General features: G+C 36.1%; 45 protein-coding genes and 1 tRNA gene (1 of these 46 running past the window's edge). 26 read left to right on the forward strand and 20 right to left on the reverse strand.

Annotated elements, in window-relative coordinates; all coding sequences use genetic code 11:
• Positions 1-183: 183 nt before the first annotated feature.
• From ACXAGJ_RS14190 to ACXAGJ_RS14215, 6 genes are all read right to left on the reverse strand, one after another.
• Positions 184-271: transfer RNA gene (locus ACXAGJ_RS14190), tRNA-Ser, on the reverse strand.
• Positions 272-334: 63 nt separating this feature from the next.
• Positions 335-1369, reverse strand: coding sequence for an asparaginase (locus tag ACXAGJ_RS14195; RefSeq protein WP_474840827.1), 1035 nt, complete (start codon positions 1367-1369; stop codon positions 335-337).
• A gap of 33 nt (positions 1370-1402) precedes the next feature.
• Entirely contained in the window at positions 1403-2191 is a 789-nt protein-coding gene (locus ACXAGJ_RS14200) for a TatD family hydrolase (protein ID WP_474840828.1), read from the reverse strand.
• 69 nt (positions 2192-2260) lie between these two features.
• On the reverse strand, positions 2261-2548 hold the full coding sequence (locus tag ACXAGJ_RS14205) for a hypothetical protein (protein ID WP_474840829.1): 288 nt from the start codon (positions 2546-2548) through the stop codon (positions 2261-2263).
• Positions 2549-2678: 130 nt separating this feature from the next.
• Positions 2679-3419 carry a tetratricopeptide repeat protein gene (locus tag ACXAGJ_RS14210; protein ID WP_474840830.1) on the reverse strand — a complete coding sequence of 247 codons (741 nt, stop codon included), beginning with the start codon at positions 3417-3419 and terminating at the stop codon, positions 2679-2681.
• A complete protein-coding gene (locus ACXAGJ_RS14215; RefSeq protein WP_474840831.1) occupies positions 3416-4003 on the reverse strand; it encodes an RNA polymerase sigma factor in 588 nt (195 codons plus the stop codon). The genes ACXAGJ_RS14210 and ACXAGJ_RS14215 overlap by 4 nt, the downstream gene beginning before the upstream one ends.
• 114 nt (positions 4004-4117) lie before the next feature.
• Here ACXAGJ_RS14215 and ACXAGJ_RS14220 point away from each other — a divergent pair, with 114 nt between their 5' ends.
• The 6 genes from ACXAGJ_RS14220 to ACXAGJ_RS14245 all read left to right on the forward strand — a co-directional run bounded on the left by ACXAGJ_RS14220 (position 4118) and on the right by ACXAGJ_RS14245 (position 12850).
• Entirely contained in the window at positions 4118-5146 is a 1029-nt protein-coding gene (locus tag ACXAGJ_RS14220) for a hypothetical protein (RefSeq protein ID WP_474840832.1), read from the forward strand.
• Positions 5147-5337: 191 nt separating this feature from the next.
• The gene (locus ACXAGJ_RS14225; RefSeq protein WP_474840833.1) at positions 5338-6558 is read left to right on the forward strand and encodes a serine hydrolase domain-containing protein; all 1221 of its coding nucleotides are present in this window, start codon (positions 5338-5340) and stop codon (positions 6556-6558) included.
• 100 nt (positions 6559-6658) lie between these two features.
• On the forward strand, positions 6659-8644 hold the full coding sequence (locus tag ACXAGJ_RS14230; protein ID WP_474840834.1) for a PKD domain-containing protein: 1986 nt from the start codon (positions 6659-6661) through the stop codon (positions 8642-8644).
• Positions 8625-11234, forward strand: coding sequence for a CHAT domain-containing protein (locus tag ACXAGJ_RS14235; RefSeq protein WP_474840835.1), 2610 nt, complete (start codon positions 8625-8627; stop codon positions 11232-11234). The genes ACXAGJ_RS14230 and ACXAGJ_RS14235 overlap by 20 nt, the downstream gene beginning before the upstream one ends.
• Positions 11231-11668, forward strand: a complete 438-nt coding sequence (locus ACXAGJ_RS14240) for a retropepsin-like aspartic protease (RefSeq protein WP_474840836.1) — start codon at positions 11231-11233, stop codon at positions 11666-11668. Before ACXAGJ_RS14235 ends, ACXAGJ_RS14240 begins: the two co-directional genes overlap by 4 nt.
• Positions 11669-12280: 612 nt before the next feature.
• Positions 12281-12850, forward strand: coding sequence for a hypothetical protein (locus ACXAGJ_RS14245; protein WP_474840837.1), 570 nt, complete (start codon positions 12281-12283; stop codon positions 12848-12850).
• Positions 12851-12911: 61 nt separating this feature from the next.
• On the opposite strand, the gene ACXAGJ_RS14250 is transcribed toward ACXAGJ_RS14245, so the two are convergent.
• The 4 genes from ACXAGJ_RS14250 to ACXAGJ_RS14265 all read right to left on the reverse strand — a co-directional run bounded on the left by ACXAGJ_RS14250 (position 12912) and on the right by ACXAGJ_RS14265 (position 23179).
• Complete coding sequence (locus ACXAGJ_RS14250; RefSeq protein WP_474840838.1) at positions 12912-13220, reverse strand: hypothetical protein; 309 nt, start codon at positions 13218-13220, stop codon at positions 12912-12914.
• A 3-nt stretch (positions 13221-13223) separates the two neighbouring features.
• Positions 13224-18239: a DUF6443 domain-containing protein gene (locus tag ACXAGJ_RS14255; RefSeq protein ID WP_474840839.1), complete on the reverse strand. Its 5016-nt coding sequence runs from the start codon at positions 18237-18239 to the stop codon at positions 13224-13226.
• Between the two features lie 19 nt (positions 18240-18258).
• On the reverse strand, positions 18259-21486 hold the full coding sequence (locus ACXAGJ_RS14260) for an RHS repeat domain-containing protein (RefSeq protein WP_474840840.1): 3228 nt from the start codon (positions 21484-21486) through the stop codon (positions 18259-18261).
• Between the two features lie 439 nt (positions 21487-21925).
• Entirely contained in the window at positions 21926-23179 is a 1254-nt protein-coding gene (locus ACXAGJ_RS14265) for an ABC transporter permease (protein WP_474840841.1), read from the reverse strand.
• 150 nt (positions 23180-23329) lie between these two features.
• Here ACXAGJ_RS14265 and purH point away from each other — a divergent pair, with 150 nt between their 5' ends.
• From purH to rodA, 6 genes are all read left to right on the forward strand, one after another.
• A complete protein-coding gene (gene purH, locus ACXAGJ_RS14270; protein WP_474840842.1) occupies positions 23330-24862 on the forward strand; it encodes a bifunctional phosphoribosylaminoimidazolecarboxamide formyltransferase/IMP cyclohydrolase in 1533 nt (510 codons plus the stop codon).
• Positions 24863-24905: 43 nt separating this feature from the next.
• Complete coding sequence (locus tag ACXAGJ_RS14275) at positions 24906-25934, forward strand: rod shape-determining protein (protein WP_073315716.1); 1029 nt, start codon at positions 24906-24908, stop codon at positions 25932-25934.
• Positions 25935-26063: 129 nt separating this feature from the next.
• A complete protein-coding gene (mreC, locus tag ACXAGJ_RS14280; protein ID WP_474840843.1) occupies positions 26064-26879 on the forward strand; it encodes a rod shape-determining protein MreC in 816 nt (271 codons plus the stop codon).
• Positions 26872-27378, forward strand: a complete 507-nt coding sequence (locus ACXAGJ_RS14285) for a rod shape-determining protein MreD (protein ID WP_474840844.1) — start codon at positions 26872-26874, stop codon at positions 27376-27378. The genes mreC and ACXAGJ_RS14285 overlap by 8 nt, the downstream gene beginning before the upstream one ends.
• Positions 27375-29246 (forward strand): penicillin-binding protein 2, encoded by a 1872-nt coding sequence (mrdA, locus tag ACXAGJ_RS14290; protein WP_474840845.1) that lies wholly within the window; start codon positions 27375-27377, stop codon positions 29244-29246. Before ACXAGJ_RS14285 ends, mrdA begins: the two co-directional genes overlap by 4 nt.
• Positions 29246-30499, forward strand: a complete 1254-nt coding sequence (gene rodA / locus ACXAGJ_RS14295; RefSeq protein WP_474840846.1) for a rod shape-determining protein RodA — start codon at positions 29246-29248, stop codon at positions 30497-30499. Before mrdA ends, rodA begins: the two co-directional genes overlap by 1 nt.
• A 5-nt stretch (positions 30500-30504) precedes the next feature.
• Here rodA and ACXAGJ_RS14300 read toward each other — a convergent pair whose 3' ends face one another.
• Positions 30505-31305 carry a DNA/RNA non-specific endonuclease gene (locus tag ACXAGJ_RS14300; RefSeq protein ID WP_474840847.1) on the reverse strand — a complete coding sequence of 267 codons (801 nt, stop codon included), beginning with the start codon at positions 31303-31305 and terminating at the stop codon, positions 30505-30507.
• A gap of 241 nt (positions 31306-31546) precedes the next feature.
• Here ACXAGJ_RS14300 and ACXAGJ_RS14305 point away from each other — a divergent pair, with 241 nt between their 5' ends.
• Positions 31547-33136 (forward strand): vitamin K epoxide reductase family protein, encoded by a 1590-nt coding sequence (locus tag ACXAGJ_RS14305; protein ID WP_474840848.1) that lies wholly within the window; start codon positions 31547-31549, stop codon positions 33134-33136.
• Positions 33137-33141: 5 nt separating this feature from the next.
• Here ACXAGJ_RS14305 and ACXAGJ_RS14310 read toward each other — a convergent pair whose 3' ends face one another.
• Together ACXAGJ_RS14310 and ACXAGJ_RS14315 are read right to left on the reverse strand one after the other, a co-directional pair.
• A complete protein-coding gene (locus ACXAGJ_RS14310; protein ID WP_474840849.1) occupies positions 33142-33942 on the reverse strand; it encodes a tetratricopeptide repeat protein in 801 nt (266 codons plus the stop codon).
• 5 nt (positions 33943-33947) lie between these two features.
• Entirely contained in the window at positions 33948-34511 is a 564-nt protein-coding gene (locus tag ACXAGJ_RS14315; RefSeq protein WP_474840850.1) for an RNA polymerase sigma factor, read from the reverse strand.
• 306 nt (positions 34512-34817) lie between these two features.
• Between ACXAGJ_RS14315 and ACXAGJ_RS14320 the strand changes: the two genes are divergently transcribed.
• The 8 genes from ACXAGJ_RS14320 (at position 34818) to ACXAGJ_RS14355 (ending at position 42857) form a co-directional block, all read left to right on the forward strand.
• Positions 34818-35315: a hypothetical protein gene (locus ACXAGJ_RS14320; RefSeq protein ID WP_474840851.1), complete on the forward strand. Its 498-nt coding sequence runs from the start codon at positions 34818-34820 to the stop codon at positions 35313-35315.
• Positions 35316-35455: 140 nt separating this feature from the next.
• Positions 35456-38263 carry a CHAT domain-containing protein gene (locus ACXAGJ_RS14325; RefSeq protein WP_474840852.1) on the forward strand — a complete coding sequence of 936 codons (2808 nt, stop codon included), beginning with the start codon at positions 35456-35458 and terminating at the stop codon, positions 38261-38263.
• A gap of 171 nt (positions 38264-38434) precedes the next feature.
• The gene (locus tag ACXAGJ_RS14330; RefSeq protein WP_474840853.1) at positions 38435-38632 is read left to right on the forward strand and encodes a hypothetical protein; all 198 of its coding nucleotides are present in this window, start codon (positions 38435-38437) and stop codon (positions 38630-38632) included.
• Between the two features lie 91 nt (positions 38633-38723).
• On the forward strand, positions 38724-38927 hold the full coding sequence (locus tag ACXAGJ_RS14335; RefSeq protein ID WP_474840854.1) for a hypothetical protein: 204 nt from the start codon (positions 38724-38726) through the stop codon (positions 38925-38927).
• Positions 38928-39065: 138 nt separating this feature from the next.
• Positions 39066-39293, forward strand: coding sequence for a hypothetical protein (locus tag ACXAGJ_RS14340; RefSeq protein WP_474840855.1), 228 nt, complete (start codon positions 39066-39068; stop codon positions 39291-39293).
• Between the two features lie 91 nt (positions 39294-39384).
• Entirely contained in the window at positions 39385-40014 is a 630-nt protein-coding gene (locus tag ACXAGJ_RS14345; RefSeq protein WP_474840856.1) for a hypothetical protein, read from the forward strand.
• 51 nt (positions 40015-40065) lie between these two features.
• Complete coding sequence (locus ACXAGJ_RS14350; RefSeq protein WP_474840857.1) at positions 40066-40581, forward strand: peroxiredoxin family protein; 516 nt, start codon at positions 40066-40068, stop codon at positions 40579-40581.
• An 80-nt stretch (positions 40582-40661) separates the two neighbouring features.
• Positions 40662-42857: a peptidase domain-containing ABC transporter gene (locus tag ACXAGJ_RS14355; protein WP_474840858.1), complete on the forward strand. Its 2196-nt coding sequence runs from the start codon at positions 40662-40664 to the stop codon at positions 42855-42857.
• 6 nt (positions 42858-42863) lie between these two features.
• Here ACXAGJ_RS14355 and ACXAGJ_RS14360 read toward each other — a convergent pair whose 3' ends face one another.
• Both ACXAGJ_RS14360 and ACXAGJ_RS14365 read right to left on the reverse strand, forming a co-directional pair.
• Entirely contained in the window at positions 42864-43976 is a 1113-nt protein-coding gene (locus ACXAGJ_RS14360) for an ABC transporter permease (RefSeq protein ID WP_474840859.1), read from the reverse strand.
• A 5-nt stretch (positions 43977-43981) separates the two neighbouring features.
• Positions 43982-46117 (reverse strand): carboxy terminal-processing peptidase, encoded by a 2136-nt coding sequence (locus ACXAGJ_RS14365; protein WP_474840860.1) that lies wholly within the window; start codon positions 46115-46117, stop codon positions 43982-43984.
• A gap of 175 nt (positions 46118-46292) precedes the next feature.
• On the opposite strand from ACXAGJ_RS14365, the gene surE reads away from it, so the two are divergent.
• The 5 genes from surE (at position 46293) to ACXAGJ_RS14390 (ending at position 51307) form a co-directional block, all read left to right on the forward strand.
• Positions 46293-47075 (forward strand): 5'/3'-nucleotidase SurE, encoded by a 783-nt coding sequence (gene surE, locus ACXAGJ_RS14370; RefSeq protein WP_073315730.1) that lies wholly within the window; start codon positions 46293-46295, stop codon positions 47073-47075.
• Entirely contained in the window at positions 47068-47364 is a 297-nt protein-coding gene (locus ACXAGJ_RS14375; RefSeq protein WP_474840861.1) for a hypothetical protein, read from the forward strand. The genes surE and ACXAGJ_RS14375 overlap by 8 nt, the downstream gene beginning before the upstream one ends.
• 127 nt (positions 47365-47491) lie before the next feature.
• On the forward strand, positions 47492-48601 hold the full coding sequence (lpxB, locus tag ACXAGJ_RS14380) for a lipid-A-disaccharide synthase (RefSeq protein WP_474840862.1): 1110 nt from the start codon (positions 47492-47494) through the stop codon (positions 48599-48601).
• 17 nt (positions 48602-48618) lie between these two features.
• Positions 48619-49143, forward strand: coding sequence for a C40 family peptidase (locus ACXAGJ_RS14385; protein ID WP_474840863.1), 525 nt, complete (start codon positions 48619-48621; stop codon positions 49141-49143).
• Between the two features lie 160 nt (positions 49144-49303).
• The gene (locus ACXAGJ_RS14390) at positions 49304-51307 is read left to right on the forward strand and encodes a ComEC/Rec2 family competence protein (RefSeq protein WP_474840864.1); all 2004 of its coding nucleotides are present in this window, start codon (positions 49304-49306) and stop codon (positions 51305-51307) included.
• Between the two features lie 29 nt (positions 51308-51336).
• Here ACXAGJ_RS14390 and ACXAGJ_RS14395 read toward each other — a convergent pair whose 3' ends face one another.
• From ACXAGJ_RS14395 to ACXAGJ_RS14415, 5 genes are all read right to left on the reverse strand, one after another.
• Complete coding sequence (locus ACXAGJ_RS14395; protein ID WP_474840865.1) at positions 51337-52623, reverse strand: serine hydrolase domain-containing protein; 1287 nt, start codon at positions 52621-52623, stop codon at positions 51337-51339.
• Between the two features lie 212 nt (positions 52624-52835).
• Positions 52836-54278 carry an amidohydrolase gene (locus ACXAGJ_RS14400; protein WP_474840866.1) on the reverse strand — a complete coding sequence of 481 codons (1443 nt, stop codon included), beginning with the start codon at positions 54276-54278 and terminating at the stop codon, positions 52836-52838.
• Positions 54279-54408: 130 nt separating this feature from the next.
• Complete coding sequence (locus tag ACXAGJ_RS14405) at positions 54409-54948, reverse strand: thioredoxin fold domain-containing protein (RefSeq protein ID WP_473285127.1); 540 nt, start codon at positions 54946-54948, stop codon at positions 54409-54411.
• A 95-nt stretch (positions 54949-55043) separates the two neighbouring features.
• The gene (locus ACXAGJ_RS14410; protein WP_474840867.1) at positions 55044-56792 is read right to left on the reverse strand and encodes a peptide MFS transporter; all 1749 of its coding nucleotides are present in this window, start codon (positions 56790-56792) and stop codon (positions 55044-55046) included.
• A gap of 15 nt (positions 56793-56807) precedes the next feature.
• On the reverse strand, positions 56808-57671 hold the 3' portion of the coding sequence (locus ACXAGJ_RS14415; protein ID WP_474840868.1) for a peptide MFS transporter. Its footprint extends 531 nt past the window's final position; the window shows 864 of its 1395 coding nt (coding positions 532-1395); the start codon falls outside the window, past its right edge — the gene reads right to left on this strand; the stop codon is at positions 56808-56810.

A 57671-nucleotide genomic window follows, 5' to 3' on the forward strand; every position in this document is an offset into this window, starting at 1 on the left:
TGCACATTAGTCGTTAATAACTGGGCAGGTGCAGTTGACGCCTGTAAATTTCCAAAAGCCATTACTGCTGTGATTGCCAGAATAGAAAATAGTCTTTTCATTGCGCTGATTCTTAATTTTAATTAGTTAAAGGGTTAAAGATATAAAAATATTATAAAAACTGTCAAATATTTAAATATATTGCAGAGAGGAAGGGATTCGAACCCTCGATACGCTTTTGACGTATACACACTTTCCAGGCGTGCGCCTTCGACCACTCGGCCACCTCTCTTCATTTCCCAAAAATGGGATGGGCAAATAACAAAAAAAATGTTAACCAATAAAATTTGAGGCGTTAATTTTCTGACATTTCGCCACGTAGCGAGGTTTCATAGATGGTTTTAAGGACTTTAAGTGGTAAATTTTCGCCCAACAAATACATCAATTTGGCTACTGCTGCCTCGGTTGTAATGTCTTTTCCTGAGATTACGCCTACTTTTTTTAAGGCAACACTGGTATCGTATTTCCCCATTTCGACGCTTCCTCCAACACATTGAGTCACATTAATAATAGGAATACCCTTTTTGATTGTCTGCGATAGCATTTTGACAAACCATTCTTTGGTAGTTGTATTTCCCGACCCATAGGTTTCTAATACAATTCCTTTGATACTAGGCAGTTCAAAAATTCCCTTCAGTATCGTTTCATTGATCCCCGGAAACATTTTGATCACTACGACATTATTATCAAAATGAGTGTGGTATACCATTTTCTTCCGTCTGTTTACAGCTCTCAAAAAAGGTGTATGTACTTTAAGATGCACTCCAGACTCTACCAAAGCCGGATAATTTAGGGATTGAAAAGCCTCAAAATGCTCGGCATTGAGTTTTGTGGTCCTATTGGCTCTAAGCAGTTTGTACTCAAAATATAAGCCTACTTCGGTAATTACAGGTCTACCTTTTTCTTGTAATGCTGCTATCTGAACCGCCGTAATCAAATTCTCCTTGGCATCGGTTCGCAAATCTCCAATAGGCAACTGCGATCCCGTAAAAATGATAGGCTTTGCCAGGTTTTCAAACATAAAACTCACGGCAGAAGCCGTATACGACATGGTATCACTTCCATGAAGCACCACAAAACCATCGTACTTATCGTAATGATCATTAATAATATCCCCAAGCTCTTTCCAACGTTCCACATTCATATCTGAAGAATCAATAGGCTCATCAAAACTTATGGTATCGATATTACAATCCAATTGTTTTAGCTCTGGAATATTTGACAATAGCTTATTGAAATCAAATGCTACCAAAGCCCCTGTTTCAAAATTTTTGATCATACCGATAGTACCACCAGTATAGATAAGAAGTATGTTTGATTTACTGCTCATAACACAAATGAACAAAATTTAATGCATTATAAATTATATCCCGAAGACATCTTTAGAGTTTTGGGTAGTAATAGCCGCAATCTCGTCTACAGGTTTTTGATAAATATCTACCAACTTATCCAGTACATTGGTAATGTAAGAACTTTCGTTTCGTTTTCCTCTATAAGGAGTCGGTGCCAAATAAGGCGCGTCGGTCTCGAGTACAATATGCTCCAAAGGTATTTGATCTAAGAATTTATCGATTTTCCCATTCTTGAAGGTAACAACTCCACCGATACCTAATTTCATATTATACCCTATAGCTCTATGCGCATCTTCTATGGTACCTGTAAAACAATGAAAGATACCATATAGCTCCTCCCCTTTTTCCAGTTCCAAAACTTCAAAAACCTCTTCAAAAGACTCTCTACAATGGATTACAATCGGCATTTTATACTTTTTTGCCAATTGAATTTGATATCTAAATGCTTCTTGTTGTTGTTTGAGAAAACTTTTATCCCAATACAAATCGATGCCTATTTCTCCCACTGCATAAAATCTCTTTTCTGCATTAGGAGCAGTTCGTTTTGCCAACTCTAGCTCAACATGTTTTAATTCTTCTTCATAGTTTTCTTTCACATGAGTAGGATGTAACCCCATCATCAAAAATACATTTTCGGGATATTGCGCCTCGATATCGTACATGGATGTAGTGTAGGTAGAATCTATAGCAGGTACAAAAAACCGTGTGATTCCTTTTTCTATAGCTCGCTGCATCATCTCCTTTTGATCTTCTTCAAAAGACTCGCTATAAATATGTGTATGGGTGTCTGTAATTATCATGCGGCAAAAGTAAATAAATTCACTTTTGGTCGCTATATCTAATACCAATATAATTGGCGTAACATCAATTTAAGAAATACTGATGATTCTTTCTAAAGGAAGTACCATGGATTTTTTGAGAATAACATACTTGGAGGTAACTCCCCATATGGTCGTCTCTACTTCTTTTGTTCCCTCGTTGTCTACAAAACGAATCTTGACTTTTACATGTTCTAAATTACCTAATCGAAGTGCCCTACGTAATTTTTGACATCTATCTTTTACCTCTTTCTTTTTATCTAAAACTTCTTCTTTGGGAAAATGTAAAAATGCGATTTGCTCTTTTTCGATGTGTTGTATTTGATCTAAAGTCTTCATATGCCCTTTCTTTTTAATGATTTATTCATCAATTTAGTGGAGACAAAAGCATATACATTACATTATTTTAGATTTTTTAAGACAATCTATAAACAAATTAACAGCATAAAGAAGTACACCATTCCCTATTCTAATCCAGCTTTGTCAATAGTTTTTGCGCTTGTTGATAGTCCTCTGCATCTTCTGGAATTTTCTTTAGTAATCCTGCGCATGACTCATACTTCTCCTGTTTTAATTGATTGAGTGCCTCAAACCACAATGCTCGATAGCGGTACACCGAGTTTCCTTTGTACAAACTTTCAAAAACAGTAGTAGCGTTTGCATATTTGTTCTGTTCTAACAATGCAATCCCATAATAAAATTGATATTGGGTATTATCAGGATCTTCTACTAATAGCGAAGAAAAGTAACTTTCTGCTGCTTTATAGTCTCCAGCATTGAATGCCTTTTCTACATTTTTGGCATCCTCACTTGAGGTCGAACGTTCACCAATAGATAATTCGGGGATAGTTGCAAAATCATCATAGGTTGGATTTCCCTGATTAAAAAAGTAGACTCCAAAAACCAGAGCTACACTAGCTGCAACGGCATAGGCCCATCTAGGCATTTGTATTACTTTTGATTTCTTTGGTGTAGTGGTTGTATTGAAATAGGAATCCCCGATTTGCTTGAGATTATCTTCTAGCTCCTGTTGTTGTTTTTCGGTAGTGAAATTACTATCCAAATGGGACCATAATTCCTGATATACTTTCAATTCTTGATTCGCCGATTCATCTTCGGTCAATATTTGATCCAAAGTTGCCTTATCCTCTACAGAAAGGTCCTGACTGCAGTATTTCTCGAACAACTCGTATTTTTCTTCTGGGGTCATAACAAATTCTTTAAGTGATTAAACCTTGGAGCACTTTGAACTAGTTGCGTTAATTGACCAATACACAAAGATTTCTTTTTTCGAACATATCCATAGGACTGTCCTAATTTTTGCGCTACTTCTTCCAAAGATTTTATGGTAAAAGTAGTTTTCAACAATTCTTTACACGCTTTTCCTAATTGGTCAAACATTTCTTCAAACAGTTCGTGTTTTGCCGCGTACAATTCGGTTTCTTCAACAAAACGAGCACTCTCATCATCAATAGATACAACACCTTCGTTAATTGTTACCTCTTTGTTCGAAGATTTATTCAATTCATTGATCCATTTGCGCTTACACAGTAAAAAGAAATAGGCATCAAACGGACATGTAAGTTGCAGTTTTTTTTCAGTGGCTTGTCTGTAAATCGTAATCAGCGTTTCCTGAATAATATCCTGTGCCCGAGACTCGTCACCACTGTTTTTCTTTATATAGCCTACCACCTTGGGCGCAAATCGTTCATAAATCTCAGCCAATACCTTACTATCATTTCGTAAAAGCGCCTCGATATACTTTTGATCAGCATGTGGTTTGGAATTCCCCATAGACAATTGGTTAGCGCTTCTAATTTAAAAAAAGTTTCAAGATAATGGGTAACAAAACTTTAAAGCTATTGATATGAGGTCGTAAACAATAAAACTTTAAAAATTATGAAAGCAATGAATACAACAAGGGTATCCTCAAAAAACAACGGAGGAACCAAAAAAGTAATTCCGTTTTTACTATCACTTCTACTCACTTCTCTTTTGTTTGTGGGCTGTAAAAATGATGATAACGAAATTTTGATTCAGGAAATCTTAGATGGAGAAGAGTTAGCACAATCCATAAAGGATCAACGTGAACAAGCAAAACAAACGACGATTTTGAACGCAGACACCGGTGGAGAAGTATATGGTGCAGAAGGGACCATTCTTTACTTTGGACCCAATAGTTTTCTGGATCAAAACGGAGATCCTGTTACTGGTAGCGTATCAATAGAGTTGATTGAAATCTATGACAAAGCCAAAATGCTACTTACCAAAATGCCCACCAACGGGAAACGACCCAACGGCGATGTAGAAACCTTGGTTTCTGGAGGAGAGTTTTATGTAAATGCCACCCAGGATGGATCACCCTTAGAACTTGCCAATGGATTTCAGCTATTTGCTCCAACGGATCAGGTTGACCACGAAATGGTGCTTTTTAGTGCAGAGGACAATGATTGCGACGAGACTGACTTAGATTGCGATGTGGTTTGGGAAGAAGACGATCAGGGAGACCTGGAAATCGTTCAACGAGAAGGGCCTAATGGGATGGGCGTAACCTTTTATCTGGGTATTGCCGATCACTTTGGATGGACCAATATTGATCGATGGTTTAGTGATCCCAGACCAAAAACGGTACTTAGTGTAGATCCACCAGAAGGATATGACAACACCAATTCTAATGTATACATCTCTTATGATGGAGAACCTGGCACTTTAGCGCTACTAGATATTTATGACCCAGATACTGGTCTATTTTCTGAACATTATGGATTGATCCCAATAGGACTGGAGATCCATATCATTTTTGTATCTGTTCAAGACGGTCAGTATATATATGCAATCCAATCTGCTACTGTAGAAGAAAATCATGTAGAGGTAATTGGAACTACTTCGACGGCTACAGAAGCCGAATTGGTAGCCATCATCAATGCGCTTCCTTAACGCATAAAAAATTACTGGAATATGCTTACAGGTTAACGGGGGTTACGGCATATTCGAGTTAGTATTCCGGGGGTATAGCTCCCGGAATTTCTATATCCAGACAGAAATTTTGAAAAAAAATTCCAAAAAAAGGGTAACAAAAAATCAAAGCACTTGATCTGAGGGTGTAAAACAAAAAAATAAAGAAAGACATGATAACGAATCACACAACACTTGCATTACCAAAAAACAGTAGGAATGTAAAACAAATATGCATAAGCATTTTATTTTCGGCCTTTTCTCTTTTCTTTTTCGGAAGTTGTGAAACGGATGATGGGATTACAGATATACAGACAAACAGTCCTGTATTTGACATCGACTTATTTGAGCAAAATCTTATCGATTATGTCGAAGCTGGTGGCAACGCGCCCATAGGATGGGCATATACGATTAGCGCAAACGGAAACCTATCCAGATCCAACGCCTATGGTCAGGCAAGAACAGCTGCAGACGGAGCCCTTGATTTCACTTTAAACAAAGAAATTAATATCGCCAGTGTTTCCAAATTCTACACGGCAATCGGCGCGATGCAGTTACTAGAAGCCAACAATCTAACTATAGAAGACAATATTGAAGATTGGTTACCTGAATCATGGGCAAAAGGACCTGGGGTAAGTGAATTGACTTTTAAAGACTTATTAAAACACGAATCTGGACTACAGAGCACCAATAATAACTTTGATACTACCCTAGGTTACGAAGGACTTAAGGATTGTATCGAAACCGGAGTAGTCAACTCTAAATCTCGTAATTATTTGAATGTGAATTTTGCATTATTTAGAGTCTTAATCCCTTCGCTTTGGAGTGCAGTAAGCAACAATGCGATCGATATTGAAAACGATGCCAATACCCAATTCATGTATCTTTTATACATGCAGGAAAATATCTTCGATAGGCTTTCATTGCCATTAGTAGGTTGTACGCCAGAAAACAGAGAAATATCGACATTATATTATAACGTAAATGACCCAGATACAAACAACAATGGTCAGTACTACGGTGGCTGGAACAACAAATCCGGAGGAGGAGGATACTTTATGAGTACGCTGGAAATGGCAAAAGTCAATGCGTTCTTCGAGCATACTGAAACACTAGTATCTAAAGACCAAAGAGATCTTATGAAACTGCATCGATTGGGTATGGATGTAAAGGATGCTAACGACGAGATCCACGGAAGTTATTACGGAAAAGCAGGTTCGATTGGAACCAGTAGTGACCCATCCGTATCACAAGGAGTACGAACACAAATAGTAATGTTTCCTGCAAATGGGATCGACTGTGTGATTGTAATGAACACACAAGGAGTCACCTTGCAAAGCACTACGAGTTTGCGCCAAATGATCTACAACGCCTATAACGATGCATGGCAGTAAATAGTAACAAATACGGTTACTAAAATTCCGGGAAGATGACTTCCCGGAATTTGAACATTTAACTTTTTACTATCTTTAGTAACGTCAAACAAAAAAAAACATGAGGGGGTTTTTATTTTCAATTATTTATATGGGAATATTGTGTTTCCCGATGTTGGGCATATCTCAGATCAATACTAACGACACCATTCCTAGAATTGCTCCGATTTCTTACGATATCGATGGTAACCAGGTGACATTTGGAGCCGAAATGCCTCCGCTTAATCAAATTGCAGGAGCGCCGAAGGCATTTTATACCTACTACTGGGAGTTTGGGGATGGCAACTACAGCTTTGAAAAAAATCCTACTCATACCTATCCTAAATCCGGGAGCTATCAAGCTAAACTTTGGGCAACAAACAATTATGACAATGGGAAACCACCCGCTAGCCGACCCAAATCTGTTGCGATAAACAATACTCTAGAGGAAGCGTCATTAGATTCGAATTCTATATTTAAAGAAGAAGAGGACTTGCTTATCAAACGAAATCGAGAACCCATTCCTGATCAGGAAATGGTGATCATCACCAGCTATAAAAACACCAACAACTACGTTTCTAGTGGGAAATTGTATTTATTTTACAACGATTACAAATTTAAGAACGATAATTTCACCATTGAAGACACCCGAATGCATCATGGGGAACAAATTATCCCTTTGAATGCCATTACCGAGACTTTACCTGAAAATGATGATCATACCCTATTGGCATCATCTTCACATTCTATACTGCACAACAAAACACTTTTTGTACAAGACACCACCAAACGTAAAAATCTACCTTTAACCCTAGAAGAGTCTAAAGCCTTATATCGCGATTATCAAGTAATAGCTTTTAACGATATGCAACCTGGTGAAGAGCGCAACATCTTCAGAACACTGAAGACCACTCCCGAAATGATTAAAGACACCAGCGCTATTGTGACGCTACGTAGTGTTTATGTTCCTGATGACAGCTATGACAACCATACCGTAAAGGATACGGAGATGGAAATCGTTACCTCTCATGATCCCAACAAGATGTCCTCCAACGGTTGGTTGATGAACTATCGATTAGTTCGATTTAAACGCCTCAAATTCAAAGTTCGTTTCCAAAATAATGGCGAAGGACCTGCCAACACTATCAGGCTAGAATCGGATACTCCAGAAATGTTTGACAAATCCACCTTACGGATTGATGGTATGTATCCTGAATGCCCAATATGCCCAAAAGATCGGGAAGTAAATTATAGTTGTCTGGATACCATATTAAAAAAGGATAAGATCATTTTTCAATTCAATAGGATTTATCTCCCGGGTAGCCAACAAAAGAATGTTGCCGAAATTGATTCTACCAAAGGTTTTGTAAAATACTCGATGAAATTTGGAAAGGATTTTCATAAGAAAAAAACCAAAAGTAAAACTGCCATCTATTTTGACAAAAATGAACCCATAATTACCAATTATGCCACCACACGATTTATCCCGGGCATTTCTATAGGCGCCAAGGCAGGATATATTTTTGTTCCCGACTTAGACAATCAACGTGAATATTTTGTGGGGGCCACCTTATCCCCTTTCAAATCCTATAGAGCCTATTATCAGGCGGAGCTGTTTTTCTCTACTTCAACCCATGACGAAGTACGAAATTTTGAAACCAGAACCGTCAATGCCGATGGGTCTACGTCACTTATTCAATTTTCTGAATTGAATCAATTCAACAACATCACCGTATATGCAGTACCGGGATCGATTCGATATAATTTCAATAACTTTTTTGCCATGGGTGCTGGGGTACAGTTGAAATTAGACATGAATAATGTTAATGATCAGGAAACTACTGGGGAAGCTTTTACATTAGTAAATGGTATTCCTACTCCCAATCCAGACCTTAACTCTTTTACTGCAGAAGAAATTACAGACAGTTTCTTAAATGCACAAGCTGGAGTATTTGTAGGCATGAATCTGGGTACAGTACGAATTGGACCAAGTCTTGGGGTACGATATGTGTACAATTTTGACGCTCCCAACTCTCAAATTCAAGTATATGGGATTTGGAAATTTTAGAGTATTCCTTTGCTTTATTGCAATGCTTAGCATTGGCTATTGTAATATCCATGCACAATCCCAAGAAAGCACGGCTACTTTTTTATACAAACAGTTGGATTACTTTTTGCAAAACCCTACCTCATCTGGCTCTTTACGACTTAGCAAACTCATCCACCCAAAAAAAGAAAAACTGATCACCAAAGAAGATCAGCTGGCATGGGTGGTGGTGCACTGTAATTTGGGATACTACCAACAGCAATTTGGAAATCTCTCTTCTGGGATATTGTATTACGAAAAAGCCTGGAGCACCTATTACCAATATCAATTATCAGATTATGACATTATCGAAAACTGCTTACAACCTTTGGGTAATTTATACCTTAAAATAGGTGACCTTCCCAAAGCAGAGAACACCATAAAAAGCTATTTGTATTTGGCAGAGCAATCTCAAAATCAATCCAAAATTGTTGCTGCCATTACCAACCTCTCGATTGCCTATCACAATCAAGGCGAGTATGTAAAGGCAATTACCGTTTTGAATCAGGGCCTCTCTATAGCTCCAAAAAACCTGAATATCTTAAACAATATTGCCACCAATCATTTGGATGCTGGTAATTATAGCGAAGCCAAAACTCTAGCAAAACAAATCATAGCTATAGATTCTAAACAGATTAATGCTTATCAGATTCTGGCCGCTGTAGCTTTACAAGAAGGAGAACTACAAGCAGGGCAACACTATATGGAGCAGGCTAGATTTCAATTATTAAACAATGATAACGCCACTCCACGATCTCTAGCCAAATTACAATTGGGGTATATTGATCTATTATTATCTGCTTCAAAATTTAAGGAAGTGCAAAAAAGCATTGTAGAGCTCTATTCTTTAATACTACCAAAATATGAAAGCAAAGATCCATTACCCTTAGAAGATCATCTAGTCACAGATCCGATTCTTTTAAAAATATTGGATCTACATGCACATCTTTCTATACAACTTCAAAACCCTGAAGAAGCCTTAAAAGCCTATGAACTCGCTTTTGAAGTCAACAAAAAGCTGAATAGCCTATATCCTTTACAAGACACCAAAATCATACAGCACAGTCAAAACAGAAATCGAACCGAACTTTATATTGATCTTCTTTTTGAACTGTATCAATCCACAGCAGATCAACGATATCTCGAAAAAGCATTTCAAGCTGCAGAACACTCAAAAGCACCATTGGTAAGTGAAGCGTTACTTTCTAAAAAGGTACTCTCTCAATATCAAAATGATGCATTGGTACAACAAAAAGAGCAAATCACTTCGACATTAGCATCTTTGGAGGTTTTGATAGTGCAGGAAAAACTAAAAAGGGATACTGCCAACATCTCTAACATTCAAAAATGGACAGCAGCCTATGATGCCAAGTCACTAGAAATTAAAGCTGTAACACAAACCCTTCAAAACAAATATCCAAAACTCCTTCAGCTCCAACAACCCATATCGATAAATGATTTACAGGAAAAGTTGCAGCAGGATCAAACAATAATGATCGCCTATTTTTATGGCCAACAAAATGTTTATCAATTTGAAATTAGTTTCGATTCCTTTCTGATCAGAAAAATAAAAAACACTGCTTCTTTTCAGGAAAGCATTAAAAATTATATTGGGTATTTTAATGATTCGGCCATTATATTAAATCAGGTGACGGATTTTACCAAAGATGCCGCACAACTCTTTACCTTGTTACAGGTTCCCAAGGATGCCAATCGACTTCTTGTAGTCGCAGATGGGTTGCTAAACTTTATCCCTTTTGAAACCCTACTCACTGAAAGCTCAACCGCGCTTAGTTTTCAGAACATGCCTTTTTTATTACATACCACAGAAGTGCACTATGAGATCTCGGCAAGCAAGTATGTACATTCCACATCCAAAAATGATGCAGATCATACCGTACTGGGAGTCTTTCCCGTTTTTGAGGATACCCCATTAGCCCTCCCCCATTCCTTAACAGAAAGTAAATACATTCAAGACTATTTTGAAGGTATGTATATCCAAAAAGAACAGGCCACGTATCAAAACTTTATCCAAACCGCCAACAATCATAGCATTATACATCTATCCACCCATGCCGAGGCTGGTAGTTTCTCGAGACCTGCGTCTATAAAATTTATAGACAAAGATATTTTGGTGAATCAATTATACGGGACGAACCTTAGCGCAGATTTGATTGTGCTGAGTGCCTGTGAAACCGGAATCGGGAAACTTGCCAAGGGAGAAGGGCCGATTAGTATCGGGAGAGGGTTTCAATACGCTGGGGTAGAAAATGTTCTTTTTTCTCTTTGGAGAGTGAATGACAAAACCACCTCCAAACTGATGCAACTCTTTTATAAACACCTGAATGCTTCCAATTCTAAATCCAATGCTTTATATCAATCAAAACGAGATTACCTAGCTGCAGAAGACATTTCCAACGCCGAAAAATCCCCTTATTTTTGGGCAGCATTTGTATACTACGGAGAAATCGATCGACCTAATACCTTTTCTTATTATTGGTATATTATTGGTTTTGTGTTATTGCTATTAATTGTACTACTTTTGCGAAAGTTTGTTCAAAATAAAACATGAATACATTACGACAATTTCTGAAGCAAAAAGAGTATCACAGGATCAAAATGACTACTACCAAAACCATGCATTTTGAGGTCACCGCAATTTTGAATGGTATTGAAGGTACTTTTATTGTAGACACTGGAGCTTCTAACTCTTGTGTTGGTTTTGAGGCAGTACATAAGTTCAATCTCTTTGCCGAAGATAGTGATGTAAAAGCTGCTGGTGCCGGTGCTACGGATATGACCACACAACTTTCCAAAAAGAACAACATACAATTGGGGAGCTGGCATAAAAAAAGAATATCACTGGTGCTATTTGATCTCACTCATGTCAATTCGGCTTTGGTAGCACATGATGCTGCTCCCGTAGATGGCATCATAGGTGCAGATATCCTAAAACGAGGCAAAGCAATTATCGATTATGAGAGAAAGTGTTTGTATTTGAAGTAATTCCAGAAATTTATTAAACTGCATCTTGTTCTGGAAGCATAGATCATCTCATTATATTTTTTGTTTTTAGGTACTTCTGAAGTACCCCCTCCCCACTTATCACACTACCCTTAACTAGTAATCGTCGTGGGTACCTCCTATTGTAAACACAGGTGCGTCTTGTGTTGAACACAAGTTCAACTTATGTTTTAACATAGATTCACTTCTGTTTCTACTACCCCCAACTTCTGTTTGAAGTACCCCTTAGTATGTTTTTGATTATAATTGGGTACTTCGAGTAGTACCCCAAACGAATGCAGTACAATAAAAAGGGTACTTATACCAGTACCCCTCCCCCTGTTGCATATGTAACCTATTTCGGGTTTTTTGGCCTCAATTGTAGCTAGTTTGCAACTTGTGCCCCGCATAAAACTAGACAAACCTTCCAGAAATACAACAAGTCAGTTTCAAAACATGAAACTGACTTGTTATATATCTTACTCATACCTGGGCACTAGTCACAAACTAGGACTAGCTGCGGAACTTATAAATAATTAATGAAGAAGATAAGGTTATCTTTTTGTACTTTTAGGTGATTTTTTTATGCTAATGTCAAAAAAGCTCATTTATAAAATGAACAAAAGTTTATTCGTTTTTTTTGTCCTTTTAAATTTAATTTGTTATTCACAGAGAATAGATTGGATAGAATTAACTGATGGTGATTTAAACTTCAAATTTCCAATTAAACATGTTGTTGAGGATACTCTAAAAATAAGATCATATAATTATTTAGATAGAAACAAATTAATCGCAGTTTTCATATCACCAGATGGATTTTACTCTGATGCAGATATTTTTGAACTAAGTGATTTAGAAAAATACTATGAAGGAGCAGTGAATGGTATTTCTGATAAGCATCAGACGGAAGTTATTTCTAAAGAAAACTACAAAATCAATAAACTTTTATTGAACAAAAGCGTTCATAAAAAGATCTACAGCGGTAAAAGCATTAGTATTATAGAAGTACATATGTTGTTTATAAATGAGAACAACTATGTAATTTGGTTTCAACACCCTGAAAATGTTGATCAAAAAATCATAGATGAGAAAAATTATTTCTTAGATTCTGTTAATTTAAACTCTTCTTTTAGCTTTGATAATCAAAGATCCGAACCTATTTTTAAGGAACTTAAAGGATTTTGATAAATAATTGTAAATAGAGAGGGTATCTGATCTGAAGACACCCCCTTATATTGAAGTTGAACTACCAATCGTGATTAACTTCATTTATCTGAGAATCATTATTAAAAAAATCACTAAGCTTTTTGCCACAAAACGGACAATACTCTATAAATAATAATTTAGATTTTTTAGACGATAATTTTTCTGAGTAACCATCTGTCAGAATATATTTTAATTCATCTTTTTTTACAGAAACCCCTCGTCTTTTACTTTCTTCAATAAACTTTTTCGAGTTTTTAATTACTCTAAAATTTATTCCAAATTCAGAACTTACGTTATACAAGCCTTTTAATTTAAGACAGCATGTTTTTTCTCTTCTATTCCTTAACATTCTTTATTTTAATGGATTTGCTAATTTATTCATTGCTTCAACTAATTCTTTTCCAATAAATTGATATTCAGTGTTAATTTTACCTGTAGCTTTATGAATACCTCTAAATAGATTTAGAGATCCTGATTGCTCTAAAAACTTTAAAGCATACTGTGATACTCTATATGATACTACCTGACCACCGTTTTTAATGTAGGTAGCAGCCACTGTAATATCATCCGTTAAAAACAATGATGAAGAACCTGCTTCAGAACCTGTCGTACCTCGGAATATTGTAATTGCTTCATCAAATTCATCTACAGGTTGTAATAATTTCAAGAACTTTGAGGAAGACATAGTAGCTTTAACTCCTCGCCCTATTTGAATCGTTCTATATAGCCATACTCCTCCTTGAAAAATTTTAACCACAGCCCATTCTCCAGAAACAAATAATACCCCCTGCATAAAAGCGTCGTCTGCTTCATCTTCATCCGCCTTAGTTGGATTAAATGGATCTCTACCATCCATTGCTGCAACGAAACCACCTCCTGTTATGCTATAACCTCTAGCATATCCTTCTCCCATCAATTGAGATCGACTTTTTTTCTTTTTCTTTTTCTTGGGATCTGTATTACAATCCCCACAAGAAGCGGTATTACCCTCACCATCAGAAAACGTACTATCATTATTGTTGGTCCAAATAGTTTTTCCATCTCCTGATTTCTCCCACAGACTATTTATAAAATCTTCTGAATCAGCACCACTTGGATCGGCAAAATAAATGGGATTATTGTCGAAGGCATTATAAGGAGAGAAAGAATGGTGTGTAACAGGATCAACGCCACTCCACCTTCCTATGGCTGGATCATACTTTCTGAGGTCCATTTCATACCAATCTATACCTAAAGCCTCTTCATGCTCAATACCATTATACTTAAACTTCTGAGCTGTAGAATTCCCTCGAGACGAAACAAAACTATTATACCCTTTGTGTTTTAATCCAAATGGATAATAGTTACTTTCTTCAATAATTTCAAGAGAACCTAAGTCTGTCTTAGTGTAACTCAAGCGTACATTACCTAAGTGGTCCTTAAATTGATATACGTACTTGTACTCATTGGCTTCTTTTTCTATATACCCTTCGGCATGGCTAAAGAACTCCAGATTTCCGTTTTTATATACATAATTACCTGCATACTCCGTTGTTATAGAACTTCCGCCTGTTACGATCTTCTTTTGTTTCGCTCCAGTGGCGTCGTAAATATAAGCAATTGTTCCTGTACCCTCACTATTGCTTATCGAAACTGTTTCGGGTAAGTTTAAGTGATTATAGGTAATTGCCGAAATCCCTTTGTTACGATCTATGATCATGTTCCCATTGTCATCATACTCAAAATCATCATTGGTATTGGTACCATCTTTAAACCCATAGTTATCATTACCTGTATCGGCTACTTTTTGGAGTTTGTTACCGCTATCGTAGGTGTACGACAAGTTATCCATTTCATTAAAGGTATTCCCGCCTACAAAACCGTTTCTAGTTAAGCTTTCAATATTGCCCATCTTATCATAAGTAATGTTGGATACATCAAAGTTACCACTATGGCTATTGGCTGTAGTTAATCGATTTAAAGCATCATACTCATAATTATACCAACGGTGATAGTTATCATTGGCCGTTTTCCATGAGGTTTGTGAGATATTACCATTGTATAACGGATTTGCTCCATTATTATAAGCTATCCCAAAGGCAAATAGATCATCTCCTAGATTATTGGGATCATTGATTGTTTTTAACCATCCTCTGATGTTGTAACGATAGTCTACTGTCTGTAACCCTTCGGCTCCGCTCAGGGTTCCTTGGGTGCTGAGCGTAGTCGAAGTACCACCAACTTTTTTGCTGACCAATTGTCCCAACTCATCATAGGTGTTATTGACAATTAATTCTACATCCTGATCATTGATCTTTTGGGTTTGGGTAAGTAATCTCCCGGTATGATCATAGGTAAAGGTATCCACTGTGATCAAAGGTGTACTTCCATTTTTAACATGTGAGGTAGTCGTCTCTTCTACTCTACCAGTAAAGTCCAGTTTCATCGAAGTCTTATCGATAGTACTCAGGTAATGGTTTCTACTCCCTATCCAAATCGCTCTTCCTTTATTGTCATAAGCCGTTACGGTAGTAATCCAGTTATTAGTATCTAATACTCTTACCTTGGTTCCTGTAGCAAGGCTTCTTACTTGATCTGTAGTTGCTACCCCATATACGCTTGCAGGCTTGTCCATACCATGACGATCAAAATTGTAATCATCATAATAGTTGATCGTATGGATTTCTGCAATCCCTTGTGGGATGGCATTGTTACTATAATATATCGTGGTACCTGCTATGGTCTGTGCACTGCTTTGTTTACTTTCATGTTGGGTGTATACTACCGTATTGTCTGCAGATTCTTGCATAGGACCACGATCACTGCTATTGCCTATCAAACCTGTATAAGCAACACGACCATGTCTGTCGTATTTGGTAAATAGCCATTGGTTCTTACTCCTTAGATTTGCATCCTGAGTCATGACTGGTTGATCCAGTTTGTTGTACACAATATACTCCCATCCTTTACCAGGGATCTTCTTTTCAACCAATCGGTTTCTATAATCGTATTTGTATTGGTAACAGAGTTCGGCAAGCTCGATGTTAGAAACACCATCGGTAATGGTCACTTTTGGGGGTAACACATATGAGAGATTCCCAAAATCATCATAGACATAATAGGTGTCATGAGCCTCTGCTGTAGCTGAGCTTGTTGAAGCAAAGGTGCGTTTTAGTACCACTCTGTCTTGCTTGTCTTTATATTCTCTGGTAGTATGGTTATCGCCATCGGCTGTAGTCCAGTTCTCATCCTTGGTGATACTTACATACAACTCATTGGCTAGGTAATAACCATCTTTGGTCAAAGAAGGACTCTCGGTATCCAAACTACCATTGTTCATTGGAAACGCAACTTTGAAATAATGGACTTCATTAGAAGTATTTGTTCCCCAATCAAACTTGATGGTATGATCAGTATCACTATTTGGGTCTACCTTCCAGTCCTTACCCGGTGCGCCTTGTTCTAGTGCTCTGTTTAAGGGAGAATCCTCAAAGATCGTCTCACTGTAGGCATTTACTTGTACTGGACCCGTAATCCCTGCAAAGTCTGCCGCATAAGTGTCTAAGTAATACTGGTTGATATCTGTTGTGATATTAACCGATGTATAACTACCTTGGTTTGCCTTGGCAAAAGGTAAATACTGCTTGGCTTGTCTACCCACTTCATCATACTCCATATGAGTGATGATGTCTTTTTGGGTAGGAGATCCTTTGATGGCCGTTTGTTGTTTAGGTCTTCCCAGTCCATCAAAATACGTCACTGTTTCAATTACATCCTTATTCACCTGTATCTCATTAGGTGAGCTCATCGCGGTTTGGTAGGTACGGGTAAATACATAACTCTCGGTATCTGATAACGTAAGACTGTGTGGGATACCTGTACAGCCCATCTCCTCTCCATACTCTCCAGGACACTGATCCATATTGTCAGTCACATACCCTGTAGGTTGAGCACATCCCGTTTGTGTATCACCAGGATCACCAAAACCATCATTGTCGCCATCGCTATACCATACGGTATTGGGATGGATATTGGGGTTGTTATCATTACAATCATCTCCATTAAGAACATAACTATAGCCATCACTTGGAGCAGCACTGCGATAAAATAGAGCATTTGGATCTCCAAAAGTGTCGGTATCTACATCTCTATAAAAATTCTTTGGTGCAATGTTGGTGATGTATTCATCATTGTCATTATGGTCATCTCCATTAAGCACGTAGGCATATCCATCTGTTGGAGCTGCACTATAGTAAAATCGAGCATTAGGATCTCCATAGCTATCCATATCTACATCTCGATAAAAGTTCTTAGGTGCAATGTTGGTGATAAACTCAGTACTATCATTACGATCATTTCCATTGGTCACATAAGTATATCCATCATTAGGTGGGAAGCTACGGTAATACTTAATGCTAGGGTTACCAAAAGTGTCATTATCTGCATCCCTGTAGAAATTCTTAGGTGGAATATTGGTGATATACTCATTCCCATCACTAATATCATCACTGGTAAGTACATAACCTAAAGGTTGACCACATTGAGTGACGCTAATCGCGGCATCACCTCTACCATCTCTATCTCCATCTTTGTACCAAACCGTATTGGGATTGATATCGCCTTCTCCATCATCACAATCCAGATTGTTGGTCACATAACCACTTGGACGAACACTATGATACACTCTAGTTGCTGCAGCTGGAGAGCCAAAAGTATCCAAATCCCCATCAATGTAAAAGTATCGTGGTGGAATATTGGTGATAAACTCATTACCATCATTGATATCATCATTGTTAGCTACATAACCCGACGGTTGTGTACAACTCTGTGTGGTAACAGTCGCATTACCCCGACCATCTCTATCCCAATCACGATACCAAACCTTGTTGGGATTAATCGATGCATTACCATCATTACAATCATTCCCATTGGTCACATAAGTATAACCATCACTAGGAGGAGCACTGCGATAATACTTGATACTAGGATTTCCAAATCCATCTCGATCTCCGTCCCTATAATAGTTCCTGGGAGCAATATGAGTGATATACTGATTGTTATCGTCTCTGTCGTCATTGTAACGTACATATCCAGAGGGCTTGGCACACTGTCTTTTTGTTGGACTCGTACGTCCTCTACCATCACCATCAACATCACGATACCAAACCGTATTGGGATGAATTAATGGATCGTTATCATTACAGTCCTGCTTATCTAATACATAACCTGTTGCCGGAGATGTTAACCAAGCGCTATTGGGGTCACCAAAGCCATCGCCATCACTGTCATAATAATATCGTGTATCCCCGTCTAAACCAACTCCGATCTGAGACTGTGCTCCGTATCCCATAAGTAATAGGAATACAATCATTAATATCTTGTTTTGCATGTCTTCTTACTTTTTAGGATTAATTTTTGTAGTGGTACTTATTCTCTGAAATCAAATTACCATCAACATCTCGTACATATTGTAGACGATTGAGCTCGTCATACTCATAATACACCGTATATCCTCGTGGATCTGTCATACTGGTTACTCCTACCATAGGATCGTAGGTATAGGTAGTTACCATGGCATCTGCCGGTAATTCTACCCGTAGTTTATTCAGTTCGGTACGCAACGCACCTTCACTACCTTCTCCACCCATTTTGTGATCGGTGTCTAAATCTGACTTGGATTGAATATCATTTACATAAGCCGATACCCTACTATAAGTCATATTTTCAATCTTAGCGACTGGATATTGATGATTGTACCCCCAGATATAGGCCATAGGTGTACCATCAGTTTTGGCTACCTCGGTAGGATTACCGAAATTATCATAGGATGTATACTTTACTCTGGGCTCTAGATTACCATCTGCTTTTGCAGTTTGCACTTCTTCTGGAAGTAATACATTATTCCCCCAATCTTTATAGATATTATGTACTTTAGATAATATTTTTTCTGTATTACCTACCTGCTGTGAAGTAATCACATCGATAGGTGAAGCTATTTGGTTACGATTGAATAATTCATTTGTAATACTTGTAGTAAAATCATAAGGATAGAAAAACTTAGTAATACTAATTTCATTATTACTATTAACAGTTTCTTTCTCCTTAATATGCCCATAAGGATTATTATAACGATTAAAACTCTGAGTTACTACTGAAGAATTATCATAATAATCTGTCACTGCGGTTTGCACTAGACGATCTACATTACGACTAGCGTCAAATCTAACAATGTCTGTAGTATAGCTTCCTGGTCCTTGAGAATTAAATCCATTTTGTCCTACTTTAATTGCATATACTCTTCGATCAAAGTTCAGATCTTCATCAAAATCATATTGATAAGTAGTTTGTCTTACCAAAGTACCATCGGACTTCGATAATTCCGTTTTCAAAAGTTTTCCATTCTTGTAAGCATTATCATCTTTAATTGCAAAAGGGAAAGAAACGGCTGTCGGAATATTATGACTGAAGGTTAGTGTTTTGGTTCCATTACTAACATTACCGGAAATAATCTTTTCGGTAACTTGTTTATAGATTATATGACTCCCAATATAATACCCTAAAGGCATATTACTTGAGCTTGAATAACTTTTGTAAATACAATTTTGCACACTCCCACTCAATAAAGTAGATGTATTATATTCATGAGAGGTTAAATTCCTTCTTCTAAAAAGTAATCCTTGACTGATGCCATCATTTGTTTCGTATAGATATTCTTTAGAAATACAATTTGCCGGATCATCATCAGGGCAACTTTTTATTGTTTCTATTCGAATACCCCCGGTTTGTCTTGATCGGATTTGTGATGATATCGGCACTATATTACCTCTATTCAGGTTTACTCTAACTGACGCTCTTGACTCTCCTTCGGGGCCAACGTTATCTACATATGTTGACATCATATAAGTTCCACTTTTGAGATACACTTTTTTTGTAAAACTATTGTTGAGTACCTGACCTGGTTCTAAAAACCCCGAGCCATAATTTAACTCAGCTATAGAACAAGGATTCCTAGAATCGCATTCTTCCAAACCACTGGATTGACAAGTTACTTGTTGATTATCCTCTGTGTTTTTTCTATAAATCCGCGCGCCTAATCCACCGCCAGAAGTGCCTTTTGTTATTGAAATAATTATCTCAGCAGAAGTATCTTCTGAAATTGTAAATTCCATAATATCTGAATCACTTCCAGCAGTTGCCGAAGATGCAGAATCGTGCGATTCATTACTGTAAGTACAAACAGAATTATTAGCGTCATAAAAATCATCATACTCATCACCGTTGATCCCTGGATCATAAGTATTTTGTTCGTAGGTAAATTCTGTAAACCCTTTAGTTGGATATATGATCTTCTGAAGCGCTCCTTTAGAACAAGAATCAAAATCAGGTTTTCTGGGACCATATAAATCATTAATATTTACTAATTTCCCTGTATTATTTGAATTAGCATATCCCCAGAAATCCTGTCGCGCAAATGAAATGATATCCGTAGGAATGCCATTATATTCAAACTGATAGCGATTACTATTATCATTATTGACTGTTATACTTGTTAATAGTTTTCGAGTTTTACTATTATCATCATAAATAAAATCATAGTTCAAAATGGATTTGTCAAAATGATCTTTGATCTTTATATTTTGAAGCACAGCTAAATAAGCATTAAGATCGGTAGTTATTGGCAGAGAAGTATTAAATTCAATCTCTCCTAAAGAAAAAGATATCCTATTTATAATTTTTGAAGAAACACTATATCTAGTCCATGCATTTCTTAAATTATCACCGCAACCACTTGGTCCCACAGATTTTGTAAATGTTTGTGAAATGGTTTGTTGATTATGAGAATGACTGTTATAAAATAGATCTATACTTCGATTATTGGGAAGTACTATTTTCGATAATTTCCAACTTGAGATATACCCATTTACTGGCGTAGAAAGAATATCATTAATTCCTAAAGGAGGAATTCTTTTAGTGATTTCTTTATCCTTAAAAAAATACTGAATCCCACTATCATCTGTAACTTTGATTCCTTCATTAAAATCTCCCCCTATAACTTCAATTTTGTAAGGTTTATAGGGTTTAACAACTACATTTTTATTTTCATCAAAATAAAAGGTTGCTTGGATGTTTCCAACACTAATCATAAACTTGTCAGGTTGGGTATCCCAAATACCAGAAGCTGCATTTTCTTCAAGTCTATTTCTATCTACTGTAGATAATTCATTATTTACATAAGGTAACACCCAATTTACACCTATCCTATTCATTCCAATATAACCATTTGGTTCTTCATCAGGACGGCCTCTTAGTTGTCTAGTAATAATCCCTCCTGCATTTAAAGACCAACCTAATCCGGTAATCCCAGGTATTTCATCTACTATTAAGCCCGTATAATTGTAGTTCAAAGAAATTGGCAATTCAAAACCACCTTCCTCAATTGTGTATATTGGAATGGTTTGATTTGCCACACCTATCCCCAAATTCACAGGGATTTCACCAAATTTACCCAGATTAGATGCTTCTGGTGAACCTGGAAGTATCTGTGGAACATCCACAGGACCAGCGTTTGTAGAACCTTGAGGATACATGTGCTGAATCAACACAATAAAAATTGTTAAGAAAAAAAGTTTTTTCATGACCGAATTTGATTTGTTTTACTTTATTAATTCCCTATTATAATTAGTCAATGAACCGGGAAGGGATAAGCAGAGAAATCTTCTCTTTTGGTGCCTACTCCTAATTAAACTTATCCCTTATGATTCATTATCTAAACACAAATAATTGTAATTCAATTTTTCCTTTTTGTAATGCAATATTACACCGCGCCAGTTTCAAAATTTGAAACTCTGCTTTATTGAAATGTTAAAGTTTTTGATAATCTTTCCCTTGCTCATCAAAGACGAGAGCAAAACTAATTTACCATGAAGAAATATCCTTACAGAAATCTGTATGGCATACATTTTAGTACCAAAAATAAGGGGTAATACAAATTAGCGCATATGAAGTGGAGCGTGTAATATCAATATAGTGTGATATTTATAGGTCTAAAACACGGAATAAACAAGAATAAACGACCTACATCCCAGTTCGTATCGCCTCTACAGGATCTAGCCTAGATGCCGATATTGCCGGTAGAATCCCAGAAACCAAACCAATAAAAGAAGAAACTATAGTACCGATTAGGATATTCCAAGGAGATAAGACAAACTCAAAGTCTCCTGTAAATTGAGAAGCTAATAGCGATATCAACCAAACCAAAAGTAAACCGATTAATCCACCGATCAAAGACAAGATCACTGCCTCGAATAAAAACTGAAACAGAATAAATTTGTTTTTGGCTCCCAAAGACTTTTGAATCCCAATCAAATTAGTTCGCTCTTTTACACTTACAAACATAATATTGGCGATCCCAAATCCACCAACCAGTAATGAGAAACCACTAATGATAAGGCCTATAAAACTCATCTGACTGGTAATATTATCTATAAAATCAGTAAATCCTTGCAGTTGATTTACAAAGAAGTTATCGATCTCATCAGGTTTCATCCCACGGTAGGTTCTTAGCTTTTGGGTTAATACCGCTACAAACTCAGGCACATCAATTCCTGATTCAGGTTTGATGATAATAGCAGGAAAAGCGGCTTTGTTATTATCTCCATAAATTTTCCTTACCAAATTCACAGGGAGAAATACTGCGGTATCTTTCGAATTTCCAAAAAGCCCCATCCCCTCTTTCTTCAGCACACCAATCACCGTAAACTTACGCCCATATAATCGAATCTTCTTTCCGATCGGTTCAAAAGACCCAAATAAGCTATTTGCGATTTCATCACCCAACACAATCACAGGTGCCCCGGCTACAGACTCTTGTTCGTTATAAAATCTACCTTTTTCAATTTGTAAGGCTTCAATTTCGTAATAATCATTGGTTACCGGTGCAATTTCAACGTTACTCACACTCTTATCCTGATACTTTACCGTTTCGGGAGCTACATTCAAAATAAAACTGGCTGCTTTCAGGTTTGGCATCGATCTATTGATATACTGATACTCCTCGAAAGTAACATCCGGAAATTGCTCTCTTTTCCATTGAGGGATATCGGTAGGTCCAAAAGAAAATCGCATTAAATAAATAGTGCTATTATCCAATGAGCTAATGCTTCCCTTGATTTCTTGTTTCAGAGAATCTACCGCAGCGAGCACTCCGATAATAGAAAAAATTCCTATCGTAACTCCAAGTAACGACAAAAACGTTCGTAACTTATTATTAACCAGTGCATTTACCGCAAAATAAAAACTCTCTTTAAGTACTCTTAGATAGATTAGCATGCTCCGTTTTTTGAACCCATTTTACAATAATCTAAAGATAGGACGTTTTCCTTTAATTTTTGTTACAACTTAGCGCAAACAATTACACATAATCGTTGTCTAATTGATTGGTAAATTGCTACTTTTGCGTTTTACTAACTAAATTTTCTCATGAACAACACAAAGACTGCGAAATCAGCACTAATTTCTGTATTTAGCAAAGAAGGATTAGCTCCAATCGTAAAAAAATTAGACGAGCTAGATGTTACTATTTATTCTACCGGAGGTACCGAAAAATTTATACGAGATTTAGGTATTCATGTAATCCCGGTTGAAGATGTCACTTCGTATCCTTCTATCCTTGGAGGAAGAGTAAAAACATTACATCCAAAAGTGTTTGGAGGTATTTTGAATCGTCAGAATAATGATAGTGATGTTGCAGAAATCGAACAATACGAAATCCCACAAATCGATATCGTAATCGTTGATTTGTATCCTTTTGAAAAAACAGTAGCTTCTGGCGCCACTGAGCAAGAAATCATCGAAAAGATTGATATTGGTGGAATCTCGCTAATTCGAGCTGCAGCCAAAAACTTTGCTGATGTTACTTGTGTAGCTTCTGTAGAAGATTATGATGAATTTTTTGATATTCTTTCTGAAGGAAACGGAAGCATTACCCTAGCAGACAGAAAACGTTTTGCTGCAAAAGCTTTTAATGTTTCTTCGCACTACGACACTGCTATTTTTAATTATTTCAACAGTGACCTTGCAGTACCTGCCCTTAAAGTTAGCGAAACCAAGGGACAGGTATTACGTTATGGAGAGAATCCGCATCAAAAAGGGTTCTTCTTTGGAGATTTTGATGCGATGTTCAATAAATTACACGGAAAAGAGCTTTCATACAACAACCTTTTGGATGTCGATGCTGCGGTAAATCTGATGAGCGAATTTAAAGGTGAAGCTCCAACTTTTGCCATCCTAAAACATAACAACGCTTGTGGTTTAGCACAAAGAGATACCGTGCTTCAATCTTATGTAGATGCATTGGCAGGAGATCCTGTTTCGGCTTTTGGAGGAATCTTGATTAGTAATTCTGAAATTGATGTGGCTACCGCCGAAGAAATTCATAAATTATTTTGCGAAGTAGTAATTGCACCTTCTTTTACTACTGAAGCTCTTGAAATACTAAAAGGAAAGAAAAATAGAATCATTCTGATTCAAAAAGACATTGACCTACCTGAAACTCAAGTAAGGTCATGCCTTAACGGAGCATTGGTACAGGATAAAGATTTGAAGACAGATGCTGTAGAAGATCTAAAAACAGTAACCAAAGTTGCACCTACTGATGCACAGATTGAGGACCTGCTATTTGCTTCAAAAATTTGTAAGCATACCAAGTCAAACACCATTGTGTTTGCCAAAAACAAGCAATTATTTGCCAGTGGTACGGGACAGACTTCAAGAGTGGATGCTCTTAAGCAATCTGTGGAAAAAGCAAATGCTTTCAATTTTGATTTGAATGGAGCTGTTATGGCCAGTGATGCATTTTTTCCATTTCCAGATTGTGTAGAACTAGCCGACAAAGCTGGAATAAAAGCAGTTATCCAACCAGGTGGTTCGATCAAAGATCAATTGAGTATTGATTATTGTGACAATAACGGAATTGCAATGGTTATGACCGGAACACGTCATTTTAAACATTAATTTTATTACATTTACGAAATTTTAACCCCTTTTTTGAATTTTTATGGGATTTTTTGACTTCTTTACCGAAGAGATCGCTATAGACTTAGGTACCGCCAACACCTTAGTTATTCACAATGACAAAGTAGTAGTAGACAGCCCTTCCATAGTGGCCAGAGATATCATGTCTGGTAAAATTATCGCTGCCGGAAAAGAAGCTGCCATGATGCAGGGAAAAACCCATGAAAATATAAAAACCATCAGACCGCTGAAGGATGGGGTTATTGCTGATTTTGATGCTAGTGAGAAAATGATAAGCATGTTTATCAAAGACATTCCGGCATTAAAGAAGAAAATTTTTGCTCCAGCCTTGCGCATGGTCATCTGTATCCCCTCGGGAATTACCGAAGTAGAGATGCGTGCGGTAAAAGAAAGTGCGGAGCGCGTAAATGGAAAAGAAGTATATCTTATCCATGAACCAATGGCTGCGGCCATTGGTATTGGTGTAGATATCATGCAGCCAAAAGGAAATATGATTGTGGATATAGGTGGTGGTACTACCGAAATTGCAGTCATTGCTCTAGGTGGTATTGTTTGTGACAAATCCGTAAAGATTGCAGGAGACGTTTTTACCAACGATATCATCTATTACATGCGCACACAGCATAACCTTTATGTTGGAGAGCGTACTGCAGAAAAAATAAAAATTCAGATAGGAGCAGCTACCGAGGATCTGGAATTACCACCAGAGGACATGAATGTTCAAGGTCGTGACCTTCTTACCGGAAAACCAAAACAGGTACAAATCTCATTCCGTGAAATGGCAAAAGCACTTGACAAGTCTATTTTACGTATTGAGGATGCCGTTATGGAAACTTTATCACAAACTCCTCCAGAACTTGCAGCAGATATCTACAATACTGGAATCTACCTTGCAGGTGGAGGATCTATGCTTAGAGGTTTAGACAAAAGATTATCGCAAAAAACTGATTTACCCGTTTATATAGCCGAAGACCCACTACGAGCTGTAGTAAGAGGAACAGGGATTACACTCAAAAATCTGAACAGATATAAGAGCGTACTGATTAAGTAGTGTTATAAAAAACACTTTTGGAATATACCTAAATCTCAGAATTTACGTTATCCTGCTTTATATTTACTATGTAAGTGGATCGGTTACATACATAAATGAATAGCAAACAAAGTAATTACACCCTAAATCATGCAACAGATTATTAATTTTTTAATACGAAATAAACATTCTTTGTTGTTTCTGTTGCTGTTTTTGCTATCGCTAATCTTTACTATTCAATCGCATTCTTACCACAAAAGTAAATTTGTAAGTTCTACCAACTTTTTGAGCGGTGGGATTTATGAATGGCAGCGATCGGTTAAAGACTATTTCAAACTGAGAAATGAAAATAAACGGTTGCTTACCGAAAATGAAATGCTTCGCAATCAACTAAGTGCTTTGGGAGTAGACTCTGTTGCTACCCAATATCTGGATACTACAAATTTTGATAAGCCTTATACGTTTATCAAAGCAAGAGTAATCAAAAATGATTATAGTAAATCTGATAATTATTTGCTAATTGATCGTGGAGCAAAAGACAGTATCATTCCTGATATGGGGGTAATAACCGACAAGGGAATTATCGGAATCATAGAAAATACCTCAAAAAATTACAGTAGGGTTATCTCGATATTGAATAGCAATTCCAGAATCAACGCAGGTTTAAAAAACTCTGATCAATACGGTTCGTTGGTATGGAATGGGAAAGATCCTAATATTTTACAACTGGAAACAGTGCCCAGGCAAGCTGTACTTAAAGAAGGTGACACGATCATCACACATGGTCGATCTACCATTTTCCCTAGAGGAATAGGGATAGGGACCATTGCCAACTACAAACTGGACGAAAACAAAAGCTATTACTTGATCGATGTAAAGTTGTTTAATGATATGACTAATATCGGTTTTGTATACACCATAAAAAATAGAGATACAGAAGAAATTAAGAACCTAGAGAATGAATAAAGACACCTTATCACATATTGGCAGGTTTGTTATTCTGATTTTGGTTCAGACTTTTATTCTGAATCACATTAATTTCCTGGGATGGTTAAATCCATACATTTATATCATCTTCATCTTATTGGCTCCTATAAACATCAACAAAAGCTTGTTTCTTCTGCTTAGCTTCATACTAGGCCTTACTATTGATATGTTTGGAGATTCTGGAGGCGTACATGCCGCAGCTTGTTTGATTATTGCATTTTTTAGACCCGTTGCATTACGTACTGTTTTTGGATTGAGTTACGAGTTTCAAACTGTGAAACTTGGCAATACTGGTTTTGGTGAAAAACTTGCTTATGTAACGCTTATGGTTTTAACACATCATATTGTGCTTTTTTCACTTGAAATTTTTAACTTCTCTCACATACTATTAATACTCAAAAAAACGTTATTTTCCAGTTTATTCACCATTATGATTACCATGTTGGTGCTGGTTTTGTTTAGAAGAAATGATTCATGAGAAAGTTACTGCTGTATTTAATTATTGTTACTACAGGTTTTGTGTTTGTCGCAAGGCTATTTTATCTACAAATATATAACACTTCTTTTGCCTCATTATCCGAAGACAATGCGATCAAAGTAATTTACGACTACCCGCAACGAGGAGCAATATACGACAGAAATGCCCGGCTCTTGGTGACCAACCAACCTTCGTATGATGTGATGGTTATCCCAAGAGAATTAAAACCTTTTGACACCTTAGAATTCTGTTCTATTCTGAATATTACCAAGGATAAGCTTATCAAAAGATTGGATAAGGCAAGAATATATTCGCCAAGGGTACCCTCTATTATCATTCCTCAGTTAACCAAAGATGAATACGCCTATTTGCAGGAAAAAATGAGGAAATTCGAAGGTTTTTATATACAGAAACGATCACTTAGAGATTACCAGACCGAGAACGCTGCCAATGTTTTGGGATATATTGGCGAGGTAAATGAGGGGATTATCAAAAGAGACCCTTATTATCTATCTGGAGATCTTATTGGTATCGATGGAGTAGAAAAACAATATGAAAAAGAACTTCGAGGCATTAAGGGAGTAAAGCGAATCCAAAAAGATCGATTCAATAGAGATATTGGCCCTTATAAAAATGGAAAGTTTGACACCTTACCGGTAAACGGAAAGGACCTTACCATTACCATTGATGCCAAACTCCAGGCGTACGGTCAGAAGTTGATGCAAAATAAACGAGGTGGTATTGTTGCGTTAGAACCTGCTACAGGAGAAATCCTGGCGTTGGTTACAGCACCAACCTACAAACCAGAATTATTAGTTGGACGAAAAAGATCTCCAAATTTCACCAAACTCTATTACGATACGATTGCAAAACCATTATTTGATAGAGGCCTACAAGGAGAGTATCCTCCTGGTTCTCCTTTTAAAACCATTAATGCACTGATCGCTTTGCAAGAAGGTGTTATCGACACCAAAGAAAGTGTTTCTTGCAGAATGGGCTATTACTATGGTAGAAATGGAAGAAAGTTAGGCTGTCATTCGCATAGAAGTCCTCTTAGCATGGTACCTGGAATTGCACATTCCTGCAATGCCTATTTTGCTACAGTTTATCGTAGGATTATAGAAAAGTATAGCACCCCACAAGAAGGCATTGATAATTGGAGAAAACATGTACAGAGTTTCGGGCTGGGGAATTACTTAGGCAATGATCTCTCTGCAGGTCGACCTGGTAAAGTTCCCAACTCAGAATATTACAATAAAGTTTACCGGTACCCTACCTACAAGTGGTACGCTACTGGAACCATATCTAACTCCATTGGGCAAGGAGAAGTATTAGCGACGCCAATTCAGTTAGCCAATATGACCGCTGCAATTGCAAATCGAGGATATTACTACACTCCGCATATTATAAAAGCCATAGATGGCAAACCTATTGATAATGAAAATTATGTAAAGCCCAAGTATACCACAATAAACAAAGAGCATTTTGAACCTGTTGTAGAGGGAATGCATGAAGTCTACACTCAAGGAACTGCCAATTTCTTGCAAGTAGAAGGAATAGAAATTTGTGGAAAAACGGGTACCGCAGAAAACTACACGAAGATCGATGGAGTGAAAACTCAGCTCACTGATCATTCTGTTTTTGTTGCCTTTGCCCCAAAAGATAACCCCAAAATTGTTTTAGCTGTTTTTGTTGAGAATGGATATTGGGGAGCTCGATACGCTGGTAGAATTGCATCCCTGATGATCGAAAGCTATATGAAAGGCACTATTTCCAGAACTGATCTGGAGGAATGGGTCCTTACCCACAGTTTGGAAGAAGAATATGCCAAACCCTATAGTGGTGAACCTTTTAAAATTAACCAATAATGGCAAAATCCAGTGTAGCAGCAATAGATTGGATCACAGTCTTATTATTTTTACTACTTGTTGGATTTGGATGGGGTAACATCTACTCTGCTTCCTACGAAAATGAAGCCATCTCCTTAACAGATCTTTCTATAGTGTATGTTAAGCAAGGGTATTGGATTCTATTTAGCATCATTATCATTATTGTAATTCAAGCCATTGAAGCTAAGTTTTATGAACGCTTTGCTGGTTTGATATATGTGATCGCATTACTCTCCTTATTAGGATTATTTGTCTTCGGAAAAACCATTTCTGGAGCCACATCCTGGTATGCATTTGGTCCTGTTGGATTACAACCTTCAGAATTTGCAAAGGCGGCCACTGCCCTTGCTTTGGCTAAGTTTTTGAGTGATATGCAAACCAATATCAAATCTATTCGCCATCAATTAAGAGCGTTTCTTATTATCGCTTTACCCGCCTTGTTAATTATACCACAACCAGATCCTGGTAGTGCATTAGTATATGCTGCATTCTTCTTTCCACTTTATAGAGAAGGTCTGGCTGCCATATATTTGATTATAGGAGCTTCTGCCGCTGTACTTTTTATATTGACTTTGCTGTTTGGTCCTTTGTGGGTGGTTTTGGGGATAGCAACTGTCATGATTGCTATATTAGTCAGAAACAGAAAACAAAAACCGAAGTATTCTAGATACTTGATTACTTTACTATTTATAACCGGGTTTTGTTTTTCTGTAAATTACATCTTTAACAATGTATTCGAACAACGACACAGAGATCGTTTTAATATCGTTTTGGGTAAAGAAGTAGATGCCAAAGGAATAGGATACAACACCAACCAAAGTCAGATCGCCATTGGTAGTGGTAGCTGGACCGGAAAAGGTTGGAAAGAAGGTACACAAACCAAAGGTGGTTTTGTTCCTGAACAGCATACAGATTATATTTTTAGCACTGTTGGAGAAGAATGGGGATTTCTAGGAGCTACTCTGATTATTATTTTGTTTGTACTCCTACTCATACGATTACTCCATTTGGCAGAACGACAAAAAAATCAGTTTAGTAGGGTTTATGGATATAGTGTAATAGGGATTTTATTTATTCACTTTGCGATCAACATTGGGATGGTAACTGGTTTGATTCCAACAATAGGTATTCCTCTTCCTTTCTTTAGCTATGGAGGATCTGGCTTATGGGGATTCACTATCCTTCTTTTTATTTTTATTAAGCTAGATGCCAATCGAGTAAACGAGTGGTAATCCCTCTAAAACTTCCAACCTTTTGTAGTTGTAGATTTCTCTATCCTCGCTTCTATTTGATCATCAAGTTTAGCGAAGAAGTCTATTCCAGTCAATTCTTCTATTTTATCAACCGACACTACAAAGCTTTGTAAAGGTTTTTGAGCATCTTGATGTGGTAGTAAAAAAGCAATGACTTTGGGATCGGTCTCTGAGTGATTGTATACGATTTTATAAAAGTATTTGGGTACAGAAACGGCTTCATATCCTATAGATTTTAGATCATCAGACAAAACTCCCCCTGTTATTACATGCACCCCATCATACTTTTTTGCCCAATACCTAATCTTCTGTTCCAGTCGATTCCATATCCCGCTATTAAACTCATGATTTTGGGGTGAAACATTTGACGTTTTGAAAGTCTCTTCAAAAGCATCATAACTAAATCTTCGATCTCCCGCCGGACATAAATGCCCTCGATCGTATCCTGATTTTTTATAATTACGCCAATCGGCAGAGGTCGATCTTACCTTTCTGTCGATTTCAAAATAAGGGCGTTTAAACTCATTTTTGGACAAATGTTCTGACTTTAATTCATAAGCCACCCATTCTGCTTGTTCATGCTTTTCAGAATAAGACAAGCTATAATGATTATGTATAATAACAGAACCTGTTGTTGAGGTAGGCAAATAATAAAAACTGGAGGTGTTCTTTTCGTTACCTGGAGTAACAGAATTGTCCTCTTTAGTCTCCAAATAACCTTCAAAATAATAAAAGCCAATAGACACTATGATAATGAGTATTGGGTAAATGTATTTTCTATTCAAAGCAATAGTATAGTATTAGTTTGCGACAAAAGTAATGAAATATTACCTGCTATTTTACTGCTTTGTAGTACTCAAGTTTCAAGAAAATGGGAATTAAAAAATTTGATTTATGATAAAAAGCTCTTTATTTTTAAAAGATATTTACCGAGGGGGTTAATCATCTTACAGAATTAAGATGTTCCTACCCCTTCTAAAAGGCTTACTTTATTACTCTTAAAAACAACTCATCTCACGCCATATCATGGAGCACAATATTGAAAAAATAGTAGATAGTGTTCTAGTTCAGAACCGAATTAGGAACTACAACAAAAAAGATTTGGAGTTACAGTTACAAATTCATCCAAACTATCCAAGTTTTCAATCTATTACCGACACCTTAGATTATTTTGACATCGATAATATTGCTGTAGAGGTTCCGATAGAAGCGTTGGATCAACTCCCTAAAAGTTTTGTTTCCTTGGTAAAGAATGATAACGGTGATGAAATCGTTACCGTAATTCGTAAAGACAACGAGGTAGAACTCAAACACACCAATCTTAAGCAAAAAAAATATACTAATGAGGCCTTCAAAAATATTTGGACCCCAAAGGTAATAGCGGTAGAATATCAAGCGGCGCAAAACTTAATATCCAACCAATCTTTGTTGCAAAATATCTTGATTGGCTTATTCTTGATAAGTGTACTCTATACTTTTTTTAACAGAACCTGGTCACTAAACCAAGCTCTTTTCCTGGGAACGTCAGTACTAGGAATGGTTTTTAGCATTTTTGCAATTCGAGAAAGTTTAGGATACAAATCACAAACAGTACATCAATTTTGCACCTCAGTTGGGAAATCTAGTTGTGAGGATGTGATTAACAATAATAGTGGTACACTGCTGAAAAACTTTTCGTTAGCCGATGCTGGAGTTCTATTTTTTGGTAGTATTCTGCTTTACCAAATCTTTTACGGTTACACCTCTGCTTTACTTATACCTGTGCTTATGGGAGTCCCTTTTGTGGTTTATTCCTTATATTCCCAAGCATTTGTTATAAAAAAATGGTGTGTTATTTGTTTAGCAATGGGTACAATATCGCTTGGCTTGGCAGCTATAGCTTTAATAAGTCTTCCTATCAGCTTTGATCTTCAAGCTATTGCTGGATTAGGACTTATTACTTCTATTTTTACGGTTGGGTTTATTTTTGTAAGAGACAAGCTCAAAGAAAACAAGGAGTATCGTTCTGACAATTTAAAACTAAATCGATTTAAAAGAGACGGACAAATATTTGAACATCTATACAACATCAGTGAAAAGATATCGGATACTTCTGTTTTTGAAAATGAGATTGTTTTAGGAAATCCTAATGCCAATTTTAAGATCATCAGTCTAACCAACCCCATGTGTGGTTTTTGTAAAGATGCTTTTGAGGCCTATGCACGTCTTTTGAAAGGAATGGGAGATCAATTACAAGTGGTTATTCGTTTAAACATTAATCCCGAGGAATCTGACAATCAAGCCACCAAAATAGGGCTTCGATTATTTGAAATTTATGAGGAACAGGGGGCTCAAGCTTTTATTAATGCGTATGGAACATGGTTTGCAGACAGGACTTTTTCTAAGTGGATCAAGAAATTTGGTGCCCCAAAGAATAGCATGAAACATGTAGAAATTTTTAAAAAACAATCGGATTGGGCCAAAAAACATGAGCTGCATTATACCCCTGCTTCAATAATTGATGGCACTATATATCCTAAAAAATATTCTTATGATGAGTTCTTCTATTTTGTAAGTCTTTTGATAGAAAATTATAAAAACAAGCCCATGAAAGAAGGACAATCTATGGAAGTTTAAAAAAACTATTCCAACTCCCCCAAAAGCCTTTTCGCTTTTTGAGCATTAAACAAAGAATCCTCAATAATTTGTGATAATATAGTTTTACACTCTTCGATTCTATCTGATTTTAAATAAACTAAACTTTTATACCAAAACGCTTTCGACTTATCAATTGAATCAGAATTCAATAGTTTATCAAAATTCTGTAGTGCTCTATCAAAATTTCCATTTTCCAAATAAGAAAACCCAGTATAAATATAAATTGAAGGGTCTGTACCTTGTGTTTCCCTTTCGTATTGCTCAAATAACTGAATAGCTTGCTCATATTCATTCGATTTGAATAAAGCAACCGCTTCAGTTAGTAATTTATTCTCCGAGCCACGCTTAATTATAGAAGGCAAATCTGATTCTATGTAGAACTCTGTATACAATACATCATGACTTGGTCTTGAATTCCAAAAAACATTACTTATCAAAGCGACAATTAATATAGCAGCTACCGCACCTACAATGTATTTTATGCTTGAAGAGTTACTCCTTTTCTTCTTGTAATTTGCTCCTGCCTGTCTCAATTTTGATTTCAGGGCTACGGCTTCATCACTTTTTATATAGTTTTCTAATTCTTGTCTTGCCGGGTCATTTTTGGCTACATCTACACCCATCCAAGTACTATCATTAAGATGATGATTAACCTCATTGGCAAGTCGCACTTCTTTCTGCAATTCGGGATTTTGGGTTATCATTTCCTCAAATTGCTTTTGCTCTTCAGCGGTCATATCTCCTCCTAGGTATGCTTCTATTTTTAAATCAATATTTTCTTCCATGTTGGTTATTGCAATTGTCGGTATCTACTATCTTTCTTAATTAAATCTTTCAGGCGTTTTTTACATTTAAACACGCGCTGAAAAGCTACATTTTCTGAGGAATAATTAAACTTTTTCACAATTACATCATAGGGTACTTTATTAAAGTATTCTTTTAAAAGCTTCATGCAATTCTCCGAAAGCTGTTTTATTTTTTCTTCAAAAAGTTCCCATCGCTCCTGCTCCAAAATAAAAGAGCTATGTTTCTCTTCTTCATGTACTAGTTCAACTACCCCATCATTTCTTACCACCTTTTTTCTATTATTTAATTCTTTACGCCATAAATTTTTACAAACCGTAAACAAATATCCCTCAAAAGTGGATTTAATTTCAAAACTTCTTACTTTCATCCTTACAGTAAGTTGAAATAAAGCATCTTGAAATATTTCTTCTGCATCTTCGTAGGTACCCTTATTCTTTCTCACAAAAGATAACACTGAAGGAAAGTTCTTTTTATAAATGGTGTTAATAATACGATCATCGCCAGATAAAAGGCCTTGAAGATAAATATTGCTATGCTTTTCTTGCATTGTAATTGGTTACTTAGATGCTATATCAAATATCTGTATAATACTAATTTAAACTGATGTTCTAAAAATATATTTCATCATATCATCAAAAATTATACCGGCAATTCTGGATCAATTTTTGATTCAAATGCACTTTGTCCTAATATACATACTTTATAACTAAAAATTTAGTTTTTATTTTTTAATGGTTACTACTTTCCTTTTTTTTGCAAAGTTTTTTCAAAACAAAGGGTAAGAATCTAAACATGGAATAACTAATAGGTGATTTTAAAAATTAAACCTATTTAATAATTTAAAGAAAAAAGCATGAAAACAAAGAAGATAATTGGACACCTATTTTTAATCACCTTATTAGTAAGTTGTTCTGAAGATGAGCAAATGATTTTTGACACAATAAACATTGATAATCAAAAAAATATTCCTCATAATTTTTCAAAAGTTGCAAATAGAGTTGAATCCATAACTGTGCAGTATAACTTTACCAAAGAAAAAAGGAGAGGATTCAGAAGAAGAAGAAGGACCCCTATAGATTATGGAAGAGTAAATAGTATACTACAAAACTTTAGAAACCTATATCCCGATATCATAGAAATAAAAACATTCAAAACCTATCCAATTTATGTCCAGGTTTGGACTTTACAAAATCCGAATAGGATTGAAAAACCTAATCCAACGGTCGACAACGGAGCTCAGAATCAGCCTGAGGAAGATTCTGACTTAACTAATCCAGGCAATAAGCCAAAAACCCAATTCGAATCGTTACTTCTGGACATTGAAAATAATATAGATATTGATCTTTATTAGTTCGACCTAAAAATTAAATAATTGGAAAAGGGGCACATTTATTTCATCGCCTCTTTTTTATTTTATATTGTTAGGCATCATGTATCGGTTAAGATTAAAAAGTATATTTTTGAATACTTATGATCAATGTATTTGAAACGATGTCAACTCTTAAAATTAAATTTTTAATACTTTCCATATTAAGTTCCATTGTCTGCAATTCTCAACACAATATAATCTGGGAAGAAATACTAGATTCTAATTTATCTCCAAATCAAAAAATAATTAAAATTGATTCAATTCTTAATTATCATAAGCAAAAAAAAGAAGATTCTCTCTTAGAAAGAGCAACACACAAATATGCTATTTGGTTATATAAAAATAAAAACATTGACAAGGCCATTCAGATAGCTAAAATATCCCAAAGCATTAAGAGCAAATATTACTCTAATGATACAATTCTACTACAGCATGGGCTTAATAACATAGGTTTTTTTTATTTCAAAAAAGGAGCATACCTAAAAAGTATTGAACACTACAGAAAGGTCTTAAAGTTCAACTCAAGAAATGGAGCAGCGGCAAATGCTTACTCTGAGATAGGTCGTTGCTACAAAAAATTAGGAGATTTCTATAAATCCATTAATTATTCGGGACTAGCTCATACATTACTCAAAAGGCAAAAAAATTTCGATAAACTTATTGTAAATGCCATTAATTCGACAGAATCTTATATTCAATTAGGAGACACCGTAACTATTCATAAGGGGTTGAAAATTTTAAGAACCGCTGACTCTCTGGTAACTATTTTAAATTCTAAACAGAGTCGTAAATACAATATTAAATTGGCTTTGGGTAATTTATATAATCAGAACAGTACTTTTAATTTAAAGGAATCCTTAAAGTATTATTCACAAATGCTTCAGGTTGCAAAGACACTTAATGATTCCGCTAAAATTGCGACTTCCTATAGTTTGTTAGGGAATTTATACAACATTACCGACTTAGACAAAGCTCTTGACTATCAAAACAAAGCTTTTCTATACACGAAAAAGAGTAATAAACTACAATATGCTATAAACTATTTGAACATAGCGTATTGCCACACTAACAAACATGACTTCACTAGAGGAATAGATTTTTATTACAAAGCCATAAACGCTCTTATTCTTACTAAATTCTCAAATTTAGAATTATCGAGAAGAAGTAAAAGTTTATATTTTACACCTCATCAATCTTATTTACTAATTGCTATCAAAGACTTAGCTAATGCTTATTTGAAAAAATTTTTAACCTCCAAAGACACAAAAGCACTTAATAACTCCGTTAATGCATTCTTTTTAGCTGACGAATTAATAGATATTATAAGAATTGAAAGCCCTGAATTTAAATCGAAACTTTATTGGCGTAAAAAAAGCAATGAAATCTATGGCAAAGCAATTGAAGCTTGCTTTCTTGCTAAAGATGTTAAGAGCGCCTTTTTCTTTATGGAAAAAAACAAAGCACTATTATTAAGTGAAGATATAAATAATAGTAGAATACGTCAGTCCCTGACATTACCAAAAAACCTTATAGACCAGGAAATAGCACTTAAAAAAAGAATCTATCACCTCGAAAACGAAAAAACCAATGAACCTTTATCTAAAGATAGGATTACGATCGAACTATTAGAACAAAAAGGGCTCCTCAAAAATTTACAAGATAGCATTCAAGCATCTTATCCCGAATACAACCCTATCAATGTCCTGGCATCTATAGTATCTTTAGAAAATGTACAGGATAACCTTGATGACGAAACTATTATTTTTGAATACAATATCTCAGAGCACCTAGAGTATGGCCTTATTGCCAAAAACCAGAAATATTCTCCAATTTATCCTGGAAGTGATTATGGTGTGCGAACAACTACGAATGGTTATATGATTTATATTTCAAAAAACGACATACGATTTCTAGAGGTTAAAAATACACATCAGTTAAAGGCAGAAGTTTCCGAACTGGTAGAACGAGCTTCAAAACCATTCAAAATTGAAAAGGACATTGAGGTATATCAACAAAAAGCCCACAAAGTCTATAACATGTTATTTCCTTCCCAAATTGGTATTGAGGCTATCAAAAACAAAAAGGTAGTTATCGTACCCGATAATTATCTAAATTATCTTCCATTTGAGGCACTAGTTACTTCTTTGAATCAAAAGGAACGACCCAACTACTTGATTAAAGATTGTGAAATAAGTTATACATACTCTAATTCATTTTTACAGCAAATCAAAGACTCAAAAAGTGAATCAAAAAATTCATTTCTTGCATTTGCTCCTTTGAATTTTGAGACCTATGATTTGGCCCCATTAGAAAATAGTGTTATTGAACTTTCTACTTTAACCGATTATTTTGATGGTAAAGCTTATACCAAAGAAAAGGCAAGTAAAGTAACTTTTTTAAGTAGCTTAGCAAATCATAATATTATACATCTTGCTACTCATGCCAATGCCATGGATTCTATTTCTCCATGGATCGCTTTTAGTGATCAAAAGTTAGCGCTTGAAGAATTATATCTCACTCAAAATAAAGCAGATCTTGTTGTATTAAGTGGTTGTAATACCCTACAAGGGAAACAAGAAACCGGAGAAGGTGTAATGAGTTTGGCTAGAGGGTTCTTTCATGCTGGGGCAAAGAGTGTGGTGTCTTCTTTATGGAGTATAGATGATAGATCAACAGCTTATATTATGAATGACTTTTATAAGAACTTAGAACAAGGATATTCAAAAGCTAGATCTCTAAGAATGGCTAAGCTTAATTACTTACAAAATCATTCCTTATCCGAAGCTTCTCCTCATTTTTGGGCGACTTTTGTTTTATCTGGAAATACAAATGCATTGCAGTCCGATTCGCCTTTATCCTTATATGCATTACTCCTGTTAATCCCAGTACTAGCACTTATGGTTTTTCTTTTTTCCAGAAGAAAAAGATAAAAAAACACAAACTTAATTTTTTGAAAATAAGTTCTTTAGACTCTTCTCTAAAGAACTTTTTGCATTTCTATCATTTTTAACGGGTAAGAAAAACATTTCCAGATAACAGTATGTTGAAAACGAAAAAAGGGCCATTGTAAAAGGCCTTATTAATCTTAAAAAATATACTAAATGAAAACACTGGCAAACATCAAATTGCAGGAATTACTCAAAGAGGAAAGAGTTCAAATCAAAGGAGGAAACGATACAAATTCTCACCATATCATTGGTGACGGACGTGGTAATGGAGGATGTACGCCTCAACTGCCCTTTCCGTCATTTCCAACAGACGAAGACAAAAAAGACTTTCTAGGGAAACTACCTTATTAAATTCCAAAAGATCAAATCTTTGACATAAAACATTGGGAAAGCCAAAAAACAAAATCAAGAGTAGGCAGAATTTTAAACCTAATTATTAAAAATGAGAACATTAGAAATCAAACAAATGGGAACACTTAACGGAGGGCAAAACGAAGCACAAGTGTATTCCTGTGCAGCTATGGTAGCCTTTGGAGTAGCAGGTGTAGCAACAGCAGTATTTGCTGGACCATCTTTAATTGGAATGGCAGCGGCTGTAGCACTTGGAGGAGAAATGCTTAGCGCTGCAGGTGGTTGTATAGGATAAGACAACATACAATTGAGTTTGACCAGTTAAATAACGGTTATACACCAAATGAAAAACAGAAAATTGTAAAAACATAATATGGGGAAGCCGAAAACCAATAAATAAGAGTAGGCAAAATTTTAAAATTAATTATTAAAAATGAGAACTTTAGAAGTAAAACAAATGGAAAACATCACCGGAGAAGGTTGCCTAGGTTTTGTAGCAGGGATGATCGGTGTAGGTATCGGTGTTGCAACATCTGAATTAGGCTTTGGAATTGCTATCGCAGCCGCTGGTCTTTTAACAATGGCAGATGAGGCTGGAGAATGCGAAGATCAAATATACTCAAAAGTAGAATTAGACCCAGGTTTGACTTCAGTTGTATAAACAAATCAAATTTCTAATCCTTTTTAGTGAATTTTCTAAAAGAGGGGATCAATAAGTCCCCTCTCCTATCAGTCATTCAAAATAATGAATAATGAAACTAAATTCTAAATTATACTTTCCATTATTAGCAATCACATTATTGATGCTAATGCTTATTTCAAAATTAACCATCAACACAGATAAACTGTTATTAAATAGCCTATCCGAACAAATGACTCAAAGTCAAATCAATGAAATTTTTGAATTTAATCAAAAATGGGAATGGATAGGATACGCTGCATTACCCCTACTCTTGTTAATCAAGATTGTCTTAATAAGCGGAGCATTGTACATGGGTATCTTTTTGTTCAATAAAAAATTAACCTATAAAAAACTTTTCACGATAGTAACAAAAGCAGAATTCATATTTGTGTTCGTTGGCATAATTAAGTTATTGTGGTTCTCATTTCAAGATGGATACGAGCTTAAAGATGTACAGTATTTTTATCCGCTATCGGCATTGGGCTTGATTGGACATCAAGGGTTATCACCCTGGTATATTTATCCATTCCAAATGCTTAATCTTTTTGAGTTGGTGTATTGGATTGTATTGGCCTACTTTATAGGTAAAGAAATAAAAAGCACCACGGATTTCGGTTTAAAAATTGTAGCTAGCAGTTATGGATCTGCCATGTTGATTTGGGTAGTAGCAGTAATGTTTTTTACACTTAACGCCAGCTAAAATTTTAGTTCATCTTCCTATCAAGTATACTTTAATTTAAACACATTCAAAATGAAAAGATTTATAAAATTGGGCATCATAGTCTTAGGGTTTGGATTGCTTTCATTTACAGGAATTCAAGTGATTTCAAAAATACAATACAAATCAGAGGTAGAAAATACGTTACAAACTATACCTCAATTCTCTTTTGAAACCGTGGAAGGAGTTCCATTTACTAACAATGATCTCAAGGAAGATCTTACAACCATATTTATCTATTTCAATAGTGAATGCAGTTTTTGCGAACAAGAAGCCAAGTCCATACAAGAAAACATAGAACATTTTAAAAATACACAGCTCATCTTTGTCTCTTTTGAACCAGTATACAAAATCGGTACTTTCTCCAGACAATATAAATTAGATACTTATGATAATGTTACTTTCTTATTTGATAAACGAGATGATTTTACCACTCGTTTTGACGCTACATCAGTTCCTTACCTTCTAATATATGATAAGGATCAAAAACTCATAAAAAAGCACAAAGGACAGCTTAGTATTACTGGTTTACTTAAAGCCATTAATTAAAACAATAAGGGTATAGTCGGTGTATGGATTTGTGAGTAAAAGAAATCACCGGCTAACTTCCCTTTTCAAAAACCACTATTATGAACATTACACTGCGTTTATCTACAAAAGCACTTCAAAAAACACTTGTTCTACAACATGACCAAAGTGATTGTGGTGTAGCATGTTTATTATCTATAGTTAACTATTATGGCGGAACAAATTCTTTGGAAAAACTTAGAGAATTAAGTGGTACTTCGAAACAGGGAACAACTCTTTTGGGATTATACCAATCTGCAAATAATATAGGTTTTGAAGCAGCGGGTTGCGAAGCAGACATAAAAGATTTAATGGCCTGCCAACAGCCTTTGATCCTTCATGTTGTGATTGACGAAAGATTACGACACTATCTGGTATGCTATGGATATGAAAACGGAAAATTCATTATTGGCGATCCTGGTAAGGGTATCGTTTATTATTCAAAACAAGAGCTAATGTCTATTTGGAAATCAAAAACTTGCCTTACCCTTACTCCAAATAAAGATTTTGTAACGCTAACAGACGAAAAGAGCGCAAAAAAGAAATGGTTTATGGATCTAATTAGGGAGGATGTAAAACTCTTACTATTTAGCATTGTTCTCGGAACACTAACTGCTATATTAGGTATGGCCATGGCAGTATTTTCTCAAAAATTAATCGATGACATATTACCCTCTAGAGATTTCAACAAGTTGATTACCGGAATCACATTAGTCGCCTTTTTACTTATCGTAAAAACCATATTTTCCATTCTTCGTTCTTATTTTTTAATTCGGCAAACTAAAGATTTCAATAACCGTATTATAAATCGCTTTTATTCTTCTTTACTTCGCTTACCAAAGTCTTTTTTTGATACCCGTAAGATTGGAGAATTAGTATCAAGGCTTAATGATACCCAGAGAGTACAACAAGTTATTAGAAATGTAACCAATAATTTTGTAGTTAACCTTTTAACATCTATAATTTCATTGAGTTTTCTTTTCTATTACTCCTGGCAAACTGGATTGATTGCTTTGATCAGTCTTCCTTTTTACTTCGTTCTTGTTTATGGGTTTAATCAACGGATTATTCGTACTCAAAAACAGGTAATGCAATCCAGAGCCCATAGCCAGAGTAATTACATTGCCACCATGAATGGTATTGCTACAATAAAAAACAATAACAAACAATCTATATTTCAGCATATCAATAAAGTTATCTATGGGAACTATCAGGATAAAATATTTGATTTAGGACAAATCAATATCAGACTCTCTTTATTATCAGGAATTTTTGGAGTACTTTTTCTAATAGGCATATTAACCTTTACTTCTCTTAAAGTATATCACAATACACTACAACTTGGAGAGTTAATGGCAATCCTAGGCATCGCTGGTTCTTTATTGCCCAGTGTAGCCAGTTTGGCATTGATCGCCATACCTATAAACGAAGCTACGGTGGCTTTTAATCGAATGTATGAGTTTGCTGCTATCAAAAAAGAAGAAAGCGGGAAACATCATCTTGACAACTTCAATTCCCTTGCAATTCATAACCTTTCTTTTCGATTTGCCGGGAGAAGTCAATTGCTCAAAAACGTATCCCTACAAGTATCCAAAGGAGAATGTATTGCAATTGTTGGTGAAAGTGGAGGTGGAAAAAGTACACTTGGACAAATCATACAAAAATTCTATGAACAGGAAAACGGACAAATCGTAATCAACGAAAAGTATGACCTTAATGGCATTTCTCTAAAATCCTGGAGAAATCATATCGGGGTGATAGAACAAAACATTCATATTTTTAATGGTACTGTACTAGATAATATTGTATTAGGAAACCAAGAAAGTCCAGAAAATATATTGAAGTTCTGTCAAGAATACGGTTTTGATCAATTTATAGCACAATTACCTCAAGGATACATGACCATTTTGGGAGAAGAAGGAATCAACCTTTCTGGTGGACAAAAACAAATACTAGCACTTGCCAGAGCGTTATACAAAAAACCACAACTGCTCATTCTGGATGAATATACTTCGGCTATGGATCGAAAAGCAGAACAATTCTCATTAGCACTTCTAAATCGTATCAAAAAAGAAATCGGAATCATCTTTATTTCTCATCGATTGCATTCATTGCCCAAAATCGCAGATCGTATGTATATCATCGAAGAAGGAGAAACCAAAACCTCTGGATCTCATCGACAATTGCTAACAACCAATAACTTCTACAGCGATTTTTGGATACAGATGCAGGAGGAGTTTATGGATCATCTATCCTAGAGATTTTTAGGTTTTCACATCCAACGCATCTCTAAGCGCATTACCAATAAGCATAAATGCCATAACCAAGCTCATGATACCTAATCCGGGTATAACGGCAAGATAAGCTTTCCCTAAAATGATATATGAGTAATGATCTTTGATCATTGCCCCCCAACTAGGCATAGGGGGTTGTGCTCCGATTCCCAGAAAGCTAAGACCGCTCTCAATCAAAATAGCGGCAGCAAAATTAGCAGCAGCAATGACAATTACTGGTGCAAGACTATTGGGTAATATATGTCGTGTAATAATTCTAAAATCAGTAAACCCTAAAGCTCTGGCGGCAGTAACATATTGCATTTGTTTTACGCTCATTACCTGACCACGCACTACCCGAGCTACTTCTACCCACATGGTTAATCCAACAGCGATAAAAACCTGCCAAAAACCTTTACCTAAAGCAAGAGTTATTGCAATTACTAATAGTAAAGTAGGTATTGACCAGGTAACATTAATCAACCACATGATAGCTGCGTCAACTTTCCCTCCGAAATAGCCCGAGGCAGCTCCTAGAGTAATTCCTAGAATCAATGAGATAAAAACAGCCACAAAACCAATAGAAAACGAAATACGGATACCCACCAACATTCTACTTAACAAATCCCTTCCGTACTTGTCGGTACCGAGAATAAATGTTTTTGCGGCTATATACTTCTCTTCAATTTCATTGACAGTATGTTCAGAAGAAAAACTGCTTAGCGGTATCACCTTTGAAATCCCAGTAATTTCTCCCTCACTATAAGGAACTATTTTTAGTCCATTATCTTCAAAACTATAACTATCTATTGGGATTTCATTGTCCATGTTTTTTTCTCCAAAAAAAGCTTTATTCAAAAAAGATTGATTAGACTTTTCTAGTGAAGGAACCGTTAACATGGTCACCTCAAAACCAGGAGGTTTGGAATGGATAGACAAATGCATCTGATTAGCATTCCTAGAGTTATCGGGAGCTAACAGATAAGCAAAAACGGCTATAAAAGCGCAAAAAACAATGAAGCTAAAACTCAAAACGCCCCAAAAATTCTTTTTAAATTTTTGGAGCGCTAGTGTACTTAAAGAGTTTGAATTTTGCTCTGGCATTAATTTTAGTTCTTCAATGTAAGAGGGTTTTTAGATCTTCTGATATTATTAATCTTTAAATCCTCTAATACGCTAATTGCCTCTTCTACATATACATCTTTGCTCAGGCTTTCATGCCATCTTTTACGTTTTTCTGCTAATACTGTATCTTCTTTGATTAACTGCTTTTCGTATGGCAAAGACTCAAAAGTAAGATTAGTCTTATAGTCATCGATAGCACCAAAGCGCTCAGCTTGCTTTTCATTCAATGCTATATTGGCTTTATAGTTATCGTATTTCAAAGAGTATACATTAACATCTCTCTTTTGACGAACCCATTTTGCGTTTTCTTCGATCAATTTTAACTGATCGTTTTTAGCCATTCGTTCTTTACTATTATTAATAGTTTGATTAAAATCAATATACCCGTCCCAAATGTTATAATCTGCCGCAGCGATTTTATCCCAAGGTAAAGGATTCTCCTGATCTTTCTCTCCTATATCAATATAGCTATATCTGTCCGGAACAACTACATCACTTTTTACTCCTTCTAACTGAGTAGATCCTCCATTAACTCTATAAAATTTCTGAGTAGTCAACTTTAATGCTCCTAAATCTCCAAAATCATTACTTCTCATCCAACGATTAAGGTCCATCACATTTTGAACGGTTCCTTTTCCGTAGGTTTGTTTACTACCAATAATGATAGCTCTTTTATAATCCTGCATTGCAGCAGCTAGTATTTCTGAAGCCGAAGCCGATAATTCATTTACTAAAATCACTAGAGGACCATCCCATAATATATTTCGGTCTTTATCGCTTAACACCTCTGGGGATTCACCTTTGGTTCTTACTTGAACGATAGGTCCTTTTTCGATAAATAATCCAGCAATATCTACAACAGTTTGAAGGGATCCTCCTCCATTATCTCTAAGATCTACTACAAGACCATCCATATCCTGTTCTTTCAAACGGATAATTTCTTGTTTTACATCTTTTGCTGCGTTACGTTGATTGTAATCTTGCATATTGAAATAAAACTTAGGAAGATTAATCACCCCAAAAGTTTTATCGTTTTTCTTTACTACCGAAGACTTTGCATAGGTTTCTTCCAACTCTACGACATCTCTTACGATCTCAACAATCTCAGTAGTTCCATCTACTTTCTTTACCGTAAGTGTTACTTTGGTTCCTTTAGGTCCTTTGATCAAGCTTACAGCATCATCCAAGCGCATCCCCACAATACTTACAGGCTCTTGCTCTTCTTCTTGCTTTACTTTCATGATCAGGTCTCCTACTTCAACCTTATTCCCTCTCCATGCGGGACCTCCAGAAATGATTTCGATAATTTTTACATTATCATTTTTCTTTTGTAGTCTCGCTCCAATTCCTTCCAATTTTCCAGACATGGCAATATCAAATCTGTCTTTGTCCTGAGGAGCAAAGTAATAGGTATGAGGATCAAACTCCTCTACAATAGAATTGATGTAAATGGAAAACCAATCTTTTCTCTCAAGATCATCGGCGAACTCAAAGTATTCCTCTAAAGAAGATCTGGTAAGATCTCTAGACTCTTCTTCAAGAGCTACTCCTGTTTTTCTTTTGAAATCTTTGTTTTTGGTAACAGAATCAATCTGCTCTTCTACTTTGTCGTAGTAACTTGATAATGCATTGAATTTAAGTTGCAATCTCCAACGCTCTCGCATCTCTTTCTTATTCGTTGCATATTTTAAATTCTCGTAGTCAGTATCGATCGCCTCTTCTACTTCAAAATTAAAAGGGCTTTCCAGAATATCTTTGTATAAGACTCTCGCCTCATCCATACGTTGTTGCAAACGTTGATACGTACGGTTAAAGAAAGTAATCTCTTTGTTTCTGATTTCGTCGTCGATCAGTTTCTCATACTTCTTAAACTCATTAATATCACTCTCATAAAAATAACGCTTCAAAGGATCTAAAGCATCAATATAATCTGCAAAAACTTCTTTTGAGAAGTCATCATTAATATCCTTTGCATCATAATGACCTTTTCCCAACACATAACTAATCAAATCAATCAACAGCTTATCCTTGTCCGGGTCATTCTCCACCTTGGTAGTAAAACTGCATGACGCAGCTGAAACAATCATGGTAAGCATCAAAATCAAAAAACTCTTTTTCATACGCTTAAAATATAAATTTAGGGGTTTTTCCTGGCAAATTACATTAAAAATCGTGCCAAGAACACGTAATAATACTAAATTTTTCTTAAAACAACTAATATTATTTGTTACTCTTTCCAGAACCGATTTTTCGTACAAAAAAAGTGTATTTTTACCATCGTAAAAATCCGATGACATGACCCAAAAAAAGCCGCTTATTTTAGTGACCAATGACGATGGCATAACTGCTCCCGGAATTAGGGCACTTATTAGTGTTATGAATGAAATTGGTGATGTTTTTGTAGTAGCTCCTGATAGTCCTCAAAGTGGGATGGGTCATGCTATTACAGTCAACAACACTTTGTATTGTGATCCTATTGTAATTGACAAAGATGCTCCTCAAAAGGAATATAGCTGCTCGGGGACACCAGCAGATTGTGTCAAAATGGCATCGCGACAAATTATGGATCGTATTCCTGATTTGTGCGTAAGTGGTATCAATCATGGTTCTAACTCGGCGATTAATGTGATTTATTCCGGAACGATGAGTGCTGCGGTAGAAGCAGGAATAGAAGGGATTCCTGCGATAGGTTTTTCTCTTTGCGATTACGGGATGGACGCCAATTTTGAACCCTCTAAAAAGTATGTGCGATCGATCGTAAAAAATGTACTGGAAAATGGTTTACCCAAAGGAGTGGTGCTTAATGTAAATATCCCTAGGCTACCTGCAGAAGAAATCAAAGGAGTAAAGATTTGCAGACAGGCAAATGCACATTGGGTTGAAGAATTTGATAAACGTACAAATCCAATGGGAAGAAGATACTATTGGCTTTCGGGCAAATTTATCAACGAAGATAAAGGTGAGGATACCGACGAATGGGCACTCAAAAACGGATATGTATCTGTAGTACCTACACAATTTGACCTTACCGCTCATCATTTTATTCAAGAACTAAACAACTGGTCTTTGCATGATTAAAAAAGAAATTGGAATTGGCTTTCTTATTGGTTTGATCGCCAACAGCATTGGTTTTGCATTTTGCGTTTTTATTTTTTCGGTACTTAGCCCTCAAAATTTCAACTTTACAGAAACCATCAAAGCTTCATTAGAAAATGATTCGTTTGGAAGTTTAATCGTACTTGGAGCAATCCCCAATCTTGTTGCTTTCTTCCTATTTATCAAAAAAAATAATATGTATCGTGCTCGTGGTGTGCTTCTTGCTACGCTAATAGCAGCCATTTGTATTGCAATTAGTAAATTTGGATAAACAAGATCGCACCTTTTATAATATATTGAAATAAACACATCAAATAAACCATAACCATGAGGTTGACATCAACAAAAGGTAAGTGGCGAATGATATCTGACAATTAAAAGCAACAAAAAAAGAACAGATGAAATATTACCTAATTGCAGGAGAAGCTTCCGGGGATTTACACGGTTCTAACTTAATGAAATCCTTGCTTATCGAAGACCCTAAAGCAGAATTTAGATTTTGGGGAGGGGATCTTATGCAAGCCGTTGGCGGCACATTGGTAAAACATTACAAGGAGCGTTCTTTTATGGGGTTCATAGAAATACTCCTTAACCTACGCAAGATTCTAGGGTTTATTAAATATTGCAAAAAGGATATTGAAGCATATCAACCAGATGTGCTCATTTTGATCGACAACTCAGGGTTTAATCTTCCTATAGCAAAGTGGGCAAAACAGCATGGTTTTACTACTCATTACTACATAAGCCCACAAATTTGGGCATCTAGAGAAGGTCGTATCAAAACGATAAAGGCCTATGTAGACTATATGTATGTAGTATTACCATTTGTCAAAGATTTTTACGACAAATACGACTATCCGGTTCATTTCGTAGGGCATCCACTTATCGATGCGATCAACAATCATGAACAAATTACTCCAGAAGAGTTCAAGACAAAACATCAACTGGATGATCGTCCCATAATTGCAATATTACCTGGGAGTCGTAAGCAGGAAATCAAAAAAATGCTAGAGACTATGCTAACTATAGTGGATGATTTCCCAGCGTATCAATTTGTTATTGGTGGTGCTCCCAGTCAGGAAGCATCTTTTTATGCTCCGTTTATCAAAAAGAAAGGTGTTCATCTTGTAATGAACGAAACATATGATTTACTAAGTCTTAGTAATGCCGCTTTGGTCACTTCGGGAACTGCTACGCTAGAGACGGCTTTGTTTAAAGTCCCACAGGTGGTTTGTTACAAAGGAAGTTACATTTCATATCAAATTGCAAAACGTATCATTAATCTTGACTACATATCATTGGTAAATCTGATTATGGATAAACCTGTTGTAACCGAGCTCATTCAAAATGATTTTAATGCTGAACGATTAAAAGAAGAGCTTACCAAAATAGTAGACGATTATCAAAGAGCCGTTATGTTTTTGGACTATTACGACCTTGAAAAACAACTTGGCGGTCGAGGTGCAAACGATAAAGCAGCTCAATTAATTGTCGACGCTCATCGATAACAAAAAAACTCCCCAAAATGAAAAAAATAATTACTTACTTTTTAATACTAACCTTAGGCTTATTTTTGACCTCCTGCGGTAGTTCTTCCAAAAAGAAGGCCGTAATATCTCAAAATACTAAGAAAACAACCAGGGCTACCTCAAAAAAGAATCCTAACGACAAAAAGATTAAAAGTATTATTAGCCACGCCAAATCCTTCAGTGGGACCAAATACAAATATGGTGGAACTACTAAAAAAGGTATGGATTGTTCTGGATTGGTATATACTTCTTTCAAAAAAGAAAATGTGATTCTCCCCAGGACGTCAAAAACTATGGCCACTCAAGGAAAAGCTATTGCTTTAAAAAAAGTAGCTGTTGGGGATTTGCTATTCTTTAAAACCAACAAAAGAAAGAATGTCATCTCACACGTAGGACTTGTAGTAGAAACCAGAGGCACTATCAAATTTATCCATGCATCCACCTCCAGAGGTGTTATCATTTCAAGCCTTGACGAAACCTATTGGAACAAGGCTTTTGCATGGGCTCGAAGGGTATTATAATTCTTGTTTTCTCTGAAAAAGAATATAGATTAATCCAAACTTGGAGTTTTAAAATATGAAACTGGCAGCTTGTATAATTGCATGATACATTTTGCAAATCATATTTCTGGTGCAGCAACCAAAGTCAATTAACACACCATTTCTTATTATTACTATATCCATGATTGTTGGAATAGTGATTGGTTACTATTTCTGCATTGCTGTTATTCCAAGCTTAATAAGTCTTTGTATTGCGATAGCGATGCTCAGTATGTTTTGGTGGAAATCCAAAAAACCATTTAACCAAGGTTGGGGGTTTGTAACAACTGCCATTGCTGTGTTCATAGCATTTGGAATAACACTTATTAACCTACACAATCCATTACTTAGACCGAATCACTATTCGAACCTAATTTATGATCAACAGCTTCAACAGCCAATAGGAATCAAGTTTAATGTCAAAGAACGATTAAAATCCACTTCCTATTATCAAAAATATGTCGTTGATATTGTTATTATCGACGGTAAGTCAACCCGAGGAAAGTTATTATTGCTCCTTCCTAAGGATAGTCTTCATAACAACCTAGATATAGGAAATTGCTATACCACGTTTACTCAAATAAAATCGATTCCCAAACCATTAAACCCTGACCAATTTGATTATGCTGCATACTTAAAAAAACAGTATATCACCCATCAAATCAAATTGCACCCATCGCAATTAGCTCAAGACTCAACCTCAATTCTATCTATTTTCAGATTGGCTGATCAGGTTAGAAAACACATTATCTTAAACTTAAAGACCTACTCATTTTCCACAAAACAATTGGCCGTAATCCAAGCTTTATTATTAGGTCAGAGACAAGATATCGATCAACAAACCATACAATCCTATCGCGATGCTGGAGCCATGCATATCCTAGCCGTTTCGGGATTGCATGTAGGGATCTTATTATTACTTCTCAATACTGTATTACGACCTTTAGAAAGATATCACCCAAAAGGAAAGATTCTCAAAGCAGTTTTGTTATTAATATTTCTTTGGTTTTTTGCAGTCATTGCGGGCCTATCTTCCTCGGTGTTGCGAGCCGTAACCATGTTCTCTTTTCTTACCATAGGGATGCAAATAGGTTCTACAACCAGCACCTATAATACTTTGATCCTTTCCGCATTTGTTTTACTTTGCTTTCATCCTTTATTACTTTTCTCCATTGGTTTTCAATTCAGTTATATCGCTGTTTTTTCTATAGTATATTTACAACCGCTATTTGCCAAATGGTACACTCCTTCCAATTTTCTAGTTAAAAAAATTTGGGAAACGCTTACCGTAACCTTTTCAGCTCAACTGGGATTAGCTCCGCTTACTATATTTTACTTTCATCAATTCCCATTGTTGTTTTTTGTTTCTAATTTGATCATCATTCCATTTCTAGGCAGTATTCTGGGTTTGGGAGTGGTTGTTATTATTTTAGCTTCAATAGGAATATTACCAGAACCGCTCGTTGCAGTATTTGGGTATGGTATCGATTTTATGAATGGAAGTGTTTCCTGGATTGCTTCAAAAAGCAATTTTGTGCTAACTGAAATTTCCTTTTCTTGGCAGTTGTTACTTCTTTCCTATACCCTGATTATTATCGCCATTCTGACGCTTCAAAAAGCATCCTTCAAAAAATATATTATTCTAGGAATGGTAACGGTAATGATAATGTTGATCATAGCATTTGAAAAACATGAAGCTAATCAACAAAATGAATTGGTTATTTTTCATCAATTTGGAAATACTGTAGTTGGACATTTAGAACACCAACAACTGATCATGAATGCCAAATCACCAATTGCAGAGAACACCAAAAACTTCCTCTTTTCTAATTATTTGATCAAAAAAAGAGCTGTTTTGAAACAAAATGAGGTTTTTCAACATCAATATCAACATAAGAAGCGAACCATAATGGTTATCGATAGTACATTTACGTATTCTCAACGCTTCTTGGATTCAGACATCCTTCTTTTATCCGGTTCGCCCAGAATTCATTTAGAACGATTGATTGACAGCCTGGCACCTAAACAACTGATTGCAGATGGCAACAATTATAGAAATTTTATAGAACGTTGGGAGAAAACCTGCGCCGATAGAAATATTCCTTTTCATCGCACGGATCGAGACGGAGCGTTTGTATTAAAGTAGCTGAAAACAGCCCAACCTTCGAGTTGTCATTACAACATCACCAATGCTTCTTTTAAATTTTCATCTTCCTCGATAATCTCTTTTGAATTAAGGATATCCTTTATGATTTGACGGATTTTAGGGATACAATCTTTTGCCATTTTATTTGGGCTATTGAATAGTACACAAATCCCTAAATCCTCATTTGGGTAAATCGCTATTTCACTTCGGAAATTGTTAACACTTCCTCCGTGATGGATTACTCTTTGTAATTGCTCAGTTTCCTGATCTTTAAAGGTGTGGATTCTCCAACCGTGCCCATAATGTGAACTTACATATCCTGGCCATCTTTGGTAGTAACTTCTTCTTCCACCTACTTGTATTACTGGGCTAAATACTTTTTCCATGGTTTTCGGCATAAGCACCTCGGGGTTATTCCCCAACAAAAACTTCATCCATTGCCCCATATCCATTGCACTAGCATTAATACCACCTGCAGCAACCGCTCCATAATACTTTTTGTTTAGCCGCATGGGTCTCCATCCATATCGTAAACGTTGATGCGGTAATGCAATATTAGTATCTCCTTGTAAAGCTTCGTAAGTAGCAGAAGCTCTATCCATCCCAAGAGGGTCAAATATTTTTTCCTGAATAACTTCAAAAAGCGGCTTTTGAGTAACACGTTCAATAATTTCACCACTTAACGCAAAAATGGCATTTTGGTAATTATAAAAATAACCTGGTTCCTGAAGTGGACGCACTTCATTAAATCTACTGGCGATATTATCTAAAGAAACTCCAGCTTCTACAAGGTTGGTAAAACTATGATAAGGCAATCCTGAAGTATGCGAAAGCACATGAGACAGGGTTACTTTTTTGGTTTGCGCTGCACTGGCTAATCTGAAATTAGGAATGTGATTGATAATCTTATCTTCCCAATCGATAAGGCCTTCTTGTACATGAATTCCTGCTAAGATTCCCGCAAATCCCTTGGATACAGATCCAATTCTAAAGATCGTCTCTTCATCCACATTATCTAGTAGTCTGCTATTTCTACTACCAAAACCATCTGCATAGATAATAGAATCACATTTTACAACAGCAACTGAAGCACCAACGATTTGCTTTTTTTGTACTGCCTTATCAAAATACGCTTGAATAGAATCTGCGATCCTTTTCTTAAAAGAATCAGACGCTAAAACTGGTTCTGGAAGTGGTTGCGGTAAAAGCACCGCTTGTTCTTGTTTTGGTAACTGCGGTTGTTTGGTAGGCATAAATGAAAGGAGTAAGCCTATGAACAACATAGTTGGGGTAGCTAGGGTGAAGATTTTTTTCATTAAGTAGGTTTATTGGTGCCAAAAAAAAGAAAAAACATCGACAAAAACAACAAAATTATCTTTGAAATACACATTTTATCTATTTTTCTTCCAATTTGGGTATTTTTGGGTTTACGTTGTAGGTAACGAAAAACTTACTAATTAATTGTGTAAAAGGTTAATAAATGTGTGAGACTCATCTTTTTGATATTTCCTGTTTATCCAAATAGACCTTAGTTTGAAACTGTAGGAATGGGAGGAGGACCATCGGGAAGGATGGCTTTATAGACGTAATCTCCCTTTCTTTCTTTAAATTCTTTTTTGACCTCTTCGACTAATTTTTCGTCATCATACATATCAACCATAGTCATAGCAAGTGCCTTTGACGCTTGAATCATCCCTTTATGACCAATAGACATTCCTCCGCAGGCTACAACAGCCCATGAGTGCCAAGGTGTATCAATTGGAGCCGTAGTAACTCCTAATCGCACAACCGGAACCAACCAACTCACATCTCCCACATCTGTAGAACCACCTCCAGGATGCTCTTTTGTCTCTTCCAAAGGGTTTATTTTGGCGTCTATTCCCTTTTGAGGTTTCCCGGTTCCTTCTTGTATTTTGTACGCAAATGCCAATTCTTCTTCAGTATATTGAATTTCTCCCAGGTACTCCAGGTTTTTTTGCATGGCTTTCCCTCCTGCTCTATTCACCAAAATCTCATGTAATCCAGAAACCAAACTAACCTTATAGTCCACATTTGCCATAATAGCAGCTCCTTCAGCCATTATCTCCACACGTTTCCATACTTCTTCCATACCCTCACGTTTTGTATCTCTTACACGTATCCATATTCTGGAGTAATCTGGAACTACATTCACCACATCTCCTGCTTTTTGAATATCGTAATGTATACGTACGGTAGGTTTGATATGCTCTCTCAAATAGTTAATCCCAGTGGTATACAATTCCAAAGCATCCGAAGCACTTCTTCCATTCCAGGGATCGGCAGATGCATGAGCCGCCTGACCATTAAATTCTACGATAAAATCCACCAAGGCCAGCGAACTTTGTACATCAGCTTTGGTCTTTGCCGAAGGATGCCAATCCAAACAAACATCAAGACCTTCAAACAATCCGGCTCTTGCCATAAATAGTTTCCCAAAAAACTTCTCTTCGGCAGGAGTCCCAAAGAACTTAATGGTCCCTTTTATCTTTCCTTGTTTGATCAAATCCTTTATAGCTACAGCGGCAGATAAACTAGCTACTCCAAACAGATTATGACCACATCCATGTCCCCCAGCATCTTTTTGCAAAGGTTCTTTGGTAGGCTGTGCTTTTTGTGATATCCCAGGCAACGCGTCAAACTCTCCCAAAATCCCAATAACTGGAGAACCACTACCATAAGAAGCCACAAAAGCTGTAGGTATATCTGCTACTCCACGATCTACAGTAAACCCCTGAGATTCGGCATAATCTGCTAATACCTTGGCCGATTGTTTTTCTTGAAAGGCAGTTTCGGCAAATCCCCATATTTGATCACTCATGGTGATCATCTTTTTTTCTTGTTTTTCAACTGCTTCTATTACCGAAGTTTTGTTGGAACTGATTTTGGATTGTTGTGCATAAAAAAGTGTACTATATAGTAGAGCACCAACAAATAGTTTGAACCGAATCATAATTAAGATGTTTGTGAGTTGTGTGCTTTGAAGATACTAAATAATTCTTTTTCTTTGGTTCTCACTTTCCAAATAAAAAACTCCTTTCCGTAAAACGAAAAGGAGCTTATTTATCTCTTATTATGTAATTCTAATTCGTAAACGTACCTACGAAAGCTTTCTCATACTTTTTCCAAGCATCAGCACTGGTTAACTGCTTATAATCATCACTATGAATCATCTTGAGGTACAGCTCTAATTGTTGTGGTGTTTTATATCCCACCACGGGAGCAATTAATCCTCCATTCTCATCAAAGAAAACAATACTTGGATATCCAGAAATTTTTAACGCATTGGCAAAAAAGTGTTGACTATTTCTTCCTTTTCTACCGGGTTTATAGTTAGGATTGGTATACGTAAAATTATTGTACTCAATCTTTTCTGTACCTTCGGCATTAAACTTTACCGCGTAGAAGTTTTCATTTACATAAGAAACAACGTCCTTATTATGAAACGTTTTTTTATCCAGAAGTTTACAAGGACCGCACCAATCGGTATACACATCCATAAAAATCTTTCTCGGTTCCTTTTTTTGTGCCTCTAGTGCTTCATTAAAAGACATCCATTTGATCTCTTGTGCCTGGGTAGTAACACACAAAAGCATCACGCATATTAAAAGTAGGTTCTTCATTAGTATCCTTTTTTCTAGTTTGTCGGAAACAAAAACTGTTCCTTATTTAAAACTTCACCCGTCTTTGGGAAACGAGTGAAGACGTATATTATTATTTATCGCACTCCGTGCATGAGTTTTTTCATGACCGGGTTAAGCAACATAATTAAAACCGCTGCCGCTATAGGGACTACTGTAAATATCAGAAAAAAAGTAGACAAATTATAATTTGCGGTTACTTCATCGATCATTCCTCCTAAGGTACCTGCCGCTTTTTGACCGATGGCAATGGCCAAATACCAGATCCCAAACATGAATGCAATCATCCTTCCGGGTACGAGTTTACTAAGATAAGATAATCCTACTGGTGATAAACACAATTCTCCTAAAGTGTGGAATAAATAGGCCAAGATTAACCAAATCATACTTACTGAAGCGGTTTGCGCCCCTTGTGGAATTCCTGAAGATCCATAAGCAAGCAATGCAAAACCAAATCCTAATAGTCCTAAACCAAATCCATATTTGAAGGCTGCACTTGGATTATATTTACTTTCCCACCATTTTGAGAATAATGGAGCTAAAGCAATGATAAAAAACGAATTCAAAATTCCGAACCAGGTAGCTCCTACTTCTGTAGTATCTTTACTAAACTCATTATTTAATTTCCAGATTACAATCCCCCAGATAATCAAAAATGAGATAGATAATACCACATTCGAAAGGCCTATCTTAGAAAACGTCTTCTTGAATACCAGATACAACACCCAGGTAATGATCGCAAGAGGTACTACCGTTAAAATGGTATCAATCACTTTAAAGATTAATGCCGAAGATCCTGAAAGGTCTCTTGCGGTATAGTCTCTTGCAAAAATATTTAATGAACCTGCTGCTTGTTCAAAAGCTGCCCAAAAGAAAATCGTAAAAAATGCGAATATAGCAACTGCAAACATTCTATCTCTTACGGTATGGCTGTAACGAAGAATTCTTGAAATGATAAGATAAACAAACAGAATAACTGCAAATACGATCATCACAGTCGGCCCCTCATAACCTCCTAAGGAGAAGTCAAATAAATTAACGTTTCCAATCTTTGACATTGGATCGTTAATCAACCAAGTAAAACCAATAATAGCGGTAATCGCTATCAATACTTTATCCAGCATCGTAAAAGGATTTAATTTGTCCCCATCTTCAAGTACCACTTCTTTTTTAGCTTCTTTGTTGGGCTTGGCTCCGATATCACCAAATAGGTTTCTAGCCAACCAGAACATAATCATCCCCAAAAACATAAAGATACCCGCTAATCCAAAACCTAGCGCCCAACTATAGTTCTCGCCAAGATAACCGCAAAGCATGATCCCAAAAAATGCTCCTGCATTTACTCCCATATAAAATATGGTATAAGCTCCATCCTTTTTGGCATCATTACCTTTGTACATTTCCGAAATAATAGAAGTAATATTCGGTTTAAACAGACCTGTTCCTATTACCAATAAAGCTAAACCAAGGTATAGGGTCATTTCAGTTTCGAAAGCCATAGATAAATGCCCCAGTGTCATGATTAAACAGCCAATGACCACTGCCCAACGATATCCTGTGATCTTGTCAGCTATATACCCTCCTAATATTGGAGTTAGATAAAGCAAGGAAGCATAAGTGCCAAACAACGCCAAAGCGTGTTCTCTGGGCCAATTAGCCCACCCTGGATTTTCTCCAAACAAAGGTGCTGTAAGAAATATGACTAAGAGGATTCTCATTCCATAAAACGAAAATCGCTCCCACATTTCAGTAAAAAATATGATGAATAAACCAGCTGGGTGACCTAGGACCTTGTCCTTAAACAGGTTTTCTATATCTGTACTCATAAAGTGGAATTATAATTATTCTGAAGCGTCTGCTAGTTCGAACCCTTCCGCTTCCTCGTGAATAGTTCCTTCTTTATCCTCTACTCCATGAGTAAGTATTTCTAATTTCTTTCTAAAAATCATTACGAGTAAACCAAACACTACACAGAAAACTGCTATCCCCGTAAATATTTTAAACTCTCCTTGGCTTTCCGCCCACTCTCCTAGTAATCCAGCCAATTTATTTCCAAATCCTGTCATCGCAAAGTAAACTCCCATCATCAAAGCTGCATATTTTACCGGAGCTAACTTGGTAATAAATGAAAGTGCAACCGGAGAAATACAAAGCTCTCCTATGGTATGGAACAAATAGGCTAATACCAACCAATACATGGCAGATGATCCACTAGATTCAAACTCCATGGAGGCTGCTGTCATAAAAAAGAATCCCGTACCCATAATAATTAATCCCACAATCATCTTAAATAATGAGCTAGATACTTTTCCTTTTAGTTTTCTATTTGCCCAATACAATGCTACAGATGTACCTAAAAATATGATAAACATCGCATTAAGAGATTGGAACCAAGAAGCCGGAACTTCCCATCCCATTAACATTCTATTGGTCTTTTCTTTTGCATAGATATTCATCAATCCTCCTGCTTGTTCAAAAGCTCCCCAAAAAACAATCACTAACAAAAATGAAATCAATAAAACAACGATTCTGTCTTTTTCAATCTTGGTCAACGGCTTTTTCATTGCTTCTTTATCTTCTGCTTTTTCTGAAGTACCTAAGAAATTACCTACCTCTTTTAAGTATTTCTGTCCCAAAAGATATTGTAACAATCCTAAAGCCATACCTATTCCGGCTAATCCAAATCCATAATGCCATCCATGAAC

It is taken from the genome of Aquimarina sp. AWH4_224, from assembly GCF_056160245.1.

What these genes read in the sequence shown, in the direction of transcription:
- ACXAGJ_RS14405 (WP_473285127.1), bottom strand. Translation starts at nt 54,948, where the DNA reads ATGAAGAACCTACTTTTAATATGCGTGATGCTTTTGTGTGTTACTACC.
- ACXAGJ_RS14365 (WP_474840860.1), bottom strand. Translation starts at nt 46,117, where the DNA reads ATGAAAAAGAGTTTTTTGATTTTGATGCTTACCATGATTGTTTCAGCT.
- ACXAGJ_RS14215 (WP_474840831.1), bottom strand. Translation starts at nt 4,003, where the DNA reads ATGGGGAATTCCAAACCACATGCTGATCAAAAGTATATCGAGGCGCTT.
- purH (WP_474840842.1), top strand. Translation starts at nt 23,330, where the DNA reads ATGAACAACACAAAGACTGCGAAATCAGCACTAATTTCTGTATTTAGC.
- ACXAGJ_RS14205 (WP_474840829.1), bottom strand. Translation starts at nt 2,548, where the DNA reads ATGAAGACTTTAGATCAAATACAACACATCGAAAAAGAGCAAATCGCA.
- ACXAGJ_RS14350 (WP_474840857.1), top strand. Translation starts at nt 40,066, where the DNA reads ATGAAAAGATTTATAAAATTGGGCATCATAGTCTTAGGGTTTGGATTG.
- ACXAGJ_RS14410 (WP_474840867.1), bottom strand. Translation starts at nt 56,792, where the DNA reads ATGAGTACAGATATAGAAAACCTGTTTAAGGACAAGGTCCTAGGTCAC.
- ACXAGJ_RS14285 (WP_474840844.1), top strand. Translation starts at nt 26,872, where the DNA reads ATGAATAAAGACACCTTATCACATATTGGCAGGTTTGTTATTCTGATT.
- ACXAGJ_RS14260 (WP_474840840.1), bottom strand. Translation starts at nt 21,486, where the DNA reads ATGAAAAAACTTTTTTTCTTAACAATTTTTATTGTGTTGATTCAGCAC.
- mrdA (WP_474840845.1), top strand. Translation starts at nt 27,375, where the DNA reads ATGAGAAAGTTACTGCTGTATTTAATTATTGTTACTACAGGTTTTGTG.
- ACXAGJ_RS14320 (WP_474840851.1), top strand. Translation starts at nt 34,818, where the DNA reads ATGAAAACAAAGAAGATAATTGGACACCTATTTTTAATCACCTTATTA.
- ACXAGJ_RS14385 (WP_474840863.1), top strand. Translation starts at nt 48,619, where the DNA reads ATGAAAAAAATAATTACTTACTTTTTAATACTAACCTTAGGCTTATTT.
- ACXAGJ_RS14230 (WP_474840834.1), top strand. Translation starts at nt 6,659, where the DNA reads ATGAGGGGGTTTTTATTTTCAATTATTTATATGGGAATATTGTGTTTC.
- ACXAGJ_RS14360 (WP_474840859.1), bottom strand. Translation starts at nt 43,976, where the DNA reads ATGCCAGAGCAAAATTCAAACTCTTTAAGTACACTAGCGCTCCAAAAA.
- rodA (WP_474840846.1), top strand. Translation starts at nt 29,246, where the DNA reads ATGGCAAAATCCAGTGTAGCAGCAATAGATTGGATCACAGTCTTATTA.
- ACXAGJ_RS14340 (WP_474840855.1), top strand. Translation starts at nt 39,066, where the DNA reads ATGAGAACTTTAGAAGTAAAACAAATGGAAAACATCACCGGAGAAGGT.
- ACXAGJ_RS14395 (WP_474840865.1), bottom strand. Translation starts at nt 52,623, where the DNA reads ATGAAAAAAATCTTCACCCTAGCTACCCCAACTATGTTGTTCATAGGC.
- ACXAGJ_RS14235 (WP_474840835.1), top strand. Translation starts at nt 8,625, where the DNA reads ATGGGATTTGGAAATTTTAGAGTATTCCTTTGCTTTATTGCAATGCTT.
- ACXAGJ_RS14255 (WP_474840839.1), bottom strand. Translation starts at nt 18,239, where the DNA reads ATGCAAAACAAGATATTAATGATTGTATTCCTATTACTTATGGGATAC.
- mreC (WP_474840843.1), top strand. Translation starts at nt 26,064, where the DNA reads ATGCAACAGATTATTAATTTTTTAATACGAAATAAACATTCTTTGTTG.
- ACXAGJ_RS14305 (WP_474840848.1), top strand. Translation starts at nt 31,547, where the DNA reads ATGGAGCACAATATTGAAAAAATAGTAGATAGTGTTCTAGTTCAGAAC.
- ACXAGJ_RS14245 (WP_474840837.1), top strand. Translation starts at nt 12,281, where the DNA reads ATGAACAAAAGTTTATTCGTTTTTTTTGTCCTTTTAAATTTAATTTGT.
- ACXAGJ_RS14355 (WP_474840858.1), top strand. Translation starts at nt 40,662, where the DNA reads ATGAACATTACACTGCGTTTATCTACAAAAGCACTTCAAAAAACACTT.
- ACXAGJ_RS14345 (WP_474840856.1), top strand. Translation starts at nt 39,385, where the DNA reads ATGAAACTAAATTCTAAATTATACTTTCCATTATTAGCAATCACATTA.
- ACXAGJ_RS14335 (WP_474840854.1), top strand. Translation starts at nt 38,724, where the DNA reads ATGAGAACATTAGAAATCAAACAAATGGGAACACTTAACGGAGGGCAA.
- ACXAGJ_RS14210 (WP_474840830.1), bottom strand. Translation starts at nt 3,419, where the DNA reads ATGACCCCAGAAGAAAAATACGAGTTGTTCGAGAAATACTGCAGTCAG.
- ACXAGJ_RS14240 (WP_474840836.1), top strand. Translation starts at nt 11,231, where the DNA reads ATGAATACATTACGACAATTTCTGAAGCAAAAAGAGTATCACAGGATC.
- ACXAGJ_RS14330 (WP_474840853.1), top strand. Translation starts at nt 38,435, where the DNA reads ATGAAAACACTGGCAAACATCAAATTGCAGGAATTACTCAAAGAGGAA.
- ACXAGJ_RS14390 (WP_474840864.1), top strand. Translation starts at nt 49,304, where the DNA reads ATGATTGTTGGAATAGTGATTGGTTACTATTTCTGCATTGCTGTTATT.
- ACXAGJ_RS14195 (WP_474840827.1), bottom strand. Translation starts at nt 1,369, where the DNA reads ATGAGCAGTAAATCAAACATACTTCTTATCTATACTGGTGGTACTATC.
- ACXAGJ_RS14310 (WP_474840849.1), bottom strand. Translation starts at nt 33,942, where the DNA reads ATGGAAGAAAATATTGATTTAAAAATAGAAGCATACCTAGGAGGAGAT.
- surE (WP_073315730.1), top strand. Translation starts at nt 46,293, where the DNA reads ATGACCCAAAAAAAGCCGCTTATTTTAGTGACCAATGACGATGGCATA.
- ACXAGJ_RS14325 (WP_474840852.1), top strand. Translation starts at nt 35,456, where the DNA reads ATGTCAACTCTTAAAATTAAATTTTTAATACTTTCCATATTAAGTTCC.
- ACXAGJ_RS14375 (WP_474840861.1), top strand. Translation starts at nt 47,068, where the DNA reads ATGATTAAAAAAGAAATTGGAATTGGCTTTCTTATTGGTTTGATCGCC.
- ACXAGJ_RS14225 (WP_474840833.1), top strand. Translation starts at nt 5,338, where the DNA reads ATGATAACGAATCACACAACACTTGCATTACCAAAAAACAGTAGGAAT.
- ACXAGJ_RS14315 (WP_474840850.1), bottom strand. Translation starts at nt 34,511, where the DNA reads ATGCAAGAAAAGCATAGCAATATTTATCTTCAAGGCCTTTTATCTGGC.
- ACXAGJ_RS14400 (WP_474840866.1), bottom strand. Translation starts at nt 54,278, where the DNA reads ATGATTCGGTTCAAACTATTTGTTGGTGCTCTACTATATAGTACACTT.
- ACXAGJ_RS14275 (WP_073315716.1), top strand. Translation starts at nt 24,906, where the DNA reads ATGGGATTTTTTGACTTCTTTACCGAAGAGATCGCTATAGACTTAGGT.
- ACXAGJ_RS14250 (WP_474840838.1), bottom strand. Translation starts at nt 13,220, where the DNA reads ATGTTAAGGAATAGAAGAGAAAAAACATGCTGTCTTAAATTAAAAGGC.
- lpxB (WP_474840862.1), top strand. Translation starts at nt 47,492, where the DNA reads ATGAAATATTACCTAATTGCAGGAGAAGCTTCCGGGGATTTACACGGT.
- ACXAGJ_RS14200 (WP_474840828.1), bottom strand. Translation starts at nt 2,191, where the DNA reads ATGATAATTACAGACACCCATACACATATTTATAGCGAGTCTTTTGAA.
- ACXAGJ_RS14220 (WP_474840832.1), top strand. Translation starts at nt 4,118, where the DNA reads ATGAATACAACAAGGGTATCCTCAAAAAACAACGGAGGAACCAAAAAA.
- ACXAGJ_RS14265 (WP_474840841.1), bottom strand. Translation starts at nt 23,179, where the DNA reads ATGCTAATCTATCTAAGAGTACTTAAAGAGAGTTTTTATTTTGCGGTA.